This window comes from Clostridium chrysemydis, from assembly GCF_015234215.1.
Lineage (GTDB): Bacteria > Bacillota > Clostridia > Clostridiales > Clostridiaceae > Clostridium > Clostridium chrysemydis.
Window position 1 is genome coordinate 1 of the sequence record NZ_JADEKP010000003.1, and the last position, 57,671, is coordinate 57,671.

A 57,671-nucleotide genomic window follows, 5' to 3' on the forward strand; every position below is an offset into this window, starting at 1 on the left:
TCTTTCATCATATCCTACAAAAGTTACTAGTGCAACTGCTTTAATTACTTCAAAAATCTTTTTCATCTAAATCACTCCTAAAAATTTGTTTTTTTGTTTCTCTCTACAATAATAATTATATGCAAAGGGGGATAGAAATAGTATTGATTTAGATTTCACTTACCTTACAATTTTGAAATATTAAAAAAGTAATGATTAGGGATAGAATATTAAATTATTCAGTATATTGCATTACAGTTTTATTGAAATATCTATTGAATTCATCGTATTCTTTATCAGTCATATCTTTATTAAAACTTAAAATCTTTAATTTGTTACCTTCGTGACCTTCCCTATATGAAGGTTGGAAATGATCAAAATCTTGCATTCTAAAGCCAAGTTTAGAATAGAAACTTAATCTCTTTTTTGAAATATGGTCCTCTGGTGGGTCTATTTCAAGTAAAAGAGTTTTGTCGTCAGTACAGAATTCTTTTAGAATTTTTGAACCGTAATTTTGACCTCTTAGTCCTCTGTGAATAGCAAAATGTTCAATATATCTGTATTTATCAGTTTCCCAATAAAATAATAAACCTACTAGCTTATTATCTTCACAGATAATAGTACAATTATAATCTTCGTGTTCTAAAGCTTCTAAATGATGCTCTATTTTTCTTTGTTCAAACTTTGGGAAGCTGGTCTTATATAGCTCCATAGCTTCATCAAAAAATAAGCTATCCTTAGAAGTTATTCTTATGCTTCTCATATTACACCTCTTAGAATTTTTAATTGATTATAATATACAAAAATATAAACTTCAACAGGCAAAGCTTATAGGAAACTATGTTAGTTATATAGGAAAATAGAGGAGTAAGAAGGCCATTGATATTAATTGCAAAAAGTTAGTTTTAATAATTATTTATAATATTTGATATAGTTTCATCCTTATTTAATGATTCAAAAAAAATAGAATCATTAGAATCTTTATATAAAGGTATGAATTCTATATTATCTAGGATTAGTTTTTTAAATCTTTTCTCTCCAATGATTGCGCCAGATGGAGAAATTAAATCATAAATTTCAGTTTTTTCATACAAATCACCAAATAAGCCTAAAGATGATTTATAATTTTCTTTAGTTTTTAATATGTCGTAGCCAGCAGGGTTATAGTGAGATATAGAGTTTATTATAGAAAAGTTTGAGATTTCCATATTTATCTTGAAGTGACTTTCTTTAATATATAAGGAATCTCTAGTGATGAAAGGCGTATTAGAGTCTATTCCTACAAATTTGTAACCATAATTTTTACTAATAATTGTGTTTTTGTAACATAAGGTATTTAAATTAGAATTATATGATTTTATATTTTCCCATCCAAGTAAAATTGGATTTCCTAAAGAGTTTGAGGATGATTTAGTTTTAAAGCTAGATATTAAATTAAAAGATATTAATAATAATAAGATTATACTTATAAAAAAAAATTTCTTTTTCATAGGTATCTCATTTCTATATCTATATAATTCTAAATCAAATTATTAAATCCTTTTAAAATAATGAGTAAAAAAACTGGTTAATTACGTAACCAGTTTAGTAAAATTTATTTCTTTTTAAATCTTGTAGCACTTACTATTATACCTATTAAGCAAATTGCAGCTGAGACTATATAAACAAAGTCCATTGCTGATATAAATACTTGGTTTTGTCCAGGTACATAACTAGTTACTGTATAACCAAGTGTTGAACTCATTTTGCTATAAAGTAGAGTAGTTCCTAGTGTTACACCAAAAATCATACCTACATTTCTAACTAATGCGTTAACGCTTCCTGCAATACCAAGCTTGCTTCTGTCTACAGTTGACATTACAAGAGAGTTATTAGGTGATTGGAACATACCGTTACCTACCCCCATTATTCCTGAGTAAACTCCGATTAGCCAAAGTGGAGTAGTCTCTTTAACTGTAGCCATAAGTACAAAACTTAAAAATAGCATTATAAGCCCTATAAGAGCTATAAGTTCTGATCCGATTTTATCTGATAATGAACCGCTAAGTGGTGACATTACTGATAATACGATAGGATATATCATCATAAATAATCCGGCATAAAAAGGTGTAAGCTTCAATACATCTTGTAAGAAAAACGGAAGAAGTATTGAGAAACAACTTATAGCCACAAATGATATAAATCCGCAGAAAACACTTATAGAAAATAAACCATTTTTAAATATCTTTAAATCTAAAACTGGTGACTCTATTTTTGATTCTACTATTAAGAATAATACTATTGAAACTATACTTACTAAGAATCCTATTAGTATAGGTGTGCTTGTGTAACCTTTAAATTGTCCTTCTGTTAATGAGAATACGATTGAAACTACAAAAATTGCAAATAAAAGAGTTCCTACTATATCTATTTTTTTTCCTTTTTCTAGTTTTTCTTTAGGTAGGAATTTAACTGCAGCTATAAATGCTAATATTCCTATTGGAACATTTATTAAGAAAATAAATTCCCATTTTAAAGAAACAATTATTCCTCCTACAGCTGGACCTACTAGAGAACCTAAAGCTACAGAAGCTCCAGATAAACCAACAGCTCGTCCTCTACCGCCTTTTGAAAAGGCATCTGTAATTATTCCTAAACTATTTGCCATAGTAATTGAAGCTCCAATACCTTGGAAAACCCTTGATGCAACTAGTAAAGGTAAAGAGTGTGATAGACCGCAAAATAAAGATCCTAAAGTAAATAAGAAAATACCGGCTTTAAAAGTATTACACTTACCATTTACATCACCTAGTCTTCCTGCAAGAAGTATTAAACAAGATATTGCCATAAGATAGCTTGTAACAACCCATTGGATTGAAGCCATAGAAACGCCTAAATCATTAGCTATTATAGGAAGGGCTACATTAACTATGCTACCGTCTAAACAGTTCATAAAAGTAACTGTGACAACACAGATAAGTATAATCCATCTATTTTCATGCATGGAATCATATGAATTTTTTTCCATTAAATTATCATCCTTTCTTTTCATTTGTAAATTTTAAACCATGAGACTAATTATAATACAATTCTTTATGTAATTTCATAAGGCAAATTTCTTCCTTACGACTTATTTAGACAAATTAATACACAGATACTTTAAAATACTTTCGAATACTAACAGGATATATAGAATACATTCTATGAAATTAAAAGGGAAATAAGCTTATAAAAATAAAACTATTTGAGATTACTCAAATAGTTTTTTGCTTTTATAGTATTTAATTAAAACGAATATTATTACAAAACCTTTTAAAATACTAGTTATACTTACAGCCCACCAAACACCGTCAATTCCTAAGATATTTGGACTAGATAAAATGTAAGCTAAAGGCACTCTTAGACCAGTTAAAACAATACTTATAATTGATGGAATATGAGTTTTTGAAACACCATTAAAAATACCAGAAGTAGTTATTTCAATACACATAAATATTTGAGAATAACCTAGTATTTTTAAGTAGGAAGTTCCTTGAACTATAGCATCACTTTCTGGAATAAAGATTGCAAACACATAATTTCCAAAGAAAATAAGAAGTATTGATGCGAAAACACCTATACATAAGGCTATTTTCAATACAGTTTTGTATCCTTCTATTATTCTATCAAATTTCTTAGCACCAAAGTTTTGTCCAACAAAGGCACCAAGTGCAACTGCAAGTCCTTCTGTAGTCATCCAAGAAATAGATTCAATTTGAGAACCAACCTTTTGAACAGCTATAGGAACAGGTCCGTAGACCGCTATAATTCTTCCAAGTATCATAGCAAAAACAGTAAATAAACCACTTTGGATAGCAACTGGTGTTCCTATTTTACAGATTATTTTTGCATATTTTAAACTAAAATCTTTTAGAATGTTTACTCTTAAGAAGTCATAATTACTTTTAAAGATGTTATATAAGAATAATAAAGAAACGACAACCTGTGCTATAACTGTTGCAATAGCAGCACCTAAAACACCAAGCCCTTTGAAATTTCCAATCCCTAAAATAAGGATAGGGTCTAAAATAATGTTAACTATAAGTCCGCATGTATTAACGTAAAAAGGCATCTTACTGTTACCTATTGCATTAAATATTGAAGTAAATACTGGATTTATAAAGTAAAACGGAAGTCCAATTACAACTGCAGCTAAATAAACTTCAGCCATATGTATAACTTCTGGATCTCCAAGCTTAAAAAAGCCTATTAAAGGTCCTCTAAAAAGTAGCATAACTAAAGAATATATAATTGATAAAGCTACGTTTATTTGAAGTGATGCACGTACGTAGTTTTTGGCACTGTCATAATCTTTTCTACCTACGCTTTGAGATACTTTAATTTCAGCTCCCATCTTAGAAACTATAACAAAAGCCATAGCAAGCCAAGTGAAAAATCCAGCAGTTCCAACAGCAGCAACTGCAGAGCTTCCAACTCTTCCAACCCAGATCATATCTATCATATTGTAAGCCATTTGGATAAATGAAGTTCCCATTATAGGAAGTGCAAGTGCAATAAGCTTTTTAACAATAGAACCTTCTGTTAAATTTAAAGTTTGCCCCATATGTTTTCCCCCTTTTCTATTTTTAATCAATACATTATATCGTCTTTGATAAAATAAAACAATATATAGATTATTTAAAGGGGCAAAATTTAAAAAGATATATTTTCTATAAGCCGTGACCTTCTTGTCCTGCAACTAACCAAGGAGAGTTAGAGTCTTTTCTTGTAATGATTTTAGTTGTTGATACAGAGCCTTCAGAAGAGCTAGTTAGATTTTTCTTAAAATCTACATCATAAGAAACTTCAAAAGTAGCTATATCATCCTTTTTATAAGTCTTTCCGTTAAATTCTAAAGAAGCATTTTTTAATTCTTTTATTTCCTTTACTTTAAAAGAAAGTATATCGTCATAGACAGCAAGCCTAAGGTCTTTATCTTCTTTGCTTTTAATTTTTAATTCATCTACAACAGATTCGTTATAAAGATTTAAATCTTTTGTTTCATATGATTTATAAAACTTTTCTATAGCTAAGTTTTTATCTTTCGCGTCCTTATATTTAGAAGAATTAAAATATAAAGTTCCTCCTAAAATCAAGATAAAGCCCAAAACTAAAATAGTAATTAAAGTTAATTTTTTCCCTTTCATTGTATTCCCCCTAAGAATGTATTTTAGAATATTGTACCATATAATGGAAAAAACGAAGGTATATTCTTAAAAGAATTATGTTGTATAATATATTTAATTAAAATTTGGAGGCACGATATGGATTTTATTGAAGGAAAAAAATTAGTTTCAAGCTATAGGGAAAATGAATTTTGGTTTGGAGAAAACTTTAATTTAAATATTTATAAAGGTTGTTCTCACGGTTGTATTTATTGTGATTCTAGAAGTAGCTGCTACGGTGTTTTAGATTTTGATACAGTACGTGCAAAAAAAGATTCTACTAGGATTATTGAAGAAGATCTTAAAAAGAAGAGAAAAAAGGGAGTAGTCGGAACTGGTGCTATGAGTGACCCTTATAATCCTTTTGAGAAGAAATATGAATTAACAAGAGAAGCTTTAAAACTTATTGATAAATATAACTTCGGAATAGGTATTGCAACGAAAAGTGCCCTTATAACTAGAGATATAGATATTTTGAAAAAAATAGCGTGTCATAGCGAAGTGATTGTAAAGATTACTATTACAACCTTTGATGATGATTTATCTAGTTCTATAGAAAGAAGCGTTTGGAAGCCTTCAGAGAGATTTAAAGCTTTAAAGGAATTAAATGAAAATGGAATATATTCTGGGATATTATTAATGCCAATTTTACCTTTTATAAATGACACTAAAGAGAACATATTAAATATTGTAAAAAAGGCAAGTGAATGCAAGGCAAAATTTATCTATACCTTTGGATTTGGAGTGACTTTAAGGCACAATCAAAGGGAGTATTATTATAAAGCTATTAATGATATTTTTGGAGATGAAATAGTAGAAAAGTATAAAAAAGAATTTGGAGAAAATTACGTTTGTAATTCGCCTAAGTCTAAAGAACTTTATGAGATATTTAAAAATGAATGTGAAAAGTACGGAATTTTATATAAGATGCAAGATATAATAAATGATTACAAAGGAAATTACGAAAATACTCAATTAAGCTTATTTTAGTGATTAGTAATAAATAAAGATGTTATAATTAAAATAAGGGATATCTTAAGAAAAGAGGATATAGATATGGAATTAATAATATATCATGGAAGTGAAAATATAATAAAATGCCCAAACCATAATGGAGGAAGACACTTTAGTGATTTTGGAAATGGGTTTTATGCTACTACAAATATTGAGATGGCTAAAAGCTGGGCGACTAGAAAAAGAGATAGAAAAGCAATTATTAATAAATATATATTTGAAACTGAAGGGTTAAAATCACTTACATTTGATTTGGATATAAATTGGATTTTATTTATAGCTTTTAATAGAGGACTTATAGAAAATGATAAAGTAAATAATAAGCTAAAAGATAAGTATCATGACTTAAAAAATTACGACATTATAATAGGTCCTACAGCTGATGATAGGATGTTTGATACTTTAAATATGTTTTTTGAAAATACTATAACTTTAGAGCATTGTCTTCAATCTTTAAATTCAATGGATTTAGATATTCAATATAATTTAAAAAGTGAAAAAGCAATTAGAGCTATAAATTTCATAAACTATATAGAACTTGATGATGTAGATAAAGAGTATTATTCTGAGGAAATCAAGTTAAAAAAATCTATTATGAGAAATAAAATGAACTTTATTAGAAAGAAGTATGGAAATGTTGGTAAATACTTTGATGAATTAGGGGAGGAGGATTTTGATGAATGAAATGACTCTAGCTTGTAGGCACTTAGGTAGGTTTTTTAAAGCGTCAGTTACCTTTAATCTAGAACCTATTGAATTTATTTTAAAAGCCTTAAATAGTGAGTACAAAGAAGGTTTAGAAGATTTTAGACCACAGTGGTTTTCTCAAAGTCCATATTATTATTTAGAAGAATTTCTTGAAACTAACAAAATTAAGAGTTTTATATATAAAGATGAAGATAAATTTTATGAAAAAGAAAGAATGTATTGGATGGGATACTGTATGCAGTATTGGACTAACAAAACAACTTTAAATGGAAAAGATATATCAAAGCTTTGGGGTGTAGATGGTATAGAACAAGTTTATAGTCACTACAAAATTTATCATACAGTTGACCCGTTATATGTCTTAGAAGACAGTATTGAAATAAATAATATTAATTTAGACTTTGAAAAAATTCTAAAATAAAGGCACTATAGTGTCTTTTTTTTATGAAAAGAAAAGTTTTGAAGTGTAGTTGTGTAAGTAGGTTAGGGATTTAAGACTATAAAATACTACCTAGAATTTAGGGGATAAGTTACTTTAAAAAGATATTAGGAGATTAGGGTATAAGTAGTAGTTTGAAATTATCTACAACATTGTTATGAGATATTGTTGGTACAAGGGATTTTCGCTATATTTGAGTAAATTTTTGATGTTTTGGACAAGTAAAAAATATTTAGACAAGCTATAGAAAACAAATGAAGGTAGACAAGCGGTTAAGCTAAGGACAAGCTATTAAGATACACCTATATTATGCTCAAAGCAAGGGTAAAACTAAAGTGCTTTTACACAAAAAATAGAGCTTATAAGATTAGATAAAATAGTATGCTTCTCATAGGATCCTTCGTAAATATAAACAAACCAATTCAAATAAACTTGCAGATATTTTGTAGCGACGCTTCTAAATCTTCTAAGCCATCTTCTCAAATTCAATATAAAATCAGAACAGTTACTAAGCAAAATTTCACTTTCTTCTCTAGAGATTTCTAATTCTTTCTTTTTATGAAGAGAGTAGTTTAATTTTTTTGATACAAGATAAGAAAACCTATCTTTTCCTGGTAAAAAATAAGTGTTAAATACAGGGTTAAACTTATTTAATAAACATTCTATAGATTCCTTTGTAGGACTCATAGAATCAAAGGATATCATAGCTAGAGAGTAATTATTTTTATTAATAGTTGTAGCTACAAAGATATTTTTTCTCCTAGAAATAGTGCAAACAGGGGGAGTCTTTTGCCCCTTGAAGTTTTCTAAAAACTTAGTATGTCTCATAGCGGTAACTATGTGAGTTCTTCTTGAATCTGTATAAGTTCCGATATGTTTTAGTATCTTGTGTCGCCATCTAAAAGATGTTTCTATACAAATATTTAATCTATCTGCGCAATCTCTTATAGTAGCCCCAGATAACATAAGACGAGTATATTTGTCCCAAAGTTCTACACTCTTTCTAGTGTTATGCCAAACAAGTCCAGTTCCTTCATTAAAAGTCTTAAGACAATCCTTGCATTGATACCTTTGGACATTCCTATATTTACCGTATTTAATAAAGTGTTTTGAATCGCAATGGGGACAAGTCTGTGTATGTACCATAATTTCACCTCGAAAAAATTTGAGTTTTTTTGTTATTTTGATTATGGACATAAAAAAGTGCCTTTATTCAGGACATTTTGGTAAAATACCAACAAAGAAGCAAAACAATGATGTAGTGGAAATGAAAGATACTATAAAGGTAGAGGAGTAATAATAAATTTACCTAGATTAACACATTTTTTTATAATTTATTAATTAAATCAAAAATATCACGAAATAATATAATTTATTATAATAACATAAATTATCATTTTGTTTACGCTATACATACCTAAAAGCTATTTTAGGTAGAAGTTACATAAGGAAATTAGATAAAATTTAACGATATGAAAAAATAAGATAAATGAAAAAAACTGTAAATAATGATATTATCAAGGAAAACGTTTACTAGGAAATTTAAAACTATCTAAAGGGTGTTATTTATAAAAAATTAATAAATAAAACTTATAAATTTTAGATACTTAATATTTTTTAGTAAAAAAGCTTTATACATCCTGATAAGTAATTTGAAATTTCAGGAGGTTTCATATGAGTAGTAATTTTATGGAATGGATCGGATATGCAGCATCAGCTATGATTGTTATTTCGTTAATTATGACAGATATAGTTAAGTTAAGGATTTTAAATAGTATTGGATGTTTTATTTTTATTGTTTATGGTTGTGTTATAAAAGCCTATCCTGTAGCTATTGCAAATGGATTAATTATTTTTATAAATATCTATAACCTATATAAATTAAAAAATGAAAATATAGCAAAGTAGATTTATTAGGATGTATAGAGCTTTAAATTAAGATAACGAATTTAAAGTGCTAAGGAGGAAATAATGTGTTTACTATTAAAGAATATGTTAGACCAGAATCATTAGATGAAGCTTATAAAATCTTAATGAAAAATAAAAAGAATGCAATTATCGGCGGAATGCTTTGGATGAGACTTGGAAAAAGAACTATTAATGTAGGGATTGATTTATCTCATTTAGGTTTAGATAAAATTATTGAAAGAGAAGATGAGTTTGAGATAGGTTCGATGGTTACATTACGCGAATTAGAGACTAATGAAAGCCTTAATTTAGCGTTTCAAGATATATTTAAAGAAGCCTCTAGGCATATAGTCGGGGTGCAATTTAGAAATTTAGCAACAGTTGGGGGAAGCATTTATTCTAGATTTGGTTTTTCTGATGTGCTTACAGCTTTTTTAGTTTTAGATTGTTATGTGGTTTTACATAATGGGGGAAAAGTTTCTATTTTAGATTTTAATAATGGAGATTATGAAAGAGATATAATTGAAAAAATAATAATTAAGAAAAATAATAGTAAAAATGTTTATTTAAATCAAAGGCTTTCAGAGACTGATTTACCTATTATAGCTATGGCAGTTTCTAAGGAAAATGATAAATATAAGATAGCTGTAGGGGCTAGGCCAAGCAAGGCAGAATTAGCTAAAAAAGCTAGTGATTTATTAAGTGGTAATCCTACAGATGAAGAGATAAATAAAGCATCAGAAGAAATTATTAAAGAACTTGATTTTGGTAGTAATATGAGAGCTTCAAAAGAATATAGAGAGTATCTTTCTAAGGTGTTTTTAAAGAGAGCTTTAGATATTATAAACGGGGGAGAGACTTATGATGACTAAGATTTGGATAAACAATAAATTATATAAAGAAGATATTCCTTGTGATAAGGTTTTGCTAGATTATATAAGAGATAAGGGATACTTAAGTGTTAAGCGAGGCTGTGATACTTCAAACTGCGGTCTTTGCACAGTTTGGGCTGATGATAAACCTATATTATCTTGTTCAACACTTGCAGTTAGGATGGATGGAAAACAGATATTTACCTTAGAAGGCTTAAAAGAAAAGGTAGAAGTTTTTGCAAAGTTTATGGCAAAAGAGGGAGCAGACCAATGCGGTTTTTGCAATCCGGGATTTATTATGAACGTTTTAGCTATGGAAAAAGAGTTAGTTAATCCTTCAGAGGAAGAAATTAGAGAATATTTATCTGGTAACTTATGTAGATGTACAGGGTATATGGGTCAAATAAGAGCTATAGAGAAATATTTAGCTAGAAAGGAGGACTAACCAATATGAAAAACGTAAATAAAAGTTTTGAAAAAGTAGATTCTAATGCATTACTTACAGGTAAGCCTGTCTACACAGAGGATATAGCACCTAAAGATATGTTAGTAGTTAAAGTTCTAAGAAGCAAAAAGCCTCATGCAAAAATTCTTGAAATAAATAAAGATATAGCATTAAAGGTTCCGGGAATCGAATGCATCTTAACTTACGAGGACGTCCCAAAGAAAAGATTTCAACTTGCAGGACAATCTTATCCAGAACCTGCGCCTTATGATAGATATATCTTAGAAGATAGGGTAAGACACGTAGGAGATGCTGTAGCTATAGTTGCAGGAGATACTGAGGAAGCTGTTTTAAAAGCAATGAAACTAATAAAGGTTAAATATGAAGATTTAGAAGCTGTCTTTGACCCTGAAGAAGCTATAGATAGTGATATTATAATTCACGATGAAGATGATTATTTTGTGCATTTTGATTTCGGTACAGATCAAAAGAGAAATATATGCGCATCAGGAAATAAGAAAAAAGGTGATGTAGATACGGTTTTTAAAGATTGTGACATTGTATTAGAAGAAACATATACTACTAAGGCAAACGCTCAAGCTATGATGGAAACTATGAGGACATTTACTCATTTTGATTGTTATGGAAGATTAGTTATAGTAAGTTCAACTCAGATACCATTTCATGTTAGAAGGATACTTGCGAGAGCTTTAGATATTCCAAAATCTAAAATAAGAGTTATAAAACCTCGTATTGGAGGTGGCTTTGGTGCAAAACAAACAGTGTGTTCAGAGTTATATCCAGCTATAGTTACCTTAAAAACTGGAAAACCGGCCATGATTATTTATGATAGACAAGAAACATTCACAGCCTCTAGCAGCAGGCACGCTATGAAGATAAAAGTTAAATTAGGGGCTAATAATGATGGAACTTTAAGAGCTTTGAACTTAGATGTTATATCAAACACAGGAGCTTACGGAGAGCAAGGGCCAACTGTAATAGATTTAGTTGGAATAAAGATGCTTACTGTTTATAATAGGCTTGAAGCTTACAACTTTGATTACAAAGTTGTTTACACTAATACTATGTCAGCTGGTGCTTTTAGGGGGTACGGCGCAACCCAAGGAACTTTTGCTGTAGAGTCTATAGTAAACGAACTTGCTGCAAAGCTTAATATGGACCCTACTGTAATTAGGGAAAAAAACATAGTAAAAGAAGGGGAATACCTTGAAGCTTACCACGGAGAAACTCTAAATAGTTGCACTTTAGATAAATGCTTAAAAAAGGCGAAAGAAATATTTAAGTGGGATGAAAAATATCCTTTTAGAGAAGTATCTAAAAATAAAGTAAGGTCTGTCGGAGTAGCTGTAACTATGCAAGGGTCAGGTATTGAAAATATAGATAAGGCTTCTGTTGAATTAAAACTTGGAGATGGAGGGTTCTATCAGCTAATGTTAGCTTCATCTGATATGGGGACAGGCTCAGATACTATTTTTTCACAAATGGCAGCAGATTGCTTAGAGTGCCCTATAGAAAATATTACAGTAAGCGGGGTAGATACAGATATGTCACCTTATGATGTAGGAAGTTATGCATCAAGTACTACTTACGTAACAGGAATGGCACTTATTAAAACTTGCGAAGAAATGAGAAGAAGGATTTGTTTAGAAGGTTCTAAAGAATTAGGATTAAAAATAGATGAAGTTGAGTTTGATGGTGAATTTATAAGAGCTTTAGATGGAAAAAGTGAAATATCTTTAGAAGAACTTTCAGAAAGACTTTTAGTTGGAGATACACAATTTATAGTTGTTTCAGTTTCACACTCAAGTAAAGTCTCACCTCCACCTTTTATGGTTGGGCTTGCAGAAACAGAGATAGATAAAGAAACTGGTAAGGTAAAGATGATTGACTACGTTTCAGTAGTTGATTGCGGTACAGTTATAAACCCAGCATTAGCTAGAATTCAAGCTGAGGGGGGAATCGTTCAGGGGATTGGAATGGCTCTTTTAGAAGATATAAAATATGATAAAACTGGTAGGATGATAAATGATAATTTTATGCAATATAAGCTTCCTACAAGATTAGATTCAGGGAATATAAGAGTAGAGTTTGAAAGTAGCTTTGAGCCTACAGGACCTTTTGGAGCAAAATCAATAGGAGAAGTAGTAATAAATACGCCACCACCTGCAATAGCGAATGCAGTCTATAATGGAATGGGTGTATTTATAAGAGATTTACCTATAACAGCAGAAAAAATTATGAAAGAAAAGCTAGGTGAAAATATTTAACTATATTTGAAATGCTTTACAAAAGATGTATAATTAACTTGGACAATCAACTTAAAAGTTAAGGCTCACTGGAGGGAATAGAAATGTATGAGAAAAAAATTATGGATCAATGCGTAAATAGTTGTCTTGAAGGAATGCAAAAGGGTGAAGGCGGACCTTTTGGGGCAGCAGTTGTAAAAGATAATAAAATAATAGCTGTAGCACATAACACAGTAGTGAAATCTAATGACCCTACGGCACATGGCGAGATGAATGCTATAAGGGAGGCTTGCAAAGTATTAAATACATTTGATTTAAGCGGTTGTGAGCTTTATACAACATCAGAACCTTGCCCTATGTGTATGTCAGCTATAATTTGGGCAAATATTAAAAAGGTTTATTTTGGATGTACAGTAGAAGACGCACAAGATATAGGTTTTAGAGATGAACATATCCTAAAATTCTTAAGAAGTGGATGCAGTGAAAAAAATATTTTAGATTTAGAAGCTGTAGATAAATGTGAATGCGAAAAAGCTTTTGATTATTGGAGAAATGATATAAAAAAAATAGAGTATTAAAAAATTGTAGGCTAAAATTTAGCCTACAATTTTTTTTATTCAGAAATAACTCCCTTTGATGTAATAGTTCCGCGTGAAATATTTCCATGCCCACCATTTTCTATAGCTTTTACTAGTTTTGCAAGATTATTCGTTTTAAAAAACAGTAAGTTACTTATTTTACAATAAATAACTTTAAGTTACAATATAATTAGTATGGTAACTTAAGGGGGGAAATAAATGAGAAAAAGAAAAATTATTATGGGGTTAGTTATAGGGATGACGATAATTTGCATAAAACCTATAGCAGCTACTGCAAAATCATATTTACTAGGTTGGGACTTAGTAGATTCGGGAAAACACTTAGACTACGATGGAAACAGCAAATATATGTCAAACATAAAATCAGGGGTATCTAAGTGGGAAGCGCATAAGAAGGGCGTAATAAGACCAGACTCTTTATCTGTAATAGAAGATGTATTTATTTCAGATGTTAGTAATGCAGATTCTATTAATGCAACTACTTATAAAGATGGGTATATAAAAATGAACAAATATAATTTAGATAAACAAAGTGGAACTCAAATAAATAGAGTTGCAACTCATGAGATAGGACATGCTTTAGGGCTTGGACACAGCACAAAGAGTGATATTATGTATGGCTACGATATAATTACATCATCTTTAACTAAAAATGACAAAGATTCTTATAATGAAGCATATAAAAAGTATTAGAAGGGGGTTTTGAAAAATGAATAAAAAAGCTATTATTGCACTTGTAATTGGATTCTCAGCTGTTTCTACTTTGGCTACAGTATATAAATTTAGTAATAATCAGAAGGAAGATATAAAGGTATCAGATTACAAAAAATTACCTGTGACAAACCTTTGCGCTTCATACGCTATAGATGTAAATAATATAGATGCGCTTATAGGAGATGCAGACTATGTTTTTTTAGCAAAAGTAGTAAAATATGAAGGAACTCAGTATAGAGACCCAGTAACTGTTGAAACCGAAGATGGTGTAAAAGAGTATAAAGACCCTTATACTAAATATTCTTTAAAAGTACTTGAAAACATAAAGGGTGAGGTAAAAGATGATGTAGAAATTTTTAAAGCTGGAGGCTTAAGTTCTGATAAAGAATCTATATTGATTTATGAAGGAGATGAACTTCCAGAAGAAGGGAAAACATATATATTTTCAGCTTACGGACAAGAAGATGGCTCTTTATTAGTTAGTGGAACTAATTCTAATAAAGAAATTAACTTAAAAGATAAAAGTAAAGAAGACGGAGTATTTTTAAAGTATAAAGAATCTTTAAAGAGTCAGATTGTAAGAGATAGGGTTAGATATGAATCTAAATTCAGTAAAGAATAAATAAGTTAAAATATTAAGAAGTTAAATTTTATAGTTTAACTTCTTTTATTATTGATATAATTATAAATAAACTAAAGATATTAGAAAGGGTGTTTAAAATGGAAGGGAAAATAATTTTAAATTTAGCTATAAGCATTGATGGGTTTATAGCAGACGAAGATGGCGGGTTTGATTGGATAAAGGGAGATTCAGATAATTCTTTAGATACTGAAAAGAAGTTTGATTTTTCTAAGTTTTTAGAAGGAATAGATGTTGTTTTAATGGGAAAAAGGTGCTACGAGCAAAATTTTCATAAAGATTTTACGAGTAAAGAGGTTTATATTGCTACATCAGAAGACCTTAAAGATTATGACAATATACATTTTATAAAAGGTAATATAGTAGAAAAGATGGAGATCCTTAAAAAGTCTGGTAAAAATATATTCTTGTTTGGTGGAGGAGTAGTAATAGACCCGTTTATAAAAGAAGATATTATAGATACTTATATTATAGGTATGATTCCAACTATACTAGGCAAGGGAAGGACTTTATTTTTAAAAGACAACCCTAAGATAGATTTGCACTTAGACGAGTATACCAGTGAATCTGGGATTGTAATCTTAAAATATAGTAAAAGAATATAAAAACTTCAATAACTGTAGTAAAATAAAGAAAGATTAAATAGCAAAGGAAGATAATTTAGTGGAAGAAAAGATTAAAATTAAATGCCCAAAATACTTAGAAGAATTTAAATGTATTGGAGGAGCTTGTGAAGATAGCTGTTGCACAGCTTGGGATATAGATATAGACAAAGAATCCTTTAAAATATATAAAGACACAAACAATGAAGTTATGAAAAAAATGTTTGAAGAAGAACTTTATGAAAATAAAGAAAAGAGCGATGATAACGTTGATTTTGGAAGAGTTAAATTAAAGCCTAAGAAAAGATGTGCTTTTTTAGATTCAGATAATCTTTGCATCATATATAAAAATCTTGGGGAAGAGTATTTATCAAATGTTTGTACCTGTTTTCCTAGAATCTTAAATAAAGTAGATTCTAGTTTTGAGATGTCTTTAGATGTTTCTTGCCCTGAGGCTTCAAGGATTTTATTATCAAAAGAATCTGGGATAGAATTTATAGATAAAGAGATAGTTTTAACTAAAAGGATAATATCTAGCGAATTAGATACAAATGATAATAGATTTAGTAAAACCCCTTTAAAATATTTTAAAGAAATTAGAGAAAAATCTATAGATATAATAAAAGACAGAAGTTTTAAATTAAACGAAAGAATGTATATCCTAGGTGAATTTTTATATGCTTTAGAGTATGAAAACTACAATGATTTTAGTAATTTAGAAAATCTAATAAATACATACGATACTAAAAAAATATATGATGATTATAGTATGCGTGATATTTCTTTTATTGATAACGTAGAATTTTATAAAGACTTAATAGAAGGCTTAGATGTTTTTAATGAGATTGATAACGAAATCTTTAAAGAATACGCAAGAAAGCTATACGATGGCTTTAAGTTTAATATAGATTCAGAGGATATTTCAATCGAAGAAGAATATATAGAAGGCTACAAAGAATATAATGAAAAGTTTGAAGAAGAGTTTAGTTATATTTTTGAAAATTATTTAGTTAATTTTATATATAACTATATGTTCCCATTTTCAGAATCAGATTATATGTTTGATGGATATATGATGCTTTTAATTAGATATTCTTATATAAAATTCTGTTTAGTCGGAGTTTATTTAAATGATAAGAAAGAAAACAAAGATAATATTATAAGATTTATATCTGCATTCTCAAAAGCTGTAGGGCATCACAAAACATATATGATAGAATTATTAAACTATGTTCGTGAAGAAGAACTTGATAACATGGAATTTGTTAAAATGTTATTACCTAAATATATTATTAAAAAAGATGTTTAGCTAAAAAGCTAAACATCTTTTTCTTACTTAATTCCAAACACTTCTAATTCGTAGATACGAACAGCTGAATCAGAACCTTGAGTAGGTTTTGATACGTTAACTCTTACATATCTTGCTTTTGTAGGTTTAAAAGTATCTGATGAGATCTTTTCTTTATTTTTTCTTATAGAAGCTACTTCTTCGAATTTTTTACCGTCTTCGCTTACTTCTATAGTGTAATCTGATGTATTCATATCAGGGCTTTCGTTTCCAGCTTCTGCGTGTGACATACGAAGTTCAGATACAGTCATAGATTTTCCTAAATCTACTGTTATATTGTGAGGTGGAGTACCAACTGCGCACCATTTAGTATCTAACTTTCCATCTAAAGCGTATTTAGCAGCTTCGTTTGGATTTACAAAGCTTGATGCAGTTACGTCTTTACCTTTTGAAATGTTTGAGTAATTTTTAGCGTTTTTAGTTACAGTTATTACTTTTTCCATCACTTTTGTGTCTTCGTGAGTTCCATTTTTAGCTTTAAGTGAAACTGTGTAAGTTCCTTCTTTTTTATATGAAACAATAGGGTTTTCGTCAGTGCTTTTTTCAGTATCTGCACCTTCAAAAGTCCACTCAAAATCTTTAGAAACCTTTGAACTTAGGTTTTTAAACTCAACAGCTTCAGAAGGAGCTACTATAGTTTTTGATACCTTAAAGTCAGCCCTTGGAATATTATTATCTGGCCACTCCATCTTTACAGTGCTTGATTTGAAGGCTTTAAAATCTTTATTTATAGGAACTACTTCAAATTCAGTAGAGTTTGAAGTTTCATCTCTTTTTAAAGAGTCTACGTAAAATTTATTTTTTAAAGTTGCACCTAAGAATGATTTTGATTTATCATCATTTATTTTATAAATCTCAAAGTGACTTAAATTTTCAGGTGAATCTACATCGTACGAAAGCCTTACTCCAGAGAACATATTCTCTTCTTCAAATTTAGTATTATCTACTTTTAAATTAGAAACATTTACTTTACCAAATGATTTAGATGAAGTTATTGATATATTTCCTATATTAAAAGTAAAGTTATTTGATGAAGCTTTTGGAGTTACTTTATATGATATAGAACTTACAGTCTTATCTTTATATTTTGATACATCAAAAGAAATAGTAGACCAATCTTTATTTATAGTTTTATCTCCATCTATAGTTTCAAAAGAACCGTCATCAAAACCTAAAACTAAAGAAACAGAAGCTTCTCCGTCAGATCTTAAAGCTGAAGTGAATTTAGTTCCTTTTTCTAATTTTAAATCAGAGCTAAATAGTTTTATAGTTGAAGATTTATTTTCTTCTACTTTACCCATAAACTTAATTGAGTTTCCACCATAATAAGCATTAGAGTAGTCTATTGAACCTTTAAGTGAGTTACTTCCTTCGTTTTCTATTATCCATCTGTAAGTAGGCATTACGTCAGCTAAACTTCTATTATTCCAATCTAAGGCTGATACCTTTTCACCGTCTATAAAGAAATTATAACCATTTCCTACGTTAAAGTTTGTATTAAACGGAAGAGAGTTAACTACAGTTTTTTCTATAGCATATTTAGAAACTCCGTGCCATTCATCTTTAGATACCTTCGTATCTTTTGAAGGATCTTTAAATTCGTTTACCCAAAGTCTACTTTCTTTATCTTGGAACTCATCTATAGAGCTAGATGAAAAATAAGTCCAGCTAGGACAATATAATCCTAAAGAAGTGAATGGTAGGTTACCTTTTCCTTCGAATAAATCCCATTTTATAGGTGTGTTTGTCCCGTTTGCTTGAACGTCTATTCCCGCATATAAATCATAAGGATTTATATTTAAATCTTTTGCCTTTTTGTTTGATGATTCAAGTAATTTTTTACTTGCAAGTTCATTTTCAGTCCACCAGAAGTTTAAGAACATACTGTCTGAAACTGATTCTTTATTTCCATCTACTAAAAAGTAATCATTTTTATCAGTTAAAGCGTTTTGCCAATCCATCTTACCATCTTCAGTCATAGAGTCGTACCACATTATTTCAAGGCTATCTTTAGCTTTAGACTTGAATTGTTTTATAAATTCTTGCATAAGAACTGCGTGTTCTTTAGTTAAAGGATTTTTATCAGTTCCTTCTGTTTCTTGGTTTATAAACCATCCGTCAAAGTTTAAAGTTTTAGCAACTTCTATAAGTTTATCAACCATAGGGAAGTTACCATCTTTATCTTTCTTTAGGAATTCATTTAACCACTCTAATTTACCGCCGTGAGTAGTAGTTGGGAAAAAGACTGTACCTAAAACAGGTACCCCGTTTTTGTGGGCAGAATCTGTAACATCAGCGCTAGGAGGAACTATAATTCCTTCACCAGATGATCCTCCCCAATACACTAGCTTATCGATATACTGCCAGTATGTAAAAGTATTTGAACTAAATTTATTAGTTCCTTGTGATGGGTTTCCGCTAGTTGAAGCATTCATAATTGAAATAGCAACAACATTCATATCTTTGTTTTGAGTTTTATTTATCGGTTTTAGTTTATCTTTTGAGACCCTTTCTTTTAAAGGAACAACACTTTTGTTATATTCTATATTTTCATCTTTTCCTGGATTCCATTTTAGAAGTTGGTTTGGAAACCAGTGTGGTGCTGTCGGTCTATTTTCCATAGATAGCATGTCCATCTCTTCAGGTGCTTCACCTGTAACTGTGTAATTAATTGAAGAATCTCTGCTTGCTGAAGTTTGATTATTGCAAGCGATTAACCCTGCACTTATTGATGTAGTTATTGCTAAACAAATTAATAATTTAATATTTCTTTTATTCATATACCCTCCTAAAGCCTAAAATAACTGTAAACGTTTAATAAAATGTTAACATATTTGTATTTATTAACATAAGTGTATTTATTTTAGAAAAAGTGCACAAATTACACTTCGCATAATTTTTTTATTAATTAAAGAAAATTTTAGCTAATTTACTAAAGAAAAGGGTGAAACCGAATTCATTCAGTAAAAGGATAAGTAATTTATAAATTATGAACAATTAAGCAAATATTGTTTACAAATGTTTAATTGATTTAGGTATTTTTATTTGTTACAATTTTTTTACTGTTTTATTAAATGCATAAATTAAAAATTAAAGATTTATACAATTAACAAAAGAATAAAAGGAGAGTTAAGGTATGTGGAAAGATTTTAAAGAATTTGCCATGAAGGGTAATGTAATGGATATGGCAATAGGGGTTGTTGTCGGGGGTGCTTTTGGAAAGATTGTAACTTCATTAGTTAATGACATAATTATGCCACTAGTTGGATTATTAGTAGGGAAGATAGATTTTTCAAACCTATATATAAACTTAAGTGGAAAGGAATATCCTTCACTTCAAGCAGCAAAGGCAGCAGGTGCTGCAACTATAAACTACGGAATGTTTTTAAATAATTTAATAAACTTCTTAATTATAGCTTTTTCAATATTCTTTGTAATTAGACAACTTGGTAAAATTAGATCACTTACTTCTAAGAAAGAAGAAGAAGTTGTAGAAGAAACTGAAAAAGAATGTCCATTCTGTTTTAGTAAGATTAATATAGAGGCAACTAGATGCCCTCATTGTACATCTGTTTTAAAAGAATCATCAGAATTAAAAGAAGAATTAGAAGATAAATAATCTTTTAGATAGCTTATATTTAATGCAAATATAAGCTATCTTTTTTTATCCCTATAAGACTAGATTAAAAGTTAATAAAAGGTAAATTTAATTTTCATAAAGATAGGAGATAATTTTTTTTGTTGTAAAATAATAGAGACAAAAAAGGGGGCGAAAAAATTGAATATATGTTTTAAGGGGATAGACATAAAAAATAGAAATTTTCTATTGCTTTGTTTTATAGGATTATTTCAAGGTCTTATATTTTTTGTGCCTATTCAGACACTATTTCTAAATTCAAGAGGAGTATCCTTAGATAATATATATAATTTAGAATCTATTCTTTTAATATCAATTATGGTTTTTGAAATTCCTTGGGGATGGGTAGCAGATAAAACTAGTTACAAAACTACTTTAATAATAGGTTATGGAATTTCAGCTTTAGGATTTTTAATTATGTATATATCGTATGGGTTTGAAGCCTTTGCAATAATGATGCTTATACGGGGGATTGCAATTTCCGGAAGGTCTGGAGTAGATACAGCACTTTTATACCATTCTATAGGTGAAAATGATGGGGAAAAGGCTTATGGGATTTGGCAGAGCTTTTATATAGTGGGGATAATGTTATCATCTATAGTATCTGGCTTTATAAGTAAGTTTAGTATGGACCTTACTGTTTTAATAACTTTTTTTAGTTATTTTCTAGCATTTATACTATGTTTCTTCTTAAAAGATGTAAAAAGGGATGCAGACTCTAGTAAAAAATCAAGTTTAAAAACATCGTTTAAAGATATAATAAATTTAAAAGAGATGATAATTTTTGTGCTTGCTATAACCTTATTTATTGAGGTATGCACAAATATAGTAGTTTATTTAAATCAACTTCAATATTTAAAGTCGGGGATAGCTGTAGAGTATTTTGGAATAATAAGTGCAGCTGCTCAAGTTTTAGGTTTCTTTTCTTATAAAGTAAACGTATTAACTAGAAAGTTTGGGAAAAGACGAGTTGTTTTAGCTTTTATTTTTTTATTAGGCTTGTCTTTAAGTATTTTAATAAGTACAAGCAACTGGCTTTTATCTATCGTATTTATTATAGTCGTAGAAACTATAAGTTATATGATTTATCCAATAATCACTGATATAGAAAATAAATGGATAAAAAAAGATTCAAAAAATAGAGCGACTATTTTATCAATTTATTCTGTGCTTGGAAGCATTACTTCAGTTATAGTAAATTTTATTATAAGTAGGTTTTCAAATAATAATTTAATAACTTCTTTAATAGTCTGTTTAATAATAACTACATTTAGTTTTATTTTAATTTTTAATAATAAGATTTTAAAAAAATAAAGATAGCTTAAAGCAATTTTAAAAATTGCTTTAAGCTATCTTTTTTAAGATTATATAGAAAAATTAGATAACAGGTTGAACGAAAGTACGTGCTGCTAATTCATTATCTAATAATAGTATAGCGTGTGGATCTCCGTTTATGAATTTTAACTTATCAACTATTCCAGTGAAAGTTTCTTCTTCTTCTGTTTGTTCGTCTACAAACCATTTTAAATAACTTTGAGTTGAGAAATCTCTAGCGTCTATAGCTTCACCCATAAGTTCGTAAATCCATCCAGTTACAGTTCTTTCGTGAGCTAAAGCAGCTTCAAAAACTTCAAGAACTGAATCGAAAGTTTGGTTTGGTTTTGAGATAGCTTCTAATTCTACCTTTCCTCCAAGACGATTTAAATAATCTATGAAAAGGTGAGCGTGAGCTAATTCTTCTTGAACTTGAACGTGGAAGAAGTTTTGGAATCCAGCTAAGTTATGAGATGCAAAATAAAGCTCCATAGCTTGGTATATGTAAGCTGATTCTAACTCTCTATTTAATTGTGTGTTAATCATAGTTGCCATTTTTTCATTTAACATAATGATTCCTCCTTTTTCTATTTATTATAACATAATTTTACTATATAACATTTTTATAAAAGTTACTTTTAATTTAATTATGTGAATTTTAAATCTAATAAATATAAATACATATTTATTAATTGTAATAGATAAAAATAAAGAATGTATAGGGGGATTTATGGTTTTAAAAAAAGGAAGCAAGGGAGAAAATGTATTATTTTTGCAGTATGGACTTCATATTATAGGATTTTCACCTAAAGGTTTAGACTCCATATTTGGAGAAAACACTAAAATATCAGTAGAAAAATTTCAAAAAGCTTTTAAGCTAACAATAGACGGTATAGCAGGAGATAAAACTTTAAACAAGTTAAAAATAGAAATTAAATCTATTCAAGAGATGTTACTTAAAAAAGGAATTAATATAGGGAAGGTAGACGGTATAGCTGGAGTTAAAACTTTTAAGGGTGTAAAACTCTTTCAAAAGATAAAAGGCTTAAAAGAAGATGGAGTAGTAAAGGATAAAACAAAAGAACTTTTATATTTAAAAGACAATTATAGTAATAGTTTTAAAATAGTAATAGACCCAGGTCACGGAGGGAAAGATCCTGGTGCTACATCTAACGGACTTAAAGAAAAGGATATTAACCTTAAGATAAGTAAGGCTTTAAAAGAAGAGTTATTAAGAGACGGGTTTACTGTAAAACTAACTAGAGAAGACGATAGGTTTTTAAGTTTAAAGGAAAGATCTGATATAGGTAATAGCTTTAAGGGGGATTTATTTATATCAATTCACTGTAATTCTTCTTTAAATACGGATGCAAGTGAGACAGAAGTATTTATCTATAACCTTAAAAATAGGGAAACTAAAGACTTAGGAGAAAGGATAGCTTTAGAAATATCTAAAAGTTTAAACTTAAAAAATCGAGGAGTTAAAGAAGGAAATTTTGCAGTTTTAAGGTGCACTAAGATGAAAGCAATCCTAATAGAAACAGCTTTTTTAAGTAACAGAGAGGATTCTAAAAAGTTAAAAGAAAACTTTAGGCTTTTCTCTATAGCAATTAAATCTAAGATAAATTAAAGAATAGAAAAACGCCTATGTGTTATAATTAAGAATAATAAAGAAACAATGTTAAATTGATTTAAGGTGGGATATATTTTGAAATATTTAAAAGATTTAAAGCTTAAAGAATTAAATAATGTTATCTCTATGGCTGTGTTTGGAAGTTACGGAACTGATTTTTTTAAAGATGGCATAAGTGATATAGATATCCTCGTTCTTTTAAAATGCAGAGATGATGTTATGGATGAATTTGACGTTGAAGAAGAACTAATTCCAATTTTAAAGGACTATTTCGAGTATGATGATATTCATCTTACATTTATAACTATGAAAGATTATGATACTATCTTTGCAAATCAATATATAGATAGCATGGATAAACTTATATTAGACCATTATAAAGAAATAGATTTTAGAATATACATTAATAAATATAATAGAGAAAATGAATGGCTAGATAATAAAATAAATAAAGACCTTAAATTAATGGAGGAAAATAGAGATGGCAGCTTATTATAAATATAAAAAGGAAAGCTTAAATTTAAAGTTTAATTCTGCAAAAGATACCTTAAAGCTTATGCAAGGGGCTATAAAGGAATACAAAACTACAGATTCTATATTTTTAAAAAGAGCTATTATAGGGTATTTTCAAGATTTTACAGAATATATAATCGATATGGCTGAAACGTATTTAGTAATGACTGATAATTATGTAGACAGGCTTTCAGGACCTGATTTAATTAAGAAATCTTGCCTTTATGGATTTATAGATGATGATTTAAGCAAATTTTTAGTAGCAGCAGTAAAACTAAGAAATAGATATACTCACGATTATTATAAAAGAGAAAGAGTTGAAGACGATATTTTGAAATATTCTATTGATAAAATGGAATTATTGGAAATATTTTTGAGAATAACTGATGAAAAGATTAGATTAGAAGCAAAAACTGTTTAAAATATTGTATAATATTAGTAAAGGTATAAAAGAGGTGAGATATATGGTTTCTGAAAAAATTGATCTTCTCGTTTTTAATGATGAGGAGCTTAGAAAATCATGTGGTATATTTACTAATTCAAGTTTTAGAAAATGTGCCGCCCTATCTTTAACTTTAAGGGGAATAAGAGCAAATTCTAACAGAATAACTGAAGCTATAAAGATTATAAAAGAAAACACTATAGTATTTTCTAATTTTAGAGGAAATAATCTTTTAAATGTTGCAGTAACAATATCACTTACTAATAATATGACTACAAGTTTTAGAGAGATTAATGCAATTTATGAAAGGTTAAAAAAGAACTTTTTTTCAAATGAGTATTTAGTTTTAGCAGCGCAAATAATATTTAACTCAAGAGATAATATTGATATCTATAAAGCTATAGATAAAACTAAATATGTATACGATTCTATGAAAAAGAATCACTGGTTTTTAACAGGACACGAAGATATTTCAGCTGCAGCTATGATTGCTGTAACTTCTGAAAATCTTGATAAAACTTTAGAAGAGATTGAAGCCCAGTATAAGATACTTAAAGAAGATCATATTTTTGGAGGAAATAAGCTTCAAAATTTATCTCATATTTTAGTATTATTTAATGGGGATGTTAGTGAAAAAGCTAAAAAGGTATCAGCTTTTTCAAAAGAACTTTCTAAAGATAGCATAAGGCTAAACAGTTACGCTTACCCTTTAATTGGGGTATCAGCATTTATAACAGGAACTCCTAAAGAATTTGCAAAAGAAGTTAAAGATACTATAAAAATTATGAAAGAAAAATATGGGTTTGGGACATTTAGTATGTCATCAAATATTCGAAATATGTTTGCTATAGGGATAGTAGCATCAAAATATTCTAGTTTGATAAGCGATGAAGAATCTTTAAAGATAATTAATACTACAAACAATATAACTTTAAATATTCAATTAGTAATCCAAATAGCAGCTGCTAGTGCAGCGGCTGGTGCAGCTGCCGCAGCCGCTGCGTCAAATTAAAATTAAAATTAAAATCCTAGTAAATTTTTAAATTTACTAGGATTTATTTTGCATACAAATATATTTACAGTTATGTTTACATAAAAGTAAACTACAATTTTAATAGTTTAGCCCAAGTATTTTTTCCAACTATTCCATCAGGGTAAAGACCTTTCATCTTTTGAAAATTTATAACTGCTGCCTTTGTAGAAGCGCCGTAAGAACCGTCTGCTCCGTACTTTCCGCAAGAAATCCCAAACTCTATAAGTCTTTTTTGAATAAGGGTTGTTATATTACCCTTAGCTCCACTATTTATAACTATGCAAGAAGCAAGTGTTTTAGGGCCTGCAATAGAATCAACTAAAAGCCCTGAGTTATATTGCTTGTTTAATTCAGCTTGTAATAAACCAATCCATTTGTCTTTAGGTTTTTCTAAATTAGGTTTAGGTTTTTCAGGAGTAGGATTTGGTTTTATAACAGGGTTTGGTTTAGATGGAGTAGGATTTGGCTTTTGGGTTTGATTTGAGTTTGAAGAAATACTTTTATTTAAGATAGCTTCAGCAATTGCCTTTCCTATAGCATCAAAACCGATAGAACGATATAGCTCCACGTCTTTAGTAGCTTCAACAAAGCATGTCTCAATTATCATAGACTTCATAGAAGTTGCGCGAAGTTCGTAAAGCCCAGGTCTTTCAATTACTCCACGTTTCTTAAATCCAAGATTAGTTATATTATTTAAAACTCTTTCTGCTATAGTTATATCAGAATTCTTAGAATAAACTAAGACTTCAGTTCCTATAGCACCGTCGTATTTATCATAAGCTTTGTTAAAGTGACAACTAACAAAAAGCTCTGCACCAAAAGCTGCGGCCTTTTTTACACCATAAACTAAATCGCTAGAAACTGTATTATAACTATCAGGAGGGGTAACGTCTAAAACTTCCTCACCTGCAATTTTTAAATACTTAATAATTGAGTTTTTTACTTTTCTGTCTTCAGTTGTTTCATCGATTATACCTCTAGCCCCTGGAACGCTAAAATTATGACCTCCTCGTACTGCAATTTTCATAAAATTCACCTCGAATAATTTATCTTTAATATATCTATATTCAAAAATTTAAAATAGTTTATTTTAACTATGTGAATTATGAGCTTTAGGCTTAATTTTAACTGATAAATTTCTATAAAAGTAAAATATTTTGAAAAATAAATAATTTTATTGATAAATAGATAAATATAGAATTACTTTATTAATAATGTTACAATATAATCAAGAAAAAACAAAATACTTTATAAATATAGAAAAAATTGTATTTTGATTTACATAATACCTTTTATTTGATGGGAGTTAGAATATGAAAAGTAACAATGATAGTTTAAAGAAAAGAGGATTTTATGAAGATGGTATAGTAGGAAAACCTTTAGAGAAACTAGAGGAATTATTAAATTCAGATTCTGCAAGTGATAGAACTATGGCTGTTAGAGGGCTTATAGAACTTGAAAAATATAATGATTTAGAAGTTGTACATAACCTACTAGAGATGCTTTTAAAAGAAAAAGCATTATACACAAGATTAGAAATCTGCGAATTTTTAAGGCTTAGTGGAGTAAAAGGGGCCAAGCTTATGGTAAGCTACTTAGGTGAAATAGGTAATAACCAATACAAGTCTGTCCCTAAAACTGTATCAAGAAAGAAAACGTATCCTTTGCCTCGTGATTTAATAAGTAGAACCTTTGGACATATGGATAAAGAAGTTATGATAGTTTTATTAGATGTATTACGGAATGGGGATAGAAAGGCAATCTCAGAAGTTATAGATGCAATAGGCTTTTTAGTATATCATAATAGGATTTTATCTACAGAAGAAAACGTTAAAGAAATAATTTTAGCCCTTAAAAAATATTCAAACGATGATCTTTTGAAGTGGAAATTAATAATTTGTCTTTCTGCATTTAATAAGTTAGAAGGAAAAAATGAATTAGAGAGAATTGTATCTAAAACTAGTGGAGTAATAAGGATGGAAGCTAAGAGATCTTTAGAATTTTATAGAATTAGATAAAGAAAAAAATGGTGGTTTAAATACATTTTAAACCACCATTTTTTTCTTTAGTTATAAGGCATTAATTAAAATTAGAATTAGTGGTATACTTAAAATAAAAATAAATAATGAGGTGAGGCTATGAAAAATTTAAAATGGGGAATTTTAGGACCAGGAACAATAGCAAAAGACTTTGCAAAGGCTTTAAATAAGGTTAATGGAAACGTTTATGCGGTAGGTTCTAGAAACATAGAAAAAGCAAACAAATTTAAAGATGAGTTTGGAGTGACTAAAGCTTTTGGAAGCTACGATGAGCTTTTAGATGATAAGGATTTAGATGTAATTTACGTATCAACTCCGCACTCAAACCATTATGAGTACATAAAAAAAGCATTACTTAAAGGAAAGCATGTATTATGCGAAAAAGCGATTACCGTTAATAGTAATGAGCTTAAAGAAGTAAAGAATATAGCAAAAGAAAAAGGTTTAATTCTAGAAGAAGCTATGACTATATATCATATGCCACTTTATAAAGAACTTAAAGAGAGATTAGCTAAAGGAGAACTTGGCGAACTTAAGATGATAAACGTTACTTTTGGAAGCTGCAAAGAAGATGATCCAAACAATAGATTCTTTAATAAGGATTTAGCAGGTGGAGCTCTTTTAGATATAGGAACTTACGCATTATCATTTGTTAGAAGCTTTTTAAGCAAAAATCCTTGCGAGATACTAACATCAGTTAAAAAATACCAAACTGGGGTAGACGAACAGTCAGGAATTATCTTAAAAAATAAAAATGATGAGATGGCTGTAGTAACATTAACTATGAGAGCAAAAATGCCAAAAAGAGGGATAGTTGCTTGTACTAATGGATTTATAACTGTAGATGATTTTCCAAGGGCTAATAAAGCTATAATCACTTACTTAGACGGAAGAGTAGAAGAAGTGATTGCAGGAGATTCAAGCAAAGCTTTAGAATATGAAATAGCTTATATGAGTGATGCTATTTTAAATAATAAAAGAGAAAACACATTAGAGTTATCTACTGATGTTATGGACATAATGGATTCACTACGTGAGTCATTTGGAATTAAATATCCTTTCGAAAGATAGTGAAACAATAAAAACTTCATCGAATTAGATGAAGTTTTTGTTATTTATAAAAGATATACACAGTTAAAATTATTATAAATAAAGCTAAAACAGTATTAAATAAAGTTTGGTATTTAATGCGGTTTTTGTATGCTAAAAATAAAAGAAATATAAATAAAAGAGTTACAGGGATTATATAAATCGAGTTATAAATTATTGTAACTACTCTTAAATAAGAGAGTATTAAAAGAACTTTTGTTATTCTATTTGAATTTGTTATAAAACTCTTAAAATCCATAGTAACCTCCTAAAGATTATTTAAATATAGTATTCCAATTAATTAAATAAAATATAAATACAAATTATTCAAAAATATTGTAAAAAAGTATTAAAAAGGATATCATAAAAATTATAGGGGGTGAAAATTTGAACATATTAGTTTTAGAGGGGAAAAAGTTAATTCGTGAAAAATTAGTAAAAACAATAGAGAAAAACTTTTGGGACTATAGAGTTTACTCTATAAAGAATGTAAGAGAAGCTAGAGAAATCATTAAAAAGAAAAGTATTTCAGTATTTTTCTTAGATATAGATTTGCAAGATAGATTAGGTATAGAGTTTGCAAAAGATATTATAAGAGATGAAAAATATGCATTAGCTAAGGTTATACTAGTTACAGAAGACGAAAAATACATATTAGATGATTTAAGGGCTAGATATAATCATGATTTTTTAAATAAAAACTTTGAAGAAGATGAGATTATAAATATAATAAACCTTTTTAAAAATGGAAGTTTAAATTCAATTAAAGAGGGAAGAAGTATAATTTTTAATGTATCAAACACGATGAAAACAAAGATATTTTTAGAAGACATAATTTTTATTGAGTATATAGATAGAAACTGCATCATAAGGACTAAAAATGGAAAGGTTTTAGCTAAAGGATTTGGGTTACAAAAGTTACTAGAAATCATAGATGATGAAAACATTATAAGGTGTCACAAGGCTTTTGCACTTAATAAAAATTATATCGAGGATATAAAAAAAATAGATAAAAAATCTTTTGAAGCTAACTTTTTTTCTTGTGATGATATAATTCCTATAGGTTATAAATACAAGGATTTAGTCTTAGAGAAGATAGATGATTTAAAAATAGCAAACGCTTAGTTTGCTATTTTTTATCTTTAACATATGTACTTATAAGTTCCATAAAGTTATTAGGAGTAACTACTGATACTTTAGGGTTCTCATTAAGTTTATTTATTACGTATTGAACATTATCCATAGTATTACTCCAAACGTGTACGTATACAAATGTGTATGAATTAATATCTGATTTTTTAGTAAACCCTTTATTTACTCTTTTATCTATGTTCTTTATAAGAGTGTTTTCATCTTCTAAACCGCCCCAAAGTAAATCTCTACAAGAAACTATAGGTTTATTATTAGACCAAACTGTTTTTCCGTAGTAACTGTTGTTTTTATTGTAATTTAAATAAAATAATCCTTTAATATTAGATTCTTTAGTGTAATTATCCCAAAGTGATATATTATCTAAAGACTCGTCATCTAATATAAGTACGTAGTTTTGATTAGATTTTTCCATATAATCATTTAACTTTTTAGTATATGATCCTAATTTATCTTTAGGGAACTGACTTGGATACATATATCCATTTCCAGAGGGTGGTACAACAAAACAGTCCTTCTTAGAATAAGCGTAGTAGTTTTTAAAAATAGTAGGGGATAAATAATATAAAGACTGACTTAGTGACCAACCTAAGTTAAAGTTACCTCTCTTTTTAGATCCAAACCAATCTTTAGAGCTATAATTACTGCCTTGAAGCCATTGCAAATTATCACCATCAGACATTATAAAAGTTACATAATGAACACCATCTTTATCTACGGTATCTAGTTTTTTTTGTTTGACTTTTGAAGATTTAAAAGCACTTAAAACTGAAAGATTATAAGACCAATCAGCTGCAATCATATCTACGCCATATGTAGATGCTATTTTTACATTTGTGTGCTCGTCAGGGCCCCAGCCAAGTATGTGAGAATTCTCATCCATAGAACTAAATATTTTTTTTCTAAAGGAAGAGTCATTAATATCTTCTTCATAGAAAACTAAAGATTTTGACATTATAGCATAGTCTCTAAGAGGTGCACTTTTTTCAGGTGATAATTCAATTACTGTAGAGTGGTTTAAACCTTTATCCCAAAGATTATCAAAGGCCCATGTTTTATCAGTATTTCTACAATCACCAGCTAAATTTTTTATTCCTATTTTATTTATATTTGATTCTAAAGTTTCATCAATAACTATAGAGTCCTTTAATGATGCTAAGGTACAGGCGTTGTTTATTGAATAGTAATTTTTGTTACTATATAATACGTAGCCACTAATATCTCTTTGAAACATTTTTATCAATTTAAAAGGGTCTCTTATAAATTTATAAGAGACATTATAATTATTTTTTAAATCATTAAGCCAAATATTATAATCAGGTTCGCCATTTGTTGTAATATATATTTGGTTTTTAGACTTTTTTGAAACAAGACCTTGTAAGGTAGAAATCATAGTTTGTTCTTCTTTTGACATATCATTTTCAGATATTACGTATAGATTTTTAGCTACTACAGGACTTTTTATGTAATCATCCTCAAGGGATGGAGTTTTAACTGAAGCTAGAGTTTCTTTAGTTGATTTACAGCTGTTATAAAATTCAGTAAAGAAAGCTAAACGCCTACCAGTTTTAAAGTCAGTAGCATTAGCTTCAGACAGATTTGCAATAAAAATTTGTCTATCTATTATATCCTTTAGGCTTACAAAATCACAGTTTTTCATAATATCGTACATAATCATAAAGGTTGTAGTTCTGCCTACTCCAGCTTTACAGTGGAAGTGAAGCCAAGCGTTTTCAGGAAGTGAATTAACGAAGTTTACAAATCTAGAAACCATTTCAGGAGAAGGTAAATTACCATCTGTTACTGGTATTCTGTAATAGTCTATCAGCCTTTTTTTGCAAACATTCTCTTCATTCTCTACAATTGTCGGAATGATTACCTTCTTTGAAGAAGAAGATTGGTTTATATTTAAAGGCTCATTTAATTTAATAGATGATAATAGTTCATTTTCTGTATCTTTGATTTCTTTTAGGGAAAGTCCGGCATTTGCATTATTTAATGAATTTTTAAAACTAACTGCAAGGCCGTTTATAAAGCCATGAGACTCTTCTCTTAAGTCTACATCTATTATTTTGTAGGTTTTTCCTATAGCATTTAAGACTAAGTCTAAAGATTGCTCCGTAAACTGTGCACTACCTGAAATTTTTAAATTATCGAAATTAGTTAAGTTTAGATCAGAACTAAATTTAGATATATCAGAATCTGCACATTTTCTAAAGTTTTTAGGAAGGTCTATAGAATTTTCAGTATCTAAGACTAAAGAGAGATTAGAGGCGTAAGAAAAGGCGGGAATATTAGAAAATAAGGAAAAGATTAAACTTAAAAAAGCTATAATCAAAAACTTAAAATATTTTTTCATAAATAACACCTCTAAAAATCATAATGATAATATTATGATTTCTGATATGTAATAATTTTATTCAAAAAGAAAAGAAACTCAGAAAAAAGAGTTTCTTTTATAAATTTATTTATAATATCTTTTCTTAAGAAGGATTGTTAAAGATATAAGTGCTAAAAATATTGAAATTCCAATAAATATTGATTTTGTAGTTCCAGTTAAAAGTTTTCCAATATAAGCATAGGCTAAAGTTCCTGGAATCTGGCCTATTACCGTTCCTAAAATAAAGCTTTTAAGGTCTATAGAGCTTAAACCAGCTAGATAACTAGTTAAGTTATATGGTATAAAAGGTAAAAGCCTTGAAATTAAGATAGACATAAAACCTTCAGTTTTTAAGAAGTCATCAAGTTTTTTCATAGCGCCTTTAGTAGTGTATTTTAAAACAAAATCACGGCCTAGATATTTTGCTAAGATAAAACATATTATAGACCCTAAAGTGTAACCTATCATAGTTATAATAACAGAGCCAACAAATCCGTATAAGGCAGATAGTGCAAAGACTACTAAAAACCCTGGGATAAAAGTAGTTATGCAAGTTAAAATACAAATAAGGATAGCTATTATTGGCCCAAAGATGCCAAAAGATAATACAAAATCTTTTATGTTACTAACGGTTAAAACTTCCATTATATTAATATTGTTTTGATAAATATAAAATCCAGAAAGAATTAAAAAAAATATTATTATTCCAAGTATTAAAGTTTTCTTTTTCATTTGTTTCTCCTAAAAATTTTTTAGCTTATTTTATAATAAGCCTTATAAGTGTAGTTGTATAGGGATAAATAAAGAGATTTGTGATATAATCTAAAAATACAATTATTTTTTATTTGGAGGACATATGATAACTAAAAAGAAGTTAAAAGAAGAAATACTTACATTTGATGTAATAAATTTTACTGATGAAAATGGAGAGCATATAGAATACGTTGAAGTAATTTTAGCAGATAGAATTATAGATGTTTATATGGATACTAGGGAAGTAAACATTGGAATTTTAGCAAATAAAATATTAGAAGACGGTTTATATAAAGAATAAGAGTAGCTTTAAAGCTACTCTTATTTTTTACTAATTTTAAATAAAGTAAATGAAGTTATGCAAGCTATTAAAACCATAAAAAGAATAACTATATTATAGTTTATAGTTACATTTTGAATCCAAGATTCAGAATTCATAAGTGGTGTATATATATTGAAAAGACTAAACTCATAAGGAGTAAATGGTACTAAAATAGTAACTAATGAAACTATTAGAAAAAATACTAAAGTTCCTTTAATAAAATCTTTTGACATATAAAAACCTCCTTAAACATCCTTATATTAAAAGTATAGTATATATTTAACATAAAAAACAGGGTTTTGTATACGTTTTCTCAAATGGGGAAAGATTGAAATAATGTAAAATTACTTTCAATCTATTTAAGTTTTAATTAATGATTCATAACAATATCGCCGTTAGGATAAGCTGTACCTGAGTCTACTGTGCCATCCCCTCCGTTTTTTAATATGTCATAACTAGTTATTTTAAATTGATAAGAGCCGTCTTTAGCTTCACCAAAGAAATCTATTACGAATCCGTTAGATAATTTTTCTTGATTAAATTTGCCTTCATTGCAATAGTAAAGGCTACTTTCAGAAGCTTTCCTATAAGAAAAGTTCTTTCCAGGGTTAGTTACATTAACCGGAGTTACAGTCATATCTTTTGAAGTTTCAGTTTTTATTATTTTTTTTGCAAGTTCAGCCTTATTTAAAGGTTTTTTACTTTCATTTTTTGTAGTAGTATCACTTTTTTGATCTTCTGAGTAAGCTGTTTTCTTTTTTGTATTATTTACAACATCTTCTTTTTTCTTCTCTTCTTCTTTTGAAGTAGAGGAGTTATCGTTTTTACTTTTATCTTTAGTATTAGTGCCTTGATTTTCTGTTGTATTAAGTTCATTATTTGATTCTACATTTTTATCTTCTTTACAACCAATAAATATAAAGCTACTTAATAGGACTGAAGAAATTAAAAGTATAGAAAGAAATTTTCGTTTCATTGTCTTTTCCCCTTTCAAAACAATATTATTTACATAATATTATAAATTAACAATATGTAGTAAATATTAGTTAACATTAAATAATATGTTAAAAGAGTGAAAGTTTATTTTTATAAATTAACATCTTTGTTTGGGATTAACTTAGATAGTGTGATAAAATCATATTTGTAAACGAATAATATAATAAAAAATCTATTATTTAAAATAAAAGGAGAAATTGAATTTATGAAAAAGAAACTAATTTCACTTATTTTAGTAGGAATAACTATTTTTACTTTAGCTGGGTGCACAGGAAGTCCTAAAAATACTGCTTCTAATGATACTGGTATTTCAGATTCAAAGGATAAAGATTCTGGTATTGTAGATGGAAAATTTAAATCAGCTGAAGCTATGATGAATAATAAAGAATTTAGAAAAAAGGTAGAAGAAGGTTTACCAGAAGATACTACGATAACTGCAAAAGGAAATACTTTAACTTATACCTTCAAACAAAAAGAGGGAGTAAAGGTTACAGATGAAATTAAAAAGTCTATGGAAGATAATTTAATAGAAAAAGAACCTGAATTAAAAGAAGGGCTACAAAGTACTATAGAGCTAATTAATACTGATAAAATGAAAGTAGTTTACCAGTATGTAAATGCTGACGGAAGTGAAATATATACTCATAAAATTGATATTATAAAAGATGATAAATAAAAAATAACCTCTATAAATTTTGTAGAGGTTATTTTTTATTTATATTTTAGTCTGGACATATTAAACATTTTTTAAAGTAAGTTTTTCTTTGATTGATGAGTAAAATAAAAATACAAAGAAACCAAAGAAAGCTAAGCTTTTGCCGATATAAGAAAGTGAAATACTACTTTCTAGATTGTAAAAACTATATAAAAGTATAATGCTATATATAATAGCTATTGAAAATGTAACCTTTGATTCTAATCTTGAAATCTTAGGTAAAGATATAAGTTCATATTTATCCCATAAATAATTATAAATACTTATTCCTCCAAAAATAATAACAATACAAAATAAAATAAAATCTAAAGTCATAATTTTTACACCTCCTAAAAGATTTATAAACGCTCCTTGTAAACGTTTAATCTTTATGGTTACATTATATATTAAAAAATCATAAAAAACATAAATATTAACTAAAATACATAAAGTTTTTAAAAAATAGACTCATTATTTCACTTTAAATTCAAATCAAAAGAAAAGAGAATATTAAACCAAATATACTTAAAATTAATAGTAAAAGATCTAAAAAGTTTCCGTCAGATTCTTTAAATTTACTAAAGTAATGTGTACATAGCTTGTAAAACATATATAGTATTCCTATATAAAGAACTAGTGTTAGTATCGGTATTATTCTTGATACAAAATATAAAAGTGATAAAGAAATTGAAAAATCAAATATCACATTATTATTAGATTGAGTAGTTAAATATTCATCAATAAAAAATAGTGCAATTAATGAAACCACTAGTAAAACGTATTTAAAAGTATCATTTAGCACATAGCTTTTATAAAAGAAAGGAATATATTTAAAGCTATACAAAATAAGGATTGAAAAAAGTGAAAACTTAAATACGTTTTCTATCTTAAGTGAGTTTTTCATAAATATCCCTCCAATCTTTATACTTTGATTATACACCTATGCTAATTATATATTTCAAAGTATAGGATGAATTAACAAAAGATTGATATTAAATTCAAAGACTACGTAAAATGAGATTTATTTAGCGTAAAAATTTTACTTATATAGTAATTCAAAAGTAAATACTATGAACGTATAATAAAACTACAAAGAAAACGATAACAAAGGGGCGTGGAAAAATGTATAATAAATTTTTAAATTTACTAGAAAAATACTTATCACCAATAGCTGATAAGGTTGCACAAAATACTGTACTTCAAGCGATAAAAGATGCATTTATTTTAAGTATGCCATTTACAGTAGTAGGGTCTTTAGCAGGGCTTGTTAAATCACAAGGTGATTACTGGTGTGGAAGATATAATGTTTCTTTAGATGGGTTACTTGGAAATATTTTAAATATATTTGGAAATGTAAATCAGGTAGCTATGGGACTTGTAGGGATTGTAATAGTAATAGCATCTTCATTCTTTTATGCTATACACCTTAAGGAAAACAATAATAAAATTGTTCCAGTTACAACTTCAATTATTGCCTTAGTTACTTACTTTGCAACAATACCAAGTAAGATACTTGTTGAAGGTAAGGAAGCTATAGGGTATGCACCTAACTTCTTTAATTACGAAGGTATGTTTACAGGGTTAATAATCGGATTAGTTACAGCGTATCTATACGGAAAGCTTGTAGGTTCAAAATTTACTATTAAGCTTCCAGATACTGTACCACCTTCAATCTTAGATTCTTTTAGAGCTATTATTCCATTTTTTATAGTACTAATAATATTCTCAACAATAAAAGAAATAGTTGAATTTGCAGGGTTTGATTCACTTCAACAAGTAGTAGCACAGTTTATAGTAGCACCGCTTTCTAATATAGGAACAGGGTTACCTGCTGTAATTATAGTAATTATAGTAATGCAATTACTTTGGTTCTTTGGAATACATGGTTTTTCAATTATGTGGGGATTAATATCAGTTTTATGGATGCCAATCTTTATGGAACATATTGATATCTATGTTAAAACAGGAAGCTTTGATTCTATAACTCAAGTTGCACCAAATACCTTAAGTAATGTTTATGCGATGATTGGGGGTTCTGGTTCTACTTTAGCATTAGTTGTTTTACTTTTATTTATGGCACCAAAGGGTTCTGCTGAAAGAGCTGTCGGAAAGGTTGCTATAATACCAGGATGTTTTGGAATAAATGAACCTGTAACTTTTGGATTACCAATAGTTTTAAATCCAATAATGTTTTTACCATTTGTATTTGTTCCAGTAATAAACGCTGTAATTGCTTACTTTGCAATTAAGGTTGGATTAGTTACACCACTTGTAGTTTTAAACTCAGGAGCTGAACCTGTAATACTTAATGTTTTTGTATTAGCAGCATTTAAGTTAGCTCCGGTAATTTTATATATATTATTATTCATCTTAGATATGGTTTTATATGCACCATTTGTAAAACTTCAATTAAGACAAGATAAACATGAATTAGAAGAAAGCTAGTAGAGATAAAGGAGACAGAAATGAAAAATATTCATTATATAAATCATACACATTGGGATAGGGAGTGGTTAAGATCTTCCGATACTTATAGGATAAGAGCAGTTTATGTGTTTGATATGCTATTAGATATTTTAGATAGAAATGAAGACTATAAGTATTTCACTTTTGATGGACAAACTGCGGCATTAGAAGATTATCTTACAATTAGACCTGAAAAAAGAGATAAAATAAGAAAATATGTCTCTGAAAAGAGAATATTTATAGGACCTTGGTATACCCAACCTGACTTAGCTTTAGTGAGCGGTGAATCGTTACTAAGAAATTTGATAATTGGTAGTAATATTGCAAAAGATTTGGGCCATTGTATGAGTTCGGGTTGGATACCAGATGCCTTTGGGCAAATACAAACAACTCCACAAATATTTAAAGAACTTGGAATGAAATCACTTTTTGTTTGGAGAGGTTTTAATTACGAGTATACAAAAGACTCAGTATTTTTATGGGAAGCTCCAAATGGAGATAGCATATTAAGTATTCATTTTCCTTTAGGGTATGGGTACTATAGATATTTACCTACAGACCAAGATGAGGCTTTTAAAGATTTAAAAGGTTTTAAGGATAAAATTGAAGATAGATTTATAGATGATGAGATACTTCTTATGGGAGGAAGCGATCACACTAAGCCTCAAGAATCGATCACAGAAACTATAGAAAGTCTAAAAACTAATTTTTTAGATGAAGGATATAATATAAAAATTTCTAACCCAGAAATTTATACAGAAGATGTTATAAAAAGTATATCTAAAAGTAAGAGAAAGCTTGAAATATTTAAAGGTGAAGCTAGAAGTGCCATGCTTGGAAGAATTCACGCTGGAATAACATCAACTAGAATAGATATAAAAAACGAAATGAAAAAATACGAAACTATACTACCACTTACAGTTGAACCTATGTCTGTAATAAGTACAACTATAGGAGGGAGATTTGATCAAAGTTTAACTAATTACTATTGGAAAATGATATTTAAAAATCAATTTCATGATTCTATTTATTCATCTTCACCAAACTCTATAAATCAAACAGTTAAAAATAGATTATTAAATTTAAGGCATGGATTAAATGAACTAATTTGGATGAATATAAGATCCTTAAAAGATAAATTAGATTTTTCAAACTTCAAAGAAAATGAAGATGCAGCTGTATTATTTAATACATTACCTTACAAAAGAGATGATTTGATTTTCATAAACTTTATAGTAAAAGATAAAGATTTTATCTTAAAAGATGATAAAGATAATATCATTCCATATGTGATAGTAAAAGATAAAAAAGAAATCAATACAGAAATCGAAGAGTATAATGGTTGCGTAAATTACCATGATGCAGGCGAGATTTTAGAAGGAACTAAATTTAATATTCAAGTAAAGATAAAAGCTTCAATAATGCCACCTATGGGATATAAGGTATTAAAGGTTTGCTATGGAGAAAAGCAAGACGCAGAATCTTTTAAAAGTACTGATTTAGAATTATTAGAAGATAAATTATTTCAAAATAAATTTATAAAAGTAAAAATAAATGAAAACGGAACAATAGATATTTTAAATAAAGAAAATGGAGAAACTTATAAAGAAGTACACTGGTTTGAAGAAGGCGGGGATGACGGAGATGAATATAATTATTCTCCTCCTGTTATAGATAAAGTTATAAATACTAAAAGTTTAAAGCCTAAAATAGAACTACTTGAAGATAATGTATACGAAATCAAATACAAAATCACATTTAATTTAAGCACTCCAAGGGAATGTATAGACCACAAAAGGTCAGAGGATTTTGTTAATTCAGTTATAGTTTCATATGTATCTTTAAAAGTAAAGAGCAAGACTGTAGACTTTAAAACTGTTATTAAAAACAATGCTAAAGACCACATTATAAAAGCTATATTTACTGATACAGAAAGCTCAAAGGAAAGTTTAGCTCAAGACCATTTTGGAACTATAGTTAGAAATAATAAAATTTTAAATCAAGCAGGTTTAGAAAATGGAGCAACAGAGGAAGAACTACCTATATATCCATTCCAAAAATTCGTAAAGCTGCATAATACAAATAATACTTTTGCAGTTTTAAGCAAAGGACCTTGTGAATACATGATTTATAAGGATAGAGAAATCGCATTAACAGTATTAAGAGCAGTTGGGAAACTTGGAAAAGCTGATTTAGTAGTAAGACCTGGAAGATCATCTGGTTATAGATTAGATGCTAAAGATTCACAGCTACTTCAAAGTGTTGAATCAGAATATTCAATTTTTATAGATTCAGGTAAAGCAAATATAGCTAATTTATTTAGAGAATCAAATAAGTTAAATGTTCAGGTGCAATCAAGGCATTTAAATATATTTACAAGAGAAAAGCATGAAATGAAGCCTTTTGAAACTTCTGTAGTAGAGATAGAAGAAGGATTTGAAATAATAGCATTTAAAAAATCAGAAGATAATAAAGGTTATGTTATAAGGATCTTAAACCCTAATAAATTTAATTTAGAAAATAAGAAAATTAAATTAGATTTAAATATTAATAATGCTTATTTAAGCACTCTAAAAGAAGAAAAGGTTCAAAAATTAGATTTTAATAACGGTATTTTAAAATTACCTACAATAAACAAAGAAAGTTTTATAACTCTTTATTTAGAATAGCTGTAGCTTTATAAAAATTACTCAATAAAGTATACTGTACTTGATGAATTATTTTAATATAAAGTAGGTATAAATATGAGTTTATTAAAAAAGTATCAAGAAAACGAAGGCTTTTTAACTAAAACTGAAAAAGAGTGTTTTGAAAAGCTACTTAGAGAAAGTAGAATAGAAAAAGATATTACGATACAAAAAATTGCAGATGAATTTAATGTATCCACAACAACGATATTTAGAATGATAAAGAACTTAGGGTACGTATCCTTTAAAGAATTTAGATACGAGCTCCTATATTATAAAAGAGAAAAGTTAAATGTTGATGATTCAAAAGAAGACGTTTTATTTGCTATAGGGGAAAAACTTACTGAAACAATCAAATATCTTAGTGAAATAGATATTGCCCCTATAGTAAATTTAATAAAATTCGCAAAACATGTAATGGTAATAGGTAGCGGAATGAATCACTATATAGGCGAAATTCTTGAAGTTAAATTAAATTTATGTAATATCGATGCTAAGTATAGAGAAGATTCTTGGCTTATGTATTTAGAAACATCAAACCTTACAAGTGAAGACGTTGTTATTGTCTTATCAAAAACAGGAGAGACAAAATCTTTAATTGAAGTAATTAAAAACGCTAAGATAAATGGATCTAAAATCCTTTATATAGGAGAAATAGGACATTCTAAAATAGGCGCATTAGCTGATTTTAAGATATATGTTTCTAAAGTTATAGAAGAAGGCAGAGATATGGATACAAGGCTTCAATTACATTTAGCTATTAATTACTTAACAAAAAAATTGATAGATGACATTTTAAAATAATACTAAAATTTAGTATTACTTCTAAGAGAGGATTAAATATGATTTTAGGAAATGAAAATAAATTACTAAAAATAAAAGAATCAATTTATAAAATCGGTGAAGATTTAGCTAACAAAATAGAAGATAAAAAATTAAAAAGACTATTTTATAATTGCTTTATAAATACTATAGAAACTACTGTAAGTATAGAAGAAGATGATACTTTCGTTATAACAGGGGATATCCCTGCTATGTGGCTTAGAGATTCAACGGCTCAAGTAGAGCAGTATCTTCCTTTTATAAAATATGATGATAATTTAAAAGATATATTTAAAGGACTTATCAAAAGACAAGTAAATTGTATTAAGATAGATCCGTATGCTAACGCCTTTAATAAGGAGCCAAACGGAAATAAGTGGGACAACGATATAACTAAAGATAGTCCTTGGGTTTGGGAAAGAAAGTATGAAGTAGATTCACTTTGCTACCCAGTTAGGCTTATTTATAAATATTATAAAGAGACTAATGATAGGTCTATATTTAATGATGATATCAAGTCTACTTTTGATACTATAATAAACCTTTGGACAGTAGAGCAAAATCACTTAGAAGAATCTGATTATTCTTTCCAAAGATTAAATTGCCCTATAACAGATACTTTAAGTAATGATGGAAAAGGGACAAAGGTAAAATATACAGGAATGACTTGGTCAGGATTTAGACCAAGCGACGATGCTTGTACTTATGGATATCTAGTGCCAGCTAATATGTTTGCTGTAGTTACTTTAAGATATATGGAAGAGATATTAAGTGATATATATAGTGATAACGATTTATCAGCAAAGGCTAAGAATTTAAGGGAAGAAATCCAAAAAGGTATTTTAAATTATGGGGTTGTAGAAGATAAAGATTTCGGGAAAATTTATGCGTACGAAGTTGATGGGTTTGGGAACGTAAATTTAATGGATGACGCGAATGTACCGAGTTTACTTTCAATTCCTTATCTTGAATATAGTGATATAAATGATGAGATATATAGAAATACTAGAAAGTTTATATTAAGTAATAAAAACCCTTATTTTTATGAAGGATCTGAAGGAAGCGGGATAGGAAGTCCGCATACTCCGAAGGAGTATATATGGCATATTTCACTAGCTATGGAGGCGTTAACTACAAATGATAACGAAGAAATTAAAAGTATTATAAATATGTTAGTTAATACTGATGGAGATACAGGATATATGCACGAAGGATTTTACGTAAATGATTCTAAAAAATTTACTAGAGATTGGTTTGCTTGGGCAAACTCATTATTCGCTAGGTTAATATACGAAAAGGTTATAAAAAAAGCCGACTACTTTTAAGTAGTGGCTTTTTCTTCTATTATTTCTTCTATAGTTTCAGAGGATGACTTATCTGTAGCTAGAATAACTGTAGAAATAATTATTAAAATTGTTCCAAGTATAAGTGAGAAACTTAAAGGTTCTTTAAATAAGATAACTCCCATTATAATGCTTATTATAGGTTCAAAAGTTCCTAAGATAGAAGCAGATGATGCACCTATTAAAGAAATACCTTTAAGTAAGAATATTATGGATAAAATCGTTGAAACTACTGAAATAAGTATATAAGAAATTCCCATTTCAAAATTAATTTTGTAAATAATCTCTTTTGTAAAAAGTCCATATATAATCATGCCAACAGTTGCACCGAATGACAAATACATTGTTATTATTTCGTTTGGTAAATCTTTAATCGACTCCATTGCAAGCATTATTACATTAGTTCCGTATGAAAGTCCAGAAAATATAGCTAGGAATAATCCTATTGTACTCATAGTATGGTTTTCAAATGCAACTAAAGAATAAACTCCAAGACCTGCAAAAACAAGTGAAAATAGCTTAGATTTACTCATCTTATTTTTAAAGAATAAATATTCTAAAATGCAAACAAATGCAGGATAAATAAAATGAAGTGTAGTAGCTAGACCAACTCCTAAATAGTTATAAGAAACAAAAAGTGTTTGCGTTGTAAGGGTGTAACCTATCAAACCTGTGATAAATAAAATTGTAAATTTTTTCACAGGAATTTTAACATTCAATCCTTTAAATAATGAATAAAGTAATAAAATTATTGATGATATTCCAAATCTAAATATCAAAACTGTAGTAGGATTTGAACCATTTATATAAGCAAATTTTGCAAAAATCGGCATAAGTCCAAAGGCTACAGAAGCCAGTATTGAATAGATAATACCTTTGTAACTTTTCAAATATATTCCCCCTTTAATTTTAAAATCCATACTTACCTTAGTTTAAATTATTACCTAAGTCAATAGATAAATTAATTTTACAAATTGTTAAAGAAATAACACATATAATTAAATACTTATTATAGTTATTTATTTTTAGTATTTTATCTTATGCGAAAAAAGGAGTAAAATAATGTAAACGTTAATGTTAATGTGTAACGTTTGTTTAGTTGAAGGAGGAGTTGTTATGGGATACAAGCTTAATATTGAAGAATTCAATAATTTCCTAGAAGAGTTAGGAAAAGAGTACAAAATTTATGCACCAAAAAGATTTGAAAAGGAAGGTAGATATTCAGATACTGATCTAATAAAATATGCAGAAGTTAAAGAATTTAACGACATAGTATATAAAGAGAAATCTGATTTCCCAGCAAAGGAAGTAATATCACCTGTAAATCAAACACTTTATTATTTTACAGAAGACGAGTTTAGAGAGAGCAAACCAGCTCACGGCAAAAAAATACTTATATTTTTAAGACCTTGTGATATAAATGCTCAAGAAAGACAAGATAAAATATATCTTGAAAATGGTGGATTCGAAGATAAATTCTATAAGAGAATGAGAGATAGAGTTAAGTTTGTATGTATGGAATGTGTAGACGGGTTCGACACTTGCTTCTGCACAGCAATGAATACTAATAAAACTGATAACTACAGTTTAGGTGTTAGATTTAACGAAGATTCAATTTCATTTGAATTAAAAGATGAAGAATTTAAACCTTACTTTGATGGTAAAAAAGAAGAAGAATTTAAAATTGATTTTATAAAAGAAAATACTACAAAAGTAAATATTCCAGAAATCAAAGATGAAGTTACTTTAGAGATGATTCACAAACATCCTATGTGGGAAGAGTATAACAAAAGATGTATAAGCTGTGGTAGCTGTACTGTTGCTTGTAGTACTTGTACATGTTTCACTACTAGAGATATAGCTTATAGTGAAAATGGAAGAGTTGGTGAAAGAAGAAGAGTTGAAGCTTCATGTCAAATTGCAGGATTTGATACTATGGCTGGAGGACACTCATTTAGAAATACAGCCGGAGATAGAATGAGATATAAAGTTCTTCATAAAGTTCACGATTATAAGCAAAAATTTGGAGTTAATATGTGTGTTGGATGTGGTAGATGTACAGACAGATGTCCTGAAAATATCTCAATGACAGCAACTATTAATAAACTTTCAAAAGCAATCGAAGAAATTTCTGGAGGTAAAAAGTAATGGTAGATAATGTTTTAACACCAAGTCCATATAAAATAATAAAAGTTACAAAAGAAAGTGACAGTGAGTATACATACAGAGTAGCTACTGACATAGTGCCAGAACATGGTCAATTTTTACAACTTTCAATACCAAAGATCGGGGAAGCTCCTATTTCTGTAAGTGCCTTTGGAGAAGGATATTTAGACTTTACTATCCGTCCAGTAGGTAAAGTTACAGACTGTATATTTAACTTAGAAGCTGGGGATACAATGTTTTTAAGAGGACCATACGGAAAAGGATGGCCTATAGATAAATTTAAAGGTAAAAATATTGTAATAGTAGCTGGAGGAACTGGTGTTGCACCAGTAAGAAGTTTAATAAACGAATTCTACAAAAATGATGGTATGGCTGAAAGCGTAAATCTTATTTTAGGATTTAAAAGCGAGGGCGGAATATTATTTAAAGATGAATTAGAGAAATGGAAAGAAAAGTTTAACACAATCTACACTCTAGATAATGGAGTAAAAGAAGGTTTTGAGCAAGGTATGGTAACTAAACATTTAGATAAATTACCATTAAACAAATTCTCTGATAATTATGAGGTTATAATAGTAGGGCCTCCTGTAATGATGCATTTTACAGCTTTAGATTTCTTAAACTTAAATGTACCAGAAGAAAAAATATGGGTTTCATTTGAAAGAAAAATGTCTTGCGGAGTTGGTAAATGTGGACACTGCAGAATTAATGAAACTTATGTATGTACTGAAGGACCAGTATTTAATTACACTAAGGCAAAGACATTATTAGATTAGGAGGGTATTTACTATGAATCATGATATAGATATTAAAAAAGTTAGAATAAATTGTTTCCGTCAATCAAAAGTACCTGGAGAATTCATGCTACAAATGCGTGTACCAGGAGGATTAGTGCAAGCTAAATACTTAAAAAACGTTCAAGAAATAGCAGAAACTTTTGGTAATGGGACATTCCATATAGGGATGAGACAAACTTTTAATGTTCCAGGAATTAAGTATGAAAACATTGAAAAAGTTAATGAATATATAAAAAATTACATCGAAGAAGTTGAAGTAGACGAATGTAATTGTGATATGGAAGTAGATAATAGCGGGTACCCAACAATAGGTGCTAGAAATATTATGGCTTGTATCGGTAACTCACACTGTATAAAAGCAAATGCTAATACTAAAGATATGGCAAATAAGATAGAAAAGCTAGTTTTCCCATCAAACTATCACATCAAGGTATCAGTAGCAGGTTGTCCAAACGACTGTGCTAAAGGTCATTTCCAAGACTTCGGTGTTATAGGTGAAGCTAGAATGGAATATCATCCAGAAAGATGTATAAGCTGTGGAGCTTGCGTTAGAGCGTGTGAGCACCACTCAACTAGAGTTTTAAGCTTAAATGATAGAGGAACAATAGATAAAGATGCATGTTGCTGCGTAGGTTGTGGAGAATGTGTTTTAGCATGTCCTACAGGTGCATGGACTAGAAGACCTGAAAAGTTCTATAGAGTTGTAATCGGAGGAAGAACAGGAAAACAAAACCCTAGAATGGGTAAAACTTTCTTAAACTTTGCAACAGAAGAAGTAGTTCTTGGAATGTTTGCTAACTGGCAAAAATTCTCAGCTTGGGCTTTAGACTATAAACCAGAATATCTACACGGTGGTCACTTAATAGATAGAGCAGGTTACCATAAGTTTAAAGAAATAATACTAGATGGTGTTAAATTAAACCCTGAGTGTCAAGTTGCAGAAAATATATATTGGGCTGAGACAGAATATAGATCAAATATAAATGTTAAACCAATAAGTATGCATAAATCAATAGATTCAAATAGACCAGTAAGATAAAATAAAAAAGGTGTCTAAAGCAAATTTCTAGCTTTAGGCACCTTTAATGTTTATAAAAAATCATTAAAAAGAAATTAATTAAGCAAGTTGCAAGTCCTATAAAATGAAGCCAAAAAAAACTAACTGACCCTTCCATAGAAATAGTAGTTGTACTTTTTGAAATCCAAATTACAAGAAATACAAATAACATCGCTCCATAGAGATGATTCGACTCATCTTTTCTAATAATTTCTATTTTTAAAAAGATAATATTTAAAATTGTTATAAATATTCCTAAAAAACACAATACGATAATATCCTCTGATATTACTTCCATTGCATGATCATCTGTAAAAATTAAATTCAAATAAAGTTGGAAAAACATGAATATAGCTACGATTGACTTAGCTATGATACCTTGAATTTTTTCATTCGCGTTCATAAGTTTTATAGCCTCCACTTTAGTTAGATAGAAATATTATAGCAACAAAAATGTCGAATTTGAGAGAATTTATACATAATTTATAACATGTTTATACAATGTACATAAAATTTATAGGATTAAGAAATTAATCCAAATTTAGCCAAAGCAATCTTTATCATTAGAAAATAAATATTTATTTTTTTGTTGACTATAACGTTACGTAATAGATTAGACTAAAGATAAAGGAGGGGAAAACATGCTAACTATAAAAGAAGTAAGTAAGCTTTGTGGCGTTACTACTCGGACTTTACATTATTACGATGAGATTGGTATTTTTAAACCTAGTTTAATAAATAATTCTGGATATAGATTATATAGCGAAGATAGTTTAATTAAATTACAAGAAATATTATTTTTTAAAGAGTTAGATTTTAGCTTAAAAGAAATAAAGAATATAATAAGTGATCCAAACTATGATAGAAAATATGCATTAAATATGCAAAAAGAAATCTTAATCAAAAAGAAAAATAGAATTGAAGATTTAATAAAACTTATAAATAAAAGTATGGATGATAGCTTTATTCTAGGTCTAGAAAAGTTTAAAGAGGAGGATATAGAAAAAATGAAAGATGATTATAAAAAGGAAGTAAAAGAGAGATGGGGAAACACTTTAGAATATAAAGAGTTTAAAGAAAAAGGATACAGTAATAACGATAATGAAAGGTTTAAAGAAGAAATAGAGGGGATTTTTAGAAGGTTTAAAGACGCAGTGGAATTTGGTGAAGACTCAAAGGAAGCACAAGAATTAGTTAAGGTTTGGCATGATTATATAAATAATAATTTTTATACTTGCAGTAAGGAGGTTTTATCAAATTTAGGAGATATGTATGTTTATGATGAAAGGTTTAAAAATAATATAGATAAAGACTATGAAGGGCTTTCAGAATTTATAAATAAGGCTATAAAGGTATATTGCAGTAAATAATCCCTTAAAGTGGTATAATTTATTTATACAATTAAGGGATGGTGGTATAAATATATGGTAGTTTATATTTGTTGTGCTGGCGGTGCAACTTCAGGATTATTTTGTAACAAGATTAAAAAGGAATACGAAAAATTAGGAAAGTCAGTTTACGTAGATGATATCTACACTATAAGCCGCGCATTTAAAAAAGAGGAACTTGAAGATTATGATGTTATTTTAGCTTACGGCCCTGCTGAAAAAGTTACTAGTAGCTTTATAAGAGATTATAATATAGATAAATTTATAAACCTTATTTTAGTATCTCCTCAAGTCAGATACAGAGTAAATGATATAAATAAAGTTTTAGAAGGTAAAAATATACCTTGTGCGCCTATAGATATGAAGGTTTTTGGTACGATGAATGGAAAATTAGGATTAGAAACAATTGAAAATTTATTAAATAAATAAAGGTTTATACTCTGTATATTTAATCATATGCATCTTTTATTCAATATTTGATAAAAATCAAAGGCTAAAAGTGAATAAAGGGTGCATAATTTTATTCTGTTACATAAATTAACTCCATGATATGATAAAAATGTAAACGATATACAAAGGAGGAGATATTATGTCAGAACAATCTAAAAAACTAGGACTATTTTCTTTAATAGCATTAGTAGTTAGCTCGTCAGTAGGTGCTGGAATCTTTAGCATCTCAAGTGATTTGGCGTTAGGCGCTGCGCCTGGACCAGCTTTAATAGCTTGGCTTATAGTAGGTGCTGGAATCTTGATGTTATCTTTATCTTTCAATAATTTACTTAATAAAAAACCTGAACTTAACGGAATCTTTAGCTATGCAGAAGCTGGATTTGGAAAGTTTGGAGGGTTTTTAAGTGGCTGGGGGTACTGGCTTTCGGCTTGGCTTGGAAACGTAGCATTTGCAACTATGTTAATGAGTACACTCGCATATTTTTTCCCGGTGTTTGGGGATGGTCAAAATATTCCATCAATCATCGGGGCTAGCATTTTGATGTGGTTATTAACATTTATAGTAAATAGGGGTGTTGAAGAAGCAGCAGTAATTAATACCCTAGTTACGTTATTTAAGTTAATTCCTATTTTTACTTTTATAGTTATTGGAATATTTGCATTTAAATTCGACCTATTTACAATACATTTTTGGGGAAACTTCAAAGATAACATTACAGTTAGTAACGTCTTAGATCAAGTTAAAAGTTGCGTTATGGTAATGATGTGGGTGTTTGTTGGTATTGAAGGTGCATCTATGTTATCTTCACGTGCAAAATCTAAAAAAATAGCAGGTAAGGCTACTATTTTAGGTCTTATCGGTCTTTTAGTAATTTATGTTTTAGCATCAATAATCCCATATGGATTATTAAGTCGCGATCAACTTATGAATTTACCTACACCATCAATGGCATATATTTTAAAAGATGTTATAGGTGATTTTGGTGCTACATTTATAAATATTGGTCTTATAATATCAATTCTTGGGTCTTGGTTATCTTGGACTATGCTTCCAGCTGAAACAACTCTTTTAATGGCAAGGTCTAATTTGCTTCCAAAGATATTTGGAAAGACAAATAAAGCTGGATCTCCAACATTCTCATTAATTTTAACTGCTGGATTAACACAATTATTTATATTTACATTTTTGTTTACAGATAAGGCATATAACTTTGCATATTCACTTTGTACTGCGGCTATACTAATTTGTTACTTGTTTGTTGGACTTTATCAAACTAAGTTATCATTTCAAAATAGATGTGAAAAAGGTGAAATAAAGCAATTAATTGTTGGTATTATCGCAGCAGGATTTCAACTTTTTGCAATCCTAGCATCAGGAATACAATATACTCTTTTATGCTTTATTGCGTACATTCCAGGTATAGTATTTTTTTATGTAGCAAAAAAAGAAAATGGTAAAAAGGGTTTATCAAAAAATGAGATTTTATTAACGATTTTAATTATTATAGGAGCTTTATATGCTGTCTATCTTGTGACAGCAGGTAAAGTAACTGTATAAAAGAAAAGACGAAGGAAGAGAGGAAAAAGGTTATGAAAATTCCAAGTTTCGGTGTAGAAGAATGGTTAAATGTTTGGGAAAATGATGCTATATATGATATTGCAGGTAGCTCTATTGCATCATTTTCATTAGATGAAATTATAAGAATTGATGGAACAACTCCAGAAGAGTTTTTTAATAAATTATTAGATAGAAAAATGAATTATGGATATATAGAAGGGTCTTTAGAATTTAAGGAAGAAGTTAGTAAGTTATATAAAACTGTTGATAAAGATAATATATTACAAACAAACGGAGCGACAGGTGCAAATATTTTAGCTTTATATTCTTTAATAGAGCCAGAGGACCACGTTATTTCTATGCATCCTAGTTATCAACAATTATATGATATTCCAAAATCTTTTGGAGCAGAAGTAGATTTTTGGGAGATTAAAGAAGAAAATAACTGGCTACCTAGCTTAGAAGACTTAAAAAGATTAATGAAGAAAAACACTAAAATGATATGTTTAAATAATGCTAATAATCCTACAGGAACTATATTTGAAGAAGATTTCTTAAAGGAAATAGTTAAAATAGCAAAAGAATATGATGCTTATATTTTAGTAGATGAAGTGTACAAGCCTCTAGACTCTAATATATCAGTTCCAGCTATAGTTGACCTTTACGAAAAGGGAATATCAACTAACAGTTTATCTAAGACTTATTCTATTCCAGGAGTTAGGGTAGGGTGGACTGCAACTAATAAAGAACTTGCAGATATATTTAGAAAATATAGAGATTATACAATGATTTGTGCTGGGGTTTTTGATGATTTTTTAGCAGTACATGTTTTAAAAAATAAGGAAGCAGTATTAAAGAGAAATAAAGAAATAGTAAATACTAATTTAGAAATAGTTAAAGAATGGGTAAAAGATGAGCCTAGGGTATCTTTAGTATTACCAAAGCATGTATCAACTTCATTTATAAAGTTAGATATTCCTATAGACGTTGAAACATTTTGTATCCAACTATTAAAAGAAAAAGGTGTTTTATTAGTTCCGGGAAATAGGTTTGATGTAGAAGGTCATGCGAGGCTAGGCTATTGTACGCATACTGAAATATTAAAAAAAGGACTAAAGGAACTTTCAAATTATTTGAGGAAGTTCGATAATTAAATAAAAGGACATCAATTTTAGAGTTTACAGAAATTTAGGAAATAAGCAATAAGGAGTAATTTATTTGTAAATTGTTAATTAAAATTTGAAAGTATTGAATAAATGGCAAAAGACATAGAATTTATGGAATAAATTACAATAATATGTAATAATGAACTTATATTTAAATAAAAATTTATTATTATGTGGAGAAAATAAATGAAAAGAATTTTATGTTATCCAAAATTGACACCAGTATTTAATCAAGGCAAAAAGACTCAAAATAAAGATAATAAAAGATTGGGAATAGGAAGTATAGCAGTTCTTTTGGTGTTATTTGCATCAATAATATCTTTTTTTAGTATTGATGGACTACTTGTTGGAGAATACATGTTTGGAACATTTATTCCAACGCAATATATATCTATTATATTATTTATAATAGCTTTATATTTAAGTTGTAAATTTAAAAGTGATTATGGAGCTAGAATAGGCAAAGTGTTATCAATAGTTTGTTTAATCTGGATGTGTATACTGCTTATAACTGGCTATATTAATTTTAACAATTGGTAGTTTAGCTTTTGGAAAATAAGATTTGTTTTATCAAACTGTTGACTAAATGTCATCAGTTTGATAATTAATAAAAAGAGAGCATTGATTATAATTATATAATCAATGCTCTCTTTTTATAGCCTAAAATTGATTTTCTATTTTGTTACCTTTTTTAGTAAGGTTTCTTATCCATTTATCAGCTATAGCTTGTTCGTGTTTTTTGAAATGCTCATATTTTTTATATTCTTTTAGAGCATGTTTTAATTTTTTATCTAAAGTTTTTTCGTCCATATCATAACTTGTATTTAATTCTGAATAAACTTTCTTTAAAGCTTTCATAGCTTGGATTTTATCTTTTTCACCTTTTAAATTATCAGAAAGTTCTTTTAAGAAAGCTTTCTTTTCTGTTAATTTAGGGTCAGTTCCAGTTTCTGCTACAGCAATAAGGGCATCTAATCTTTCTTTTGTATGTTCTAAAGTTATATCTCTAAATCCATCATCTATTCCATATTGTTTTAAGAATTTGTTGAAGTCTTCTAAATTATCTTCTCCACCAAATAATTTTTCTATATCTATTTCTTCATATACTTCCATTTCTATTTCCTCCAATCAATTAATGATGTGCAATTACACCTTCAACTTTTTCTTTTGCTTTTATTTTTGATTCCATTTTTTCTTCTTCTTTTCTCATCTCAGCAACCTTTTCTTTTCCAGTTTTTCTTGCATCTTGATTAAATCTTCTGTCTCCATGATTACTCATATAAATCACCTCATTAAGTATTAATTTACCTAGATAATAACACTAATGAATGATAATAAAAAATAGAAAAATTTCCATTTATAGCTATAAAAATTAAAATACATTCGCTATAGGTTAAATAATTAAAATACTAAAGAATTACTCTCATTTAATAGGTTATAATACGTTTTTATATATGTTATTATTAAGTTAACGCTTTGGTAATTTTTAGGTTAATAGAATGTTTTTAGTTTAGACTTAAAAATGAAATTTAGAATATCAATTAGAAATAAAATTTAAAGTTTATTCTTTTAAATATTATTTCTAAAAATAGTTGACAAGCTGTGAAGGAAGTAATAAAATATAGTTAATAAAACGATTACAATCAAATACCGAGATCGTTACTTTAAGTTAGGCGAAACCTTAATTAATGAGAAGAGATTATATTTTTAATCCTTTTGATTAATTGAGGTTTTTTGTTTAAAATTCGAGTAACTATATATTTTAAAGAGGTGGTGTAATGAGGATAAAAAAGAGCTTTAACAATAACGTGGTTTTAGTAACTGATAGTGAAGGCAATGAAAAAGTTGTTATGGGAAAAGGTTTATCTTTTAAAAAGTCTGTTGGTGATGTTATTGATGAGAAGCTTGTGGAAAAGGAATTTATCTTCAAGGGAGGGGATGTTTCAGAGAGGTTTAAACTATTATTAGATGATGTTCCGGAGGAATTGATTTCTTTAAGCTACGATATTGTTGAATATATTAAAAATAGCATAAATCTTAAGCTTAATGATTATATCTATATTACTTTAACGGATCACATAAATAATGCGATTAAGCTCTATAAAGAAGGAATGGAAATTAATAATCCTCTAAAATGGGAGATTAAGAAATTATATCCTAAGGAATTTAAAGCAGGTATTAAAGCTATTGAATACATCGAAGATGAATTTGATATAGATTTATCAGAAGATGAAGCTTGTAATATTGCAATGCATATAATAAATGCAGAAGTAAATGGCTTTGGAGATAGTTTAGAAGACGTTTCAAGTATGAGTAAAAAGATAGGGGACATACTAAACATAGTTAAATACACTTACGGTATAAACCTAGACGAAGGCTCTATATCTTATGAAAGATTCATAACTCACTTGAAATTCTTTTTTAAGAGATTAGAAACTAAAGGCACTTCAAATAGTGATAACGAAGAATTTCTCTTATCACAAGTTAAAGAAAAGTATCAAAATGCTTATAATTGTATGTTAAAGATACAAAAGTATTTAGATACAGATTTAAATAGCGAAGAGATGCTTTATTTAACACTTCATATTCAAAGGATTACAAAATAAAATATTAGGATTGTTACTTTAAGTAGGCGAGACCAAATTTTGAATATTTCATAATATTCTTATATTGGTTTCGTCTTTTTTTTATATAATAATTATAAAATCAAGGAGGAATATTATGAAATACGAAGCTTTAGCGAAAGAGATTATAAAGTATGTTGGTGGAAAAGAAAATATTAATAGTTTAACTCATTGTATAACTCGTTTAAGGTTTAAGCTAAAAGATGAAAAACTTGCAAATACAGAGGCTTTAAAAAACCTAGATGGAGTAGTTACAGTTGTTCAAAGTGGGGGTCAGTATCAAGTTGTAATCGGAAATCACGTTCCAGAGGTTTATAAAGATGTAGTTTTAGTCGGTGGAATTGGAATGTCAGAGTCAGAAGATGCTTCAGAAAAGATGAGTCCTTTTAATAGATTTATAGATATAATTTCAGGAGTTTTCACTCCAGTTTTAGGAGTTTTAGCTGCAACTGGTATGATTAAAGGTTTAAATGCCTTGTTTGTAGCATTAGGGTGGTTAACACCAGATACTGGAACTTATGCTATACTTAATGCTATAGGAGATTGTTTATTTTACTTCTTCCCAGTATTCTTAGGATTTACAGCAGCTAAGAAGTTTAAATTAAATCAATTTTTAGGAATGGCAATAGGTGCAGCTCTTGTTTATCCGGCACTTGCAGGACTTACAACAGGAGATCCTTTATTTGTTTTATTTGGAGGAACTATAATTGAATCTCCAGTTTATGTTACATTCCTTGGAATACCAGTAATTTTGATGAACTACACATCAAGTGTTATTCCAATAATAATAGCTTGTTTTGTTGGCGGAAAAGTAGAAAACTTTTTCAAAAAATATATTCCAAGCGTAGTTAGTAACTTCTTAGTTCCATTTTGTACATTACTTGTAGTAGTACCTTTAACATTTATAGTAATAGGACCTATAGCAACTTGGGCAAGTCAGCTTTTAGGTGCTGTAACTGTAGCTGCATATAACTTAAGTCCAATAGTTGCAGGAGTTATACTTGGAGGATTCTGGCAAGTGTTTGTTATATTTGGATTACACTGGGGAATTATTCCTATAGGATTTAATAACTTAGCAGTTAATGGTTATGATGCAATACTTGCTTTAATATTTGCAGCATCTTTTGCACAAATAGGTGTAGTACTTGCAATTATGTTTAAAACTAAGGATAAAAAGTTAAAATCACTTTGTATACCAGCTTTTATTTCAGGTATATTTGGAGTTACAGAACCTGCAATTTATGGTGTAACATTACCTCGTAAAAAGCCATTTATAATAAGTTGTATAGGCGGTGCTGTAGGTGGAGGAATACTTGGTGCTATGGGTACATTAGTCTACACAAATGGTGGACTTGGAATATTCCAAATACCAGCATTTATAAATCCTAAAAATGGTATAGATGCAGGATTCTACGGAATGGTAATTTCTATGGTAGCCTCATTTGCACTAGGATTTATAATGATGTTCTTCACTAAGTTAACAGGAGAAAAAGAAGAAGATAACAAAGTTAAAGAAAACGTTTTAGTAAAAAGAGAAGTTTTAAATAGTCCTTTAAAGGGAAAAGTTGAACCTTTAAGCAAAGTAAAAGACGATGCTTTCTCTAAGGGGGTTTTAGGAAAAGGTATAGCAATAGAGCCTTCAGAAGGAAAGGTATTTGCACCAAATGACGGAGTAGTTACAACATTCTTCCCTACAGGACATGCTATAGGGATAACAACAGATACAGGAGCTGAGATTCTTATCCACGTTGGAATGGATACAGTTCAGTTAGAAGGAAAGTATTTTACACCTAAAGTAAAACAAGGTGCTAAAGTTAAAAAAGGAGAACTATTATTAGAGTTTGATATAAAAAATATTGAAAAGGCTGGATTCTCAGTTACAACTCCAGTAGTTATCACAAATTCTGATAGTTATTTAGATATTATAGAAACAGATAAAAAAGAAGTAAGTAAAAATGATGAAATACTAACAGTAGTAATTTAAATTTAGGGAGGATGAATTTTATGAAAAATTTAGGATTTAATGAAAACTTTTTATGGGGAGGAGCATTAGCTGCAAACCAATGTGAAGGAGCTTATTTAGATGGAGGTAAGGGTCTTACAACTGTAGACCTTTGTCCTACAGGCAAAAATAGATTTAATGTTTTAATGGGTAAAATAGATAGTTTAGAGCCAGTAGAGGGAGAGTACTATCCATCACACGAAGCTATTGATTTTTATCATAGATTTAAAGAAGATATCGCATTATTTAAGGAAATGGGATTTAAATGTTTAAGAGTTTCTATAGCTTGGTCTAGAATATTCCCAAATGGTGATGAAGCTCTGCCAAACGAAGATGGGTTAAAATTCTATGATGAATTATTCGATGAGATGATAAAAAATGATATAGAGCCTGTAGTTACTCTATGTCACTTTGATCTTCCAGTTAGTTTAATAAAGAATTACGGAGGGTGGAGAAACAGAAAATTAGTAGACTTTTATTTAAATTATACAACTACTATATTTAATAGATACAAAGATAAAATAAAGTACTTTATGACATTTAACGAGATTAATATGTTATTACACGCACCATTTTTAGGAGCTGGAATAATCTTAAAAGAAGGTGAAAACGCTGATAAAATAAAATATCAAGCAGCACATCACCAATTAATTGCAAGTGCATTAACAACTAAAGCTGCGCACGAAATAATAAAAGGTTCTATGGTAGGTTGTATGCTAGCTGCAGGTGTAACATACCCTTATTCAGCAAATCCTTTAGATGTAAAAAAAGCTATGGATAATGATAGAGAAAATTATTTCTTTATAGATGTTCAATCAAGAGGAGAATACCCAGGGTATGCAAAGAGATTCTTTAGAGAAAATGATATAGAATTAGAAATGGAAGATGGAGATTTAGAGATATTAAAACATAATACAGTAGATTATATTGGATTTAGTTATTACTCAAGTAGATGCGCAAGTACAGACCCAGAAGTTTTAAATGGAATGACTGGTGGAAACGTATTTGAAACTATTAAAAACCCTTATTTAAAAGCATCAGAGTGGGGATGGCAAATAGATCCACTTGGGCTTAGAATAACTTGTAACACATTGTACGATAGATACCAAAAGCCTTTATTTATAGTTGAAAATGGACTTGGAGCTATAGATAAAATAGAGGAAGATCGAAGTATAAATGATGATTACAGAATCGAATATTTAAGAGAGCATATAAAAGAAATGAAAGAAGCAGTACTAGACGGAGTTGAACTAATCGGGTATACACCTTGGGGTTGTATAGATTTAGTATCAGCATCTACAGGAGAAATGAAAAAAAGATATGGTTTTATATATGTAGATAAGGATAACGAAGGTTTCGGAAGCTTAGAAAGAAAAAAGAAAAAGAGTTTTGATTGGTACAAAGAAGTTATAAAATCAAATGGTGAAAATCTATAAAAAGTTTAGGGCTATTACATTTTTGTAATAGCCCTAATTTTTATACTTTATTTTTCTTAAAAGCAGAACTTATTCCAAGATAAAGCCCACCTATAATTATAAAAATTAATCCAGGGATATACTTACCAAGGACTACGTTTATAAAACCGGCTATTAAAAGAATTATACTAGCTACAAATATTAACTTAGATTCTCTTATGTTGAAAGATTTTTTACTCTTTTCTATATCTTTTTCAAACTTTTCATCGTATTTATCCATTACTAAATCCTCCTAATATCTATATTTAAAATATAACATATTTAATAAATATTATACGAACTCTTAAGATAATTAACTAAAAGTAGATAAAATTTACAGTTTGATAATATGTAGTTTAATTCCAGTTAATAAGGAATTTGTAAAATTTTATTGTAAATATAGGGGGAGGTATTAAATATGAAGAAAAAACTATATAAAACAATAGTAATGATAGCTTGCATTATTGTAATTGCAGATGCAGTCTATGACTTTGGCTGTGGATTTGTTGAAGGATGCAAAGGTCAAGCAAATCAAATCGAAACAAGTGATTCAAGATAGGAGATTTTATGGAAACTACTTTACAAATTAAAAGATGGCCCATGAGGCTTGCAATTTTAGGATTATTCCTTTGGTTATTTCCGATAGTCGGGATTGTTATAAATATAATAGGAATAGTTATTTCAATAGTAAGCTACAGAAAAGATAAGTTAGAGGTATATAAAATAGCTCTAACTGTAAACATTTTAGACGTGGTGCTAGTTATAGTAAGTTTTATTCAAATTCACTCTTAAGGCTTATTTTAGTCCATATAATTAATAATAAAAAGTTATTGTAATGATAATTATTATCTTATGATAGCTTTTTTTATTTTTGACTAAATTGTTAACAATATTTATTCTATCTTAGGAATATTGAAAAAGAGTTTAATAGAATGTAAAATTAAATATGAATTTTATAAAAAATATATATACTTATAAT

The 57,671-nt window shown here is 28.6% G+C and carries 61 protein-coding genes; 40 read left to right on the forward strand and 21 right to left on the reverse strand.

Going from position 1 to position 57,671, the window contains the following annotated elements; all coding sequences use genetic code 11:
- Window positions 1-214: 214 nt before the first annotated feature.
- The 5 genes from INR60_RS10055 to INR60_RS10075 all read right to left on the reverse strand — a co-directional run bounded on the left by INR60_RS10055 (window position 215) and on the right by INR60_RS10075 (window position 5,144).
- Complete coding sequence (locus tag INR60_RS10055; protein ID WP_194191398.1) at window positions 215-742, reverse strand: GNAT family N-acetyltransferase; 528 nt, start codon at window positions 740-742, stop codon at window positions 215-217.
- 142 nt (window positions 743-884) lie between these two features.
- Window positions 885-1,469, reverse strand: coding sequence for a hypothetical protein (locus INR60_RS10060; RefSeq protein ID WP_194191399.1), 585 nt, complete (start codon window positions 1,467-1,469; stop codon window positions 885-887).
- Between the two features lie 104 nt (window positions 1,470-1,573).
- Complete coding sequence (locus INR60_RS10065; protein WP_194191400.1) at window positions 1,574-2,986, reverse strand: MFS transporter; 1,413 nt, start codon at window positions 2,984-2,986, stop codon at window positions 1,574-1,576.
- A 222-nt stretch (window positions 2,987-3,208) separates the two neighbouring features.
- Window positions 3,209-4,561 carry an MATE family efflux transporter gene (locus INR60_RS10070; protein ID WP_194191401.1) on the reverse strand — a complete coding sequence of 451 codons (1,353 nt, stop codon included), beginning with the start codon at window positions 4,559-4,561 and terminating at the stop codon, window positions 3,209-3,211.
- 106 nt (window positions 4,562-4,667) lie between these two features.
- Complete coding sequence (locus tag INR60_RS10075) at window positions 4,668-5,144, reverse strand: DUF4829 domain-containing protein (protein WP_194191402.1); 477 nt, start codon at window positions 5,142-5,144, stop codon at window positions 4,668-4,670.
- Window positions 5,145-5,261: 117 nt separating this feature from the next.
- Here INR60_RS10075 and INR60_RS10080 point away from each other — a divergent pair, with 117 nt between their 5' ends.
- The 3 genes from INR60_RS10080 (at window position 5,262) to INR60_RS10090 (ending at window position 7,305) form a co-directional block, all read left to right on the forward strand.
- Complete coding sequence (locus tag INR60_RS10080; RefSeq protein WP_194191403.1) at window positions 5,262-6,152, forward strand: SPL family radical SAM protein; 891 nt, start codon at window positions 5,262-5,264, stop codon at window positions 6,150-6,152.
- Between the two features lie 66 nt (window positions 6,153-6,218).
- Complete coding sequence (locus INR60_RS10085) at window positions 6,219-6,860, forward strand: DUF3990 domain-containing protein (RefSeq protein WP_194191404.1); 642 nt, start codon at window positions 6,219-6,221, stop codon at window positions 6,858-6,860.
- Window positions 6,853-7,305 (forward strand): hypothetical protein, encoded by a 453-nt coding sequence (locus INR60_RS10090; RefSeq protein ID WP_194191405.1) that lies wholly within the window; start codon window positions 6,853-6,855, stop codon window positions 7,303-7,305. The genes INR60_RS10085 and INR60_RS10090 overlap by 8 nt, the downstream gene beginning before the upstream one ends.
- 348 nt (window positions 7,306-7,653) lie before the next feature.
- On the opposite strand, the gene INR60_RS10095 is transcribed toward INR60_RS10090, so the two are convergent.
- On the reverse strand, window positions 7,654-8,469 hold the full coding sequence (locus tag INR60_RS10095; protein ID WP_194191406.1) for an IS1/IS1595 family N-terminal zinc-binding domain-containing protein: 816 nt from the start codon (window positions 8,467-8,469) through the stop codon (window positions 7,654-7,656).
- A 528-nt stretch (window positions 8,470-8,997) separates the two neighbouring features.
- Here INR60_RS10095 and INR60_RS10100 point away from each other — a divergent pair.
- The 9 genes from INR60_RS10100 to fliB all read left to right on the forward strand — a co-directional run bounded on the left by INR60_RS10100 (window position 8,998) and on the right by fliB (window position 16,679).
- Complete coding sequence (locus tag INR60_RS10100) at window positions 8,998-9,231, forward strand: YgjV family protein (protein WP_194191407.1); 234 nt, start codon at window positions 8,998-9,000, stop codon at window positions 9,229-9,231.
- 65 nt (window positions 9,232-9,296) lie between these two features.
- Entirely contained in the window at window positions 9,297-10,103 is an 807-nt protein-coding gene (locus tag INR60_RS10105) for an FAD binding domain-containing protein (RefSeq protein ID WP_194191408.1), read from the forward strand.
- Entirely contained in the window at window positions 10,093-10,548 is a 456-nt protein-coding gene (locus tag INR60_RS10110) for a (2Fe-2S)-binding protein (RefSeq protein WP_194191409.1), read from the forward strand. The genes INR60_RS10105 and INR60_RS10110 overlap by 11 nt, the downstream gene beginning before the upstream one ends.
- Window positions 10,549-10,553: 5 nt before the next feature.
- Window positions 10,554-12,836 carry a xanthine dehydrogenase family protein molybdopterin-binding subunit gene (locus tag INR60_RS10115; protein WP_194191410.1) on the forward strand — a complete coding sequence of 761 codons (2,283 nt, stop codon included), beginning with the start codon at window positions 10,554-10,556 and terminating at the stop codon, window positions 12,834-12,836.
- 83 nt (window positions 12,837-12,919) lie between these two features.
- Window positions 12,920-13,393, forward strand: coding sequence for a nucleoside deaminase (locus tag INR60_RS10120; RefSeq protein ID WP_194191411.1), 474 nt, complete (start codon window positions 12,920-12,922; stop codon window positions 13,391-13,393).
- 219 nt (window positions 13,394-13,612) lie between these two features.
- On the forward strand, window positions 13,613-14,107 hold the full coding sequence (locus tag INR60_RS10125) for a matrixin family metalloprotease (protein ID WP_207729558.1): 495 nt from the start codon (window positions 13,613-13,615) through the stop codon (window positions 14,105-14,107).
- 16 nt (window positions 14,108-14,123) lie between these two features.
- Window positions 14,124-14,750 (forward strand): hypothetical protein, encoded by a 627-nt coding sequence (locus INR60_RS10130; RefSeq protein ID WP_194191412.1) that lies wholly within the window; start codon window positions 14,124-14,126, stop codon window positions 14,748-14,750.
- Window positions 14,751-14,848: 98 nt separating this feature from the next.
- Window positions 14,849-15,373, forward strand: a complete 525-nt coding sequence (locus INR60_RS10135; RefSeq protein WP_194191413.1) for a dihydrofolate reductase family protein — start codon at window positions 14,849-14,851, stop codon at window positions 15,371-15,373.
- A 58-nt stretch (window positions 15,374-15,431) separates the two neighbouring features.
- Complete coding sequence (fliB, locus tag INR60_RS10140) at window positions 15,432-16,679, forward strand: flagellin lysine-N-methylase (RefSeq protein WP_194191414.1); 1,248 nt, start codon at window positions 15,432-15,434, stop codon at window positions 16,677-16,679.
- 23 nt (window positions 16,680-16,702) lie between these two features.
- On the opposite strand, the gene INR60_RS10145 is transcribed toward fliB, so the two are convergent.
- Complete coding sequence (locus tag INR60_RS10145) at window positions 16,703-19,498, reverse strand: endo-beta-N-acetylglucosaminidase (RefSeq protein ID WP_194191415.1); 2,796 nt, start codon at window positions 19,496-19,498, stop codon at window positions 16,703-16,705.
- A 356-nt stretch (window positions 19,499-19,854) separates the two neighbouring features.
- Here INR60_RS10145 and mscL point away from each other — a divergent pair, with 356 nt between their 5' ends.
- A complete protein-coding gene (mscL, locus tag INR60_RS10150; protein WP_194191416.1) occupies window positions 19,855-20,337 on the forward strand; it encodes a large conductance mechanosensitive channel protein MscL in 483 nt (160 codons plus the stop codon).
- A 159-nt stretch (window positions 20,338-20,496) separates the two neighbouring features.
- Window positions 20,497-21,669, forward strand: a complete 1,173-nt coding sequence (locus tag INR60_RS10155) for an MFS transporter (RefSeq protein ID WP_194191417.1) — start codon at window positions 20,497-20,499, stop codon at window positions 21,667-21,669.
- A gap of 63 nt (window positions 21,670-21,732) precedes the next feature.
- Here the strand turns inward: INR60_RS10155 and INR60_RS10160 are convergent, their stop codons facing one another.
- Entirely contained in the window at window positions 21,733-22,239 is a 507-nt protein-coding gene (locus tag INR60_RS10160) for a ferritin (protein ID WP_194191418.1), read from the reverse strand.
- A 160-nt stretch (window positions 22,240-22,399) separates the two neighbouring features.
- Here INR60_RS10160 and INR60_RS10165 point away from each other — a divergent pair, with 160 nt between their 5' ends.
- From INR60_RS10165 to INR60_RS10180, 4 genes are all read left to right on the forward strand, one after another.
- Window positions 22,400-23,299 carry an N-acetylmuramoyl-L-alanine amidase gene (locus INR60_RS10165; protein ID WP_194191419.1) on the forward strand — a complete coding sequence of 300 codons (900 nt, stop codon included), beginning with the start codon at window positions 22,400-22,402 and terminating at the stop codon, window positions 23,297-23,299.
- A 78-nt stretch (window positions 23,300-23,377) separates the two neighbouring features.
- The gene (locus INR60_RS10170) at window positions 23,378-23,800 is read left to right on the forward strand and encodes a nucleotidyltransferase domain-containing protein (protein ID WP_194191420.1); all 423 of its coding nucleotides are present in this window, start codon (window positions 23,378-23,380) and stop codon (window positions 23,798-23,800) included.
- Window positions 23,784-24,236, forward strand: a complete 453-nt coding sequence (locus tag INR60_RS10175; protein ID WP_194191421.1) for a hypothetical protein — start codon at window positions 23,784-23,786, stop codon at window positions 24,234-24,236. Before INR60_RS10170 ends, INR60_RS10175 begins: the two co-directional genes overlap by 17 nt.
- Before the next feature lie 43 nt (window positions 24,237-24,279).
- Window positions 24,280-25,269 carry a DUF4003 family protein gene (locus tag INR60_RS10180; protein WP_194191422.1) on the forward strand — a complete coding sequence of 330 codons (990 nt, stop codon included), beginning with the start codon at window positions 24,280-24,282 and terminating at the stop codon, window positions 25,267-25,269.
- A 91-nt stretch (window positions 25,270-25,360) separates the two neighbouring features.
- On the opposite strand, the gene INR60_RS10185 is transcribed toward INR60_RS10180, so the two are convergent.
- On the reverse strand, window positions 25,361-26,317 hold the full coding sequence (locus INR60_RS10185; RefSeq protein WP_194191423.1) for an N-acetylmuramoyl-L-alanine amidase: 957 nt from the start codon (window positions 26,315-26,317) through the stop codon (window positions 25,361-25,363).
- Between the two features lie 286 nt (window positions 26,318-26,603).
- Here INR60_RS10185 and INR60_RS10190 point away from each other — a divergent pair, with 286 nt between their 5' ends.
- Together INR60_RS10190 and INR60_RS10195 are read left to right on the forward strand one after the other, a co-directional pair.
- Window positions 26,604-27,308 carry a hypothetical protein gene (locus INR60_RS10190; protein WP_194191424.1) on the forward strand — a complete coding sequence of 235 codons (705 nt, stop codon included), beginning with the start codon at window positions 26,604-26,606 and terminating at the stop codon, window positions 27,306-27,308.
- A 120-nt stretch (window positions 27,309-27,428) separates the two neighbouring features.
- Window positions 27,429-28,400 (forward strand): Gfo/Idh/MocA family protein, encoded by a 972-nt coding sequence (locus INR60_RS10195; RefSeq protein WP_194191425.1) that lies wholly within the window; start codon window positions 27,429-27,431, stop codon window positions 28,398-28,400.
- A 40-nt stretch (window positions 28,401-28,440) separates the two neighbouring features.
- On the opposite strand, the gene INR60_RS10200 is transcribed toward INR60_RS10195, so the two are convergent.
- The gene (locus tag INR60_RS10200) at window positions 28,441-28,677 is read right to left on the reverse strand and encodes a hypothetical protein (protein ID WP_194191426.1); all 237 of its coding nucleotides are present in this window, start codon (window positions 28,675-28,677) and stop codon (window positions 28,441-28,443) included.
- A 128-nt stretch (window positions 28,678-28,805) separates the two neighbouring features.
- On the opposite strand from INR60_RS10200, the gene INR60_RS10205 reads away from it, so the two are divergent.
- Window positions 28,806-29,543: a LytR/AlgR family response regulator transcription factor gene (locus tag INR60_RS10205; RefSeq protein ID WP_194191427.1), complete on the forward strand. Its 738-nt coding sequence runs from the start codon at window positions 28,806-28,808 to the stop codon at window positions 29,541-29,543.
- A gap of 4 nt (window positions 29,544-29,547) precedes the next feature.
- Here INR60_RS10205 and INR60_RS10210 read toward each other — a convergent pair whose 3' ends face one another.
- Together INR60_RS10210 and INR60_RS10215 are read right to left on the reverse strand one after the other, a co-directional pair.
- Complete coding sequence (locus INR60_RS10210; RefSeq protein ID WP_194191428.1) at window positions 29,548-31,926, reverse strand: GxGYxYP domain-containing protein; 2,379 nt, start codon at window positions 31,924-31,926, stop codon at window positions 29,548-29,550.
- A gap of 105 nt (window positions 31,927-32,031) precedes the next feature.
- Entirely contained in the window at window positions 32,032-32,679 is a 648-nt protein-coding gene (locus INR60_RS10215; RefSeq protein ID WP_194191429.1) for a TVP38/TMEM64 family protein, read from the reverse strand.
- 124 nt (window positions 32,680-32,803) lie between these two features.
- Between INR60_RS10215 and INR60_RS10220 the strand changes: the two genes are divergently transcribed.
- Window positions 32,804-33,001, forward strand: coding sequence for a hypothetical protein (locus INR60_RS10220; RefSeq protein ID WP_194191430.1), 198 nt, complete (start codon window positions 32,804-32,806; stop codon window positions 32,999-33,001).
- A 20-nt stretch (window positions 33,002-33,021) separates the two neighbouring features.
- Here the strand turns inward: INR60_RS10220 and INR60_RS10225 are convergent, their stop codons facing one another.
- Window positions 33,022-33,255 carry a hypothetical protein gene (locus tag INR60_RS10225; RefSeq protein ID WP_194191431.1) on the reverse strand — a complete coding sequence of 78 codons (234 nt, stop codon included), beginning with the start codon at window positions 33,253-33,255 and terminating at the stop codon, window positions 33,022-33,024.
- A gap of 137 nt (window positions 33,256-33,392) precedes the next feature.
- Complete coding sequence (locus INR60_RS10230; RefSeq protein ID WP_194191432.1) at window positions 33,393-33,998, reverse strand: hypothetical protein; 606 nt, start codon at window positions 33,996-33,998, stop codon at window positions 33,393-33,395.
- Between the two features lie 225 nt (window positions 33,999-34,223).
- Between INR60_RS10230 and INR60_RS10235 the strand changes: the two genes are divergently transcribed.
- Window positions 34,224-34,694 carry a DUF4854 domain-containing protein gene (locus INR60_RS10235; protein WP_194191433.1) on the forward strand — a complete coding sequence of 157 codons (471 nt, stop codon included), beginning with the start codon at window positions 34,224-34,226 and terminating at the stop codon, window positions 34,692-34,694.
- 60 nt (window positions 34,695-34,754) lie between these two features.
- Here the strand turns inward: INR60_RS10235 and INR60_RS10240 are convergent, their stop codons facing one another.
- Complete coding sequence (locus INR60_RS10240) at window positions 34,755-35,048, reverse strand: hypothetical protein (RefSeq protein WP_194191434.1); 294 nt, start codon at window positions 35,046-35,048, stop codon at window positions 34,755-34,757.
- A 151-nt stretch (window positions 35,049-35,199) separates the two neighbouring features.
- On the reverse strand, window positions 35,200-35,616 hold the full coding sequence (locus INR60_RS10245) for a hypothetical protein (protein WP_194191435.1): 417 nt from the start codon (window positions 35,614-35,616) through the stop codon (window positions 35,200-35,202).
- 218 nt (window positions 35,617-35,834) lie between these two features.
- Between INR60_RS10245 and INR60_RS10250 the strand changes: the two genes are divergently transcribed.
- The 4 genes from INR60_RS10250 to INR60_RS10265 all read left to right on the forward strand — a co-directional run bounded on the left by INR60_RS10250 (window position 35,835) and on the right by INR60_RS10265 (window position 42,012).
- Window positions 35,835-37,157, forward strand: coding sequence for a PTS sugar transporter subunit IIC (locus tag INR60_RS10250; protein WP_194191436.1), 1,323 nt, complete (start codon window positions 35,835-35,837; stop codon window positions 37,155-37,157).
- Window positions 37,158-37,177: 20 nt separating this feature from the next.
- A complete protein-coding gene (locus INR60_RS10255; RefSeq protein WP_194191437.1) occupies window positions 37,178-39,847 on the forward strand; it encodes a glycoside hydrolase family 38 N-terminal domain-containing protein in 2,670 nt (889 codons plus the stop codon).
- 75 nt (window positions 39,848-39,922) lie between these two features.
- Window positions 39,923-40,669: a MurR/RpiR family transcriptional regulator gene (locus tag INR60_RS10260; protein WP_194191438.1), complete on the forward strand. Its 747-nt coding sequence runs from the start codon at window positions 39,923-39,925 to the stop codon at window positions 40,667-40,669.
- A gap of 38 nt (window positions 40,670-40,707) precedes the next feature.
- Window positions 40,708-42,012, forward strand: a complete 1,305-nt coding sequence (locus INR60_RS10265) for a glycoside hydrolase family 125 protein (RefSeq protein WP_194191439.1) — start codon at window positions 40,708-40,710, stop codon at window positions 42,010-42,012.
- On the opposite strand, the gene INR60_RS10270 is transcribed toward INR60_RS10265, so the two are convergent.
- On the reverse strand, window positions 42,009-42,920 hold the full coding sequence (locus INR60_RS10270) for a DMT family transporter (RefSeq protein ID WP_194191440.1): 912 nt from the start codon (window positions 42,918-42,920) through the stop codon (window positions 42,009-42,011). The two genes, INR60_RS10265 and INR60_RS10270, sit on opposite strands and share 4 nt — an antisense overlap.
- A 226-nt stretch (window positions 42,921-43,146) precedes the next feature.
- Between INR60_RS10270 and asrA the strand changes: the two genes are divergently transcribed.
- Genes asrA through asrC form a run of 3 tightly spaced genes read left to right on the forward strand, consistent with a single transcriptional unit; the run spans window position 43,147 to window position 46,032 of the window.
- Window positions 43,147-44,178, forward strand: coding sequence for an anaerobic sulfite reductase subunit AsrA (gene asrA, locus INR60_RS10275; protein ID WP_194191441.1), 1,032 nt, complete (start codon window positions 43,147-43,149; stop codon window positions 44,176-44,178).
- On the forward strand, window positions 44,178-44,972 hold the full coding sequence (asrB, locus tag INR60_RS10280; RefSeq protein WP_194191442.1) for an anaerobic sulfite reductase subunit AsrB: 795 nt from the start codon (window positions 44,178-44,180) through the stop codon (window positions 44,970-44,972). Before asrA ends, asrB begins: the two co-directional genes overlap by 1 nt.
- A 13-nt stretch (window positions 44,973-44,985) precedes the next feature.
- Window positions 44,986-46,032, forward strand: a complete 1,047-nt coding sequence (gene asrC / locus INR60_RS10285) for a sulfite reductase subunit C (protein WP_194191443.1) — start codon at window positions 44,986-44,988, stop codon at window positions 46,030-46,032.
- A gap of 43 nt (window positions 46,033-46,075) precedes the next feature.
- On the opposite strand, the gene INR60_RS10290 is transcribed toward asrC, so the two are convergent.
- Window positions 46,076-46,453, reverse strand: coding sequence for a hypothetical protein (locus INR60_RS10290; protein WP_194191444.1), 378 nt, complete (start codon window positions 46,451-46,453; stop codon window positions 46,076-46,078).
- Window positions 46,454-46,691: 238 nt separating this feature from the next.
- On the opposite strand from INR60_RS10290, the gene INR60_RS10295 reads away from it, so the two are divergent.
- The 5 genes from INR60_RS10295 to INR60_RS10315 all read left to right on the forward strand — a co-directional run bounded on the left by INR60_RS10295 (window position 46,692) and on the right by INR60_RS10315 (window position 51,152).
- Window positions 46,692-47,420, forward strand: a complete 729-nt coding sequence (locus INR60_RS10295; RefSeq protein WP_194191445.1) for a MerR family transcriptional regulator — start codon at window positions 46,692-46,694, stop codon at window positions 47,418-47,420.
- Between the two features lie 54 nt (window positions 47,421-47,474).
- A complete protein-coding gene (locus INR60_RS10300; RefSeq protein ID WP_194191446.1) occupies window positions 47,475-47,867 on the forward strand; it encodes a PTS sugar transporter subunit IIB in 393 nt (130 codons plus the stop codon).
- Window positions 47,868-48,027: 160 nt separating this feature from the next.
- The gene (arcD, locus tag INR60_RS10305) at window positions 48,028-49,446 is read left to right on the forward strand and encodes an arginine-ornithine antiporter (protein ID WP_194191447.1); all 1,419 of its coding nucleotides are present in this window, start codon (window positions 48,028-48,030) and stop codon (window positions 49,444-49,446) included.
- Between the two features lie 32 nt (window positions 49,447-49,478).
- The gene (locus INR60_RS10310; protein WP_194191448.1) at window positions 49,479-50,600 is read left to right on the forward strand and encodes an aminotransferase; all 1,122 of its coding nucleotides are present in this window, start codon (window positions 49,479-49,481) and stop codon (window positions 50,598-50,600) included.
- 198 nt (window positions 50,601-50,798) lie between these two features.
- Window positions 50,799-51,152: a hypothetical protein gene (locus INR60_RS10315; RefSeq protein WP_194191449.1), complete on the forward strand. Its 354-nt coding sequence runs from the start codon at window positions 50,799-50,801 to the stop codon at window positions 51,150-51,152.
- A 120-nt stretch (window positions 51,153-51,272) separates the two neighbouring features.
- Here INR60_RS10315 and INR60_RS10320 read toward each other — a convergent pair whose 3' ends face one another.
- Together INR60_RS10320 and INR60_RS10325 are read right to left on the reverse strand one after the other, a co-directional pair.
- On the reverse strand, window positions 51,273-51,725 hold the full coding sequence (locus INR60_RS10320; RefSeq protein ID WP_207729559.1) for a hypothetical protein: 453 nt from the start codon (window positions 51,723-51,725) through the stop codon (window positions 51,273-51,275).
- Window positions 51,726-51,744: 19 nt separating this feature from the next.
- Window positions 51,745-51,891, reverse strand: coding sequence for a hypothetical protein (locus tag INR60_RS10325; protein WP_194191450.1), 147 nt, complete (start codon window positions 51,889-51,891; stop codon window positions 51,745-51,747).
- Window positions 51,892-52,390: 499 nt separating this feature from the next.
- On the opposite strand from INR60_RS10325, the gene licT reads away from it, so the two are divergent.
- From licT to INR60_RS10340, 3 genes are all read left to right on the forward strand, one after another.
- Window positions 52,391-53,218: a BglG family transcription antiterminator LicT gene (gene licT, locus INR60_RS10330; RefSeq protein ID WP_194191451.1), complete on the forward strand. Its 828-nt coding sequence runs from the start codon at window positions 52,391-52,393 to the stop codon at window positions 53,216-53,218.
- A gap of 115 nt (window positions 53,219-53,333) precedes the next feature.
- Window positions 53,334-55,220 (forward strand): beta-glucoside-specific PTS transporter subunit IIABC, encoded by a 1,887-nt coding sequence (locus INR60_RS10335; RefSeq protein ID WP_194191452.1) that lies wholly within the window; start codon window positions 53,334-53,336, stop codon window positions 55,218-55,220.
- A 20-nt stretch (window positions 55,221-55,240) separates the two neighbouring features.
- Window positions 55,241-56,674, forward strand: coding sequence for a 6-phospho-beta-glucosidase (locus INR60_RS10340; RefSeq protein WP_194191453.1), 1,434 nt, complete (start codon window positions 55,241-55,243; stop codon window positions 56,672-56,674).
- Between the two features lie 40 nt (window positions 56,675-56,714).
- Here INR60_RS10340 and INR60_RS10345 read toward each other — a convergent pair whose 3' ends face one another.
- Window positions 56,715-56,933: a DUF8582 domain-containing membrane protein gene (locus tag INR60_RS10345; RefSeq protein ID WP_194191454.1), complete on the reverse strand. Its 219-nt coding sequence runs from the start codon at window positions 56,931-56,933 to the stop codon at window positions 56,715-56,717.
- A 177-nt stretch (window positions 56,934-57,110) separates the two neighbouring features.
- Here INR60_RS10345 and INR60_RS10350 point away from each other — a divergent pair, with 177 nt between their 5' ends.
- Window positions 57,111-57,251, forward strand: a complete 141-nt coding sequence (locus INR60_RS10350) for a hypothetical protein (protein WP_194191455.1) — start codon at window positions 57,111-57,113, stop codon at window positions 57,249-57,251.
- A gap of 8 nt (window positions 57,252-57,259) precedes the next feature.
- A complete protein-coding gene (locus INR60_RS10355) occupies window positions 57,260-57,484 on the forward strand; it encodes a hypothetical protein (protein WP_194191456.1) in 225 nt (74 codons plus the stop codon).
- Window positions 57,485-57,671 lie beyond the last annotated feature (187 nt).

Bases quoted from the DNA above. Each gene is read 5' to 3' on its own strand.
- INR60_RS10135 (WP_194191413.1), top strand. From the start codon at position 14,849: ATGGAAGGGAAAATAATTTTAAATTTAGCTATAAGCATTGATGGGTTT.
- INR60_RS10245 (WP_194191435.1), bottom strand. From the start codon at position 35,616: ATGAAAAACTCACTTAAGATAGAAAACGTATTTAAGTTTTCACTTTTT.
- INR60_RS10325 (WP_194191450.1), bottom strand. From the start codon at position 51,891: ATGAGTAATCATGGAGACAGAAGATTTAATCAAGATGCAAGAAAAACT.
- INR60_RS10225 (WP_194191431.1), bottom strand. From the start codon at position 33,255: ATGTCAAAAGATTTTATTAAAGGAACTTTAGTATTTTTTCTAATAGTT.
- asrA (WP_194191441.1), top strand. From the start codon at position 43,147: ATGGGATACAAGCTTAATATTGAAGAATTCAATAATTTCCTAGAAGAG.
- INR60_RS10055 (WP_194191398.1), bottom strand. From the start codon at position 742: ATGAGAAGCATAAGAATAACTTCTAAGGATAGCTTATTTTTTGATGAA.
- INR60_RS10095 (WP_194191406.1), bottom strand. From the start codon at position 8,469: ATGGTACATACACAGACTTGTCCCCATTGCGATTCAAAACACTTTATT.
- INR60_RS10100 (WP_194191407.1), top strand. From the start codon at position 8,998: ATGAGTAGTAATTTTATGGAATGGATCGGATATGCAGCATCAGCTATG.
- INR60_RS10290 (WP_194191444.1), bottom strand. From the start codon at position 46,453: ATGAACGCGAATGAAAAAATTCAAGGTATCATAGCTAAGTCAATCGTA.
- INR60_RS10345 (WP_194191454.1), bottom strand. From the start codon at position 56,933: ATGGATAAATACGATGAAAAGTTTGAAAAAGATATAGAAAAGAGTAAA.
- INR60_RS10080 (WP_194191403.1), top strand. From the start codon at position 5,262: ATGGATTTTATTGAAGGAAAAAAATTAGTTTCAAGCTATAGGGAAAAT.
- INR60_RS10200 (WP_194191426.1), bottom strand. From the start codon at position 28,677: ATGGATTTTAAGAGTTTTATAACAAATTCAAATAGAATAACAAAAGTT.
- INR60_RS10125 (WP_207729558.1), top strand. From the start codon at position 13,613: ATGAGAAAAAGAAAAATTATTATGGGGTTAGTTATAGGGATGACGATA.
- INR60_RS10165 (WP_194191419.1), top strand. From the start codon at position 22,400: ATGGTTTTAAAAAAAGGAAGCAAGGGAGAAAATGTATTATTTTTGCAG.
- INR60_RS10295 (WP_194191445.1), top strand. From the start codon at position 46,692: ATGCTAACTATAAAAGAAGTAAGTAAGCTTTGTGGCGTTACTACTCGG.
- INR60_RS10255 (WP_194191437.1), top strand. From the start codon at position 37,178: ATGAAAAATATTCATTATATAAATCATACACATTGGGATAGGGAGTGG.
- licT (WP_194191451.1), top strand. From the start codon at position 52,391: ATGAGGATAAAAAAGAGCTTTAACAATAACGTGGTTTTAGTAACTGAT.
- arcD (WP_194191447.1), top strand. From the start codon at position 48,028: ATGTCAGAACAATCTAAAAAACTAGGACTATTTTCTTTAATAGCATTA.
- INR60_RS10210 (WP_194191428.1), bottom strand. From the start codon at position 31,926: ATGAAAAAATATTTTAAGTTTTTGATTATAGCTTTTTTAAGTTTAATC.
- INR60_RS10320 (WP_207729559.1), bottom strand. From the start codon at position 51,725: ATGGAAGTATATGAAGAAATAGATATAGAAAAATTATTTGGTGGAGAA.
- INR60_RS10240 (WP_194191434.1), bottom strand. From the start codon at position 35,048: ATGACTTTAGATTTTATTTTATTTTGTATTGTTATTATTTTTGGAGGA.
- INR60_RS10180 (WP_194191422.1), top strand. From the start codon at position 24,280: ATGGTTTCTGAAAAAATTGATCTTCTCGTTTTTAATGATGAGGAGCTT.
- INR60_RS10085 (WP_194191404.1), top strand. From the start codon at position 6,219: ATGGAATTAATAATATATCATGGAAGTGAAAATATAATAAAATGCCCA.
- INR60_RS10195 (WP_194191425.1), top strand. From the start codon at position 27,429: ATGAAAAATTTAAAATGGGGAATTTTAGGACCAGGAACAATAGCAAAA.
- INR60_RS10185 (WP_194191423.1), bottom strand. From the start codon at position 26,317: ATGAAAATTGCAGTACGAGGAGGTCATAATTTTAGCGTTCCAGGGGCT.
- INR60_RS10260 (WP_194191438.1), top strand. From the start codon at position 39,923: ATGAGTTTATTAAAAAAGTATCAAGAAAACGAAGGCTTTTTAACTAAA.
- INR60_RS10310 (WP_194191448.1), top strand. From the start codon at position 49,479: ATGAAAATTCCAAGTTTCGGTGTAGAAGAATGGTTAAATGTTTGGGAA.
- INR60_RS10340 (WP_194191453.1), top strand. From the start codon at position 55,241: ATGAAAAATTTAGGATTTAATGAAAACTTTTTATGGGGAGGAGCATTA.
- INR60_RS10250 (WP_194191436.1), top strand. From the start codon at position 35,835: ATGTATAATAAATTTTTAAATTTACTAGAAAAATACTTATCACCAATA.
- INR60_RS10350 (WP_194191455.1), top strand. From the start codon at position 57,111: ATGAAGAAAAAACTATATAAAACAATAGTAATGATAGCTTGCATTATT.
- asrB (WP_194191442.1), top strand. From the start codon at position 44,178: ATGGTAGATAATGTTTTAACACCAAGTCCATATAAAATAATAAAAGTT.
- INR60_RS10265 (WP_194191439.1), top strand. From the start codon at position 40,708: ATGATTTTAGGAAATGAAAATAAATTACTAAAAATAAAAGAATCAATT.
- INR60_RS10060 (WP_194191399.1), bottom strand. From the start codon at position 1,469: ATGAAAAAGAAATTTTTTTTTATAAGTATAATCTTATTATTATTAATA.
- INR60_RS10090 (WP_194191405.1), top strand. From the start codon at position 6,853: ATGAATGAAATGACTCTAGCTTGTAGGCACTTAGGTAGGTTTTTTAAA.
- mscL (WP_194191416.1), top strand. From the start codon at position 19,855: ATGTGGAAAGATTTTAAAGAATTTGCCATGAAGGGTAATGTAATGGAT.
- INR60_RS10175 (WP_194191421.1), top strand. From the start codon at position 23,784: ATGGCAGCTTATTATAAATATAAAAAGGAAAGCTTAAATTTAAAGTTT.
- INR60_RS10160 (WP_194191418.1), bottom strand. From the start codon at position 22,239: ATGTTAAATGAAAAAATGGCAACTATGATTAACACACAATTAAATAGA.
- INR60_RS10065 (WP_194191400.1), bottom strand. From the start codon at position 2,986: ATGGAAAAAAATTCATATGATTCCATGCATGAAAATAGATGGATTATA.
- INR60_RS10070 (WP_194191401.1), bottom strand. From the start codon at position 4,561: ATGGGGCAAACTTTAAATTTAACAGAAGGTTCTATTGTTAAAAAGCTT.
- INR60_RS10235 (WP_194191433.1), top strand. From the start codon at position 34,224: ATGAAAAAGAAACTAATTTCACTTATTTTAGTAGGAATAACTATTTTT.
- INR60_RS10145 (WP_194191415.1), bottom strand. From the start codon at position 19,498: ATGAATAAAAGAAATATTAAATTATTAATTTGTTTAGCAATAACTACA.
- INR60_RS10130 (WP_194191412.1), top strand. From the start codon at position 14,124: ATGAATAAAAAAGCTATTATTGCACTTGTAATTGGATTCTCAGCTGTT.
- INR60_RS10115 (WP_194191410.1), top strand. From the start codon at position 10,554: ATGAAAAACGTAAATAAAAGTTTTGAAAAAGTAGATTCTAATGCATTA.
- INR60_RS10110 (WP_194191409.1), top strand. From the start codon at position 10,093: ATGATGACTAAGATTTGGATAAACAATAAATTATATAAAGAAGATATT.
- INR60_RS10315 (WP_194191449.1), top strand. From the start codon at position 50,799: ATGAAAAGAATTTTATGTTATCCAAAATTGACACCAGTATTTAATCAA.
- INR60_RS10355 (WP_194191456.1), top strand. From the start codon at position 57,260: ATGGAAACTACTTTACAAATTAAAAGATGGCCCATGAGGCTTGCAATT.
- INR60_RS10220 (WP_194191430.1), top strand. From the start codon at position 32,804: ATGATAACTAAAAAGAAGTTAAAAGAAGAAATACTTACATTTGATGTA.
- INR60_RS10335 (WP_194191452.1), top strand. From the start codon at position 53,334: ATGAAATACGAAGCTTTAGCGAAAGAGATTATAAAGTATGTTGGTGGA.
- asrC (WP_194191443.1), top strand. From the start codon at position 44,986: ATGAATCATGATATAGATATTAAAAAAGTTAGAATAAATTGTTTCCGT.
- INR60_RS10190 (WP_194191424.1), top strand. From the start codon at position 26,604: ATGAAAAGTAACAATGATAGTTTAAAGAAAAGAGGATTTTATGAAGAT.
- INR60_RS10075 (WP_194191402.1), bottom strand. From the start codon at position 5,144: ATGAAAGGGAAAAAATTAACTTTAATTACTATTTTAGTTTTGGGCTTT.
- INR60_RS10120 (WP_194191411.1), top strand. From the start codon at position 12,920: ATGTATGAGAAAAAAATTATGGATCAATGCGTAAATAGTTGTCTTGAA.
- INR60_RS10215 (WP_194191429.1), bottom strand. From the start codon at position 32,679: ATGAAAAAGAAAACTTTAATACTTGGAATAATAATATTTTTTTTAATT.
- INR60_RS10300 (WP_194191446.1), top strand. From the start codon at position 47,475: ATGGTAGTTTATATTTGTTGTGCTGGCGGTGCAACTTCAGGATTATTT.
- INR60_RS10230 (WP_194191432.1), bottom strand. From the start codon at position 33,998: ATGAAACGAAAATTTCTTTCTATACTTTTAATTTCTTCAGTCCTATTA.